General features: G+C 74.3%; 52 protein-coding genes and 1 pseudogene (2 of these 53 cut by a window edge). 23 read left to right on the plus strand and 30 right to left on the minus strand.

Features of this window, described 5'->3' with window-relative positions:
• Positions 1-73, plus strand: the final stretch of a protein-coding gene (locus tag IG64_RS08905; protein WP_234438453.1) for a streptophobe family protein. Its footprint begins 1,154 nt before the window's first position; 73 of the gene's 1,227 nt are visible here — the last part of the coding sequence; its start codon lies off the left edge, out of view; it ends in the stop codon at positions 71-73.
• A gap of 7 nt (positions 74-80) precedes the next feature.
• Here IG64_RS08905 and IG64_RS08910 read toward each other — a convergent pair whose 3' ends face one another.
• Positions 81-491 (minus strand): hypothetical protein, encoded by a 411-nt coding sequence (locus tag IG64_RS08910; protein ID WP_037853914.1) that lies wholly within the window; start codon positions 489-491, stop codon positions 81-83.
• A 312-nt stretch (positions 492-803) separates the two neighbouring features.
• On the opposite strand from IG64_RS08910, the gene IG64_RS08915 reads away from it, so the two are divergent.
• A complete protein-coding gene (locus IG64_RS08915) occupies positions 804-1,187 on the plus strand; it encodes a nuclear transport factor 2 family protein (protein WP_037853916.1) in 384 nt (127 codons plus the stop codon).
• Positions 1,188-1,440: 253 nt separating this feature from the next.
• Here the strand turns inward: IG64_RS08915 and mgrA are convergent, their stop codons facing one another.
• Positions 1,441-2,433: an L-glyceraldehyde 3-phosphate reductase gene (gene mgrA / locus IG64_RS08920; protein WP_037853918.1), complete on the minus strand. Its 993-nt coding sequence runs from the start codon at positions 2,431-2,433 to the stop codon at positions 1,441-1,443.
• 135 nt (positions 2,434-2,568) lie between these two features.
• On the opposite strand from mgrA, the gene IG64_RS08925 reads away from it, so the two are divergent.
• The 3 genes from IG64_RS08925 to IG64_RS08935 all read left to right on the plus strand — a co-directional run bounded on the left by IG64_RS08925 (position 2,569) and on the right by IG64_RS08935 (position 5,615).
• Complete coding sequence (locus IG64_RS08925) at positions 2,569-3,492, plus strand: LysR family transcriptional regulator (protein WP_037853919.1); 924 nt, start codon at positions 2,569-2,571, stop codon at positions 3,490-3,492.
• Between the two features lie 68 nt (positions 3,493-3,560).
• Complete coding sequence (locus tag IG64_RS08930; RefSeq protein WP_037853922.1) at positions 3,561-5,072, plus strand: carotenoid oxygenase family protein; 1,512 nt, start codon at positions 3,561-3,563, stop codon at positions 5,070-5,072.
• 27 nt (positions 5,073-5,099) lie between these two features.
• On the plus strand, positions 5,100-5,615 hold the full coding sequence (locus IG64_RS08935; protein ID WP_037853924.1) for a mycothiol transferase: 516 nt from the start codon (positions 5,100-5,102) through the stop codon (positions 5,613-5,615).
• Here the strand turns inward: IG64_RS08935 and IG64_RS08940 are convergent.
• The 7 genes from IG64_RS08940 to IG64_RS08965 form a co-directional block, all read right to left on the minus strand.
• Positions 5,597-6,667, minus strand: coding sequence for an adenosine deaminase (locus tag IG64_RS08940; RefSeq protein ID WP_037853926.1), 1,071 nt, complete (start codon positions 6,665-6,667; stop codon positions 5,597-5,599). The two genes, IG64_RS08935 and IG64_RS08940, sit on opposite strands and share 19 nt — an antisense overlap.
• A gap of 104 nt (positions 6,668-6,771) precedes the next feature.
• A complete protein-coding gene (locus IG64_RS08945) occupies positions 6,772-7,161 on the minus strand; it encodes a VOC family protein (protein WP_037853928.1) in 390 nt (129 codons plus the stop codon).
• A gap of 944 nt (positions 7,162-8,105) precedes the next feature.
• Complete coding sequence (locus IG64_RS08950; protein WP_037853930.1) at positions 8,106-9,035, minus strand: M48 family metalloprotease; 930 nt, start codon at positions 9,033-9,035, stop codon at positions 8,106-8,108.
• Positions 9,032-9,403 (minus strand): BlaI/MecI/CopY family transcriptional regulator, encoded by a 372-nt coding sequence (locus IG64_RS08955; protein ID WP_037853932.1) that lies wholly within the window; start codon positions 9,401-9,403, stop codon positions 9,032-9,034. The genes IG64_RS08950 and IG64_RS08955 overlap by 4 nt, the downstream gene beginning before the upstream one ends.
• A gap of 142 nt (positions 9,404-9,545) precedes the next feature.
• The gene (gene ssuE, locus IG64_RS08960) at positions 9,546-10,100 is read right to left on the minus strand and encodes an NADPH-dependent FMN reductase (protein ID WP_037853933.1); all 555 of its coding nucleotides are present in this window, start codon (positions 10,098-10,100) and stop codon (positions 9,546-9,548) included.
• A gap of 334 nt (positions 10,101-10,434) precedes the next feature.
• Complete coding sequence (locus IG64_RS43225; RefSeq protein ID WP_366727097.1) at positions 10,435-10,518, minus strand: putative leader peptide; 84 nt, start codon at positions 10,516-10,518, stop codon at positions 10,435-10,437.
• Between the two features lie 117 nt (positions 10,519-10,635).
• Positions 10,636-11,106 (minus strand): SRPBCC family protein, encoded by a 471-nt coding sequence (locus IG64_RS08965; protein WP_037853934.1) that lies wholly within the window; start codon positions 11,104-11,106, stop codon positions 10,636-10,638.
• A 208-nt stretch (positions 11,107-11,314) separates the two neighbouring features.
• Here IG64_RS08965 and IG64_RS08970 point away from each other — a divergent pair, with 208 nt between their 5' ends.
• Positions 11,315-11,581: a GlsB/YeaQ/YmgE family stress response membrane protein gene (locus IG64_RS08970; protein WP_037853935.1), complete on the plus strand. Its 267-nt coding sequence runs from the start codon at positions 11,315-11,317 to the stop codon at positions 11,579-11,581.
• 119 nt (positions 11,582-11,700) lie between these two features.
• Here IG64_RS08970 and IG64_RS08975 read toward each other — a convergent pair whose 3' ends face one another.
• From IG64_RS08975 to IG64_RS43065, 3 genes are all read right to left on the minus strand, one after another.
• Positions 11,701-12,480: a GNAT family N-acetyltransferase gene (locus IG64_RS08975; protein WP_037853937.1), complete on the minus strand. Its 780-nt coding sequence runs from the start codon at positions 12,478-12,480 to the stop codon at positions 11,701-11,703.
• Positions 12,481-12,675: 195 nt separating this feature from the next.
• On the minus strand, positions 12,676-13,533 hold the full coding sequence (locus tag IG64_RS08980) for a GNAT family N-acetyltransferase (RefSeq protein ID WP_037853938.1): 858 nt from the start codon (positions 13,531-13,533) through the stop codon (positions 12,676-12,678).
• Positions 13,534-13,865: 332 nt separating this feature from the next.
• The gene (locus IG64_RS43065) at positions 13,866-14,528 is read right to left on the minus strand and encodes a chaplin (RefSeq protein WP_107474204.1); all 663 of its coding nucleotides are present in this window, start codon (positions 14,526-14,528) and stop codon (positions 13,866-13,868) included.
• Between the two features lie 275 nt (positions 14,529-14,803).
• On the opposite strand from IG64_RS43065, the gene IG64_RS08990 reads away from it, so the two are divergent.
• A complete protein-coding gene (locus IG64_RS08990) occupies positions 14,804-16,474 on the plus strand; it encodes an alpha/beta hydrolase (RefSeq protein WP_037854087.1) in 1,671 nt (556 codons plus the stop codon).
• 205 nt (positions 16,475-16,679) lie between these two features.
• Complete coding sequence (locus IG64_RS08995) at positions 16,680-17,216, plus strand: DUF4232 domain-containing protein (RefSeq protein ID WP_037853941.1); 537 nt, start codon at positions 16,680-16,682, stop codon at positions 17,214-17,216.
• Here the strand turns inward: IG64_RS08995 and asnB are convergent.
• Positions 17,206-19,047: an asparagine synthase (glutamine-hydrolyzing) gene (gene asnB / locus IG64_RS09000; protein ID WP_037853943.1), complete on the minus strand. Its 1,842-nt coding sequence runs from the start codon at positions 19,045-19,047 to the stop codon at positions 17,206-17,208. The genes IG64_RS08995 and asnB overlap by 11 nt on opposite strands.
• A 499-nt stretch (positions 19,048-19,546) precedes the next feature.
• On the opposite strand from asnB, the gene IG64_RS09005 reads away from it, so the two are divergent.
• Together IG64_RS09005 and IG64_RS09010 are read left to right on the plus strand one after the other, a co-directional pair.
• On the plus strand, positions 19,547-20,647 hold the full coding sequence (locus tag IG64_RS09005) for a chemotaxis protein (RefSeq protein ID WP_037853945.1): 1,101 nt from the start codon (positions 19,547-19,549) through the stop codon (positions 20,645-20,647).
• Between the two features lie 78 nt (positions 20,648-20,725).
• Positions 20,726-21,751 carry a Gfo/Idh/MocA family protein gene (locus IG64_RS09010; protein WP_037853947.1) on the plus strand — a complete coding sequence of 342 codons (1,026 nt, stop codon included), beginning with the start codon at positions 20,726-20,728 and terminating at the stop codon, positions 21,749-21,751.
• A 25-nt stretch (positions 21,752-21,776) separates the two neighbouring features.
• Here IG64_RS09010 and IG64_RS09015 read toward each other — a convergent pair whose 3' ends face one another.
• A complete protein-coding gene (locus IG64_RS09015) occupies positions 21,777-22,190 on the minus strand; it encodes an SsgA family sporulation/cell division regulator (RefSeq protein WP_037853949.1) in 414 nt (137 codons plus the stop codon).
• A 413-nt stretch (positions 22,191-22,603) separates the two neighbouring features.
• On the opposite strand from IG64_RS09015, the pseudogene IG64_RS09020 reads away from it, so the two are divergent.
• A pseudogene (locus IG64_RS09020) lies at positions 22,604-23,841 on the plus strand (PP2C family protein-serine/threonine phosphatase).
• Positions 23,842-23,871: 30 nt separating this feature from the next.
• Here the strand turns inward: IG64_RS09020 and IG64_RS09025 are convergent.
• A complete protein-coding gene (locus IG64_RS09025; RefSeq protein WP_037853950.1) occupies positions 23,872-25,365 on the minus strand; it encodes a hypothetical protein in 1,494 nt (497 codons plus the stop codon).
• A gap of 235 nt (positions 25,366-25,600) precedes the next feature.
• On the opposite strand from IG64_RS09025, the gene IG64_RS09030 reads away from it, so the two are divergent.
• Positions 25,601-26,740, plus strand: coding sequence for an aminoglycoside phosphotransferase family protein (locus tag IG64_RS09030; RefSeq protein WP_037853951.1), 1,140 nt, complete (start codon positions 25,601-25,603; stop codon positions 26,738-26,740).
• Positions 26,741-27,448: 708 nt separating this feature from the next.
• Positions 27,449-29,449, plus strand: coding sequence for an N-acetylmuramoyl-L-alanine amidase (locus tag IG64_RS09035; RefSeq protein WP_037853952.1), 2,001 nt, complete (start codon positions 27,449-27,451; stop codon positions 29,447-29,449).
• Positions 29,450-29,517: 68 nt separating this feature from the next.
• On the opposite strand, the gene IG64_RS09040 is transcribed toward IG64_RS09035, so the two are convergent.
• The 6 genes from IG64_RS09040 to IG64_RS09065 all read right to left on the minus strand — a co-directional run bounded on the left by IG64_RS09040 (position 29,518) and on the right by IG64_RS09065 (position 33,911).
• The gene (locus IG64_RS09040) at positions 29,518-30,015 is read right to left on the minus strand and encodes a hypothetical protein (protein ID WP_037853953.1); all 498 of its coding nucleotides are present in this window, start codon (positions 30,013-30,015) and stop codon (positions 29,518-29,520) included.
• Positions 30,016-30,080: 65 nt separating this feature from the next.
• Entirely contained in the window at positions 30,081-30,695 is a 615-nt protein-coding gene (locus IG64_RS09045) for a CGNR zinc finger domain-containing protein (RefSeq protein ID WP_037853955.1), read from the minus strand.
• A 120-nt stretch (positions 30,696-30,815) separates the two neighbouring features.
• Entirely contained in the window at positions 30,816-31,721 is a 906-nt protein-coding gene (locus IG64_RS09050; RefSeq protein WP_037853956.1) for a universal stress protein, read from the minus strand.
• A gap of 190 nt (positions 31,722-31,911) precedes the next feature.
• The gene (locus IG64_RS09055) at positions 31,912-32,154 is read right to left on the minus strand and encodes a DUF397 domain-containing protein (RefSeq protein WP_037853957.1); all 243 of its coding nucleotides are present in this window, start codon (positions 32,152-32,154) and stop codon (positions 31,912-31,914) included.
• A 142-nt stretch (positions 32,155-32,296) separates the two neighbouring features.
• A complete protein-coding gene (locus tag IG64_RS09060; protein ID WP_037853959.1) occupies positions 32,297-33,010 on the minus strand; it encodes an alpha/beta fold hydrolase in 714 nt (237 codons plus the stop codon).
• 37 nt (positions 33,011-33,047) lie between these two features.
• A complete protein-coding gene (locus IG64_RS09065; protein WP_037853960.1) occupies positions 33,048-33,911 on the minus strand; it encodes an alpha/beta fold hydrolase in 864 nt (287 codons plus the stop codon).
• Positions 33,912-34,074: 163 nt separating this feature from the next.
• On the opposite strand from IG64_RS09065, the gene paaK reads away from it, so the two are divergent.
• A complete protein-coding gene (gene paaK / locus IG64_RS09070) occupies positions 34,075-35,367 on the plus strand; it encodes a phenylacetate--CoA ligase PaaK (protein WP_037853961.1) in 1,293 nt (430 codons plus the stop codon).
• On the opposite strand, the gene IG64_RS09075 is transcribed toward paaK, so the two are convergent.
• The gene (locus IG64_RS09075; protein ID WP_078883908.1) at positions 35,339-36,031 is read right to left on the minus strand and encodes a GNAT family N-acetyltransferase; all 693 of its coding nucleotides are present in this window, start codon (positions 36,029-36,031) and stop codon (positions 35,339-35,341) included. The two genes, paaK and IG64_RS09075, sit on opposite strands and share 29 nt — an antisense overlap.
• 182 nt (positions 36,032-36,213) lie before the next feature.
• Positions 36,214-37,722: a fatty acyl-CoA synthetase gene (locus tag IG64_RS09080; RefSeq protein WP_037853962.1), complete on the minus strand. Its 1,509-nt coding sequence runs from the start codon at positions 37,720-37,722 to the stop codon at positions 36,214-36,216.
• A 230-nt stretch (positions 37,723-37,952) separates the two neighbouring features.
• Between IG64_RS09080 and IG64_RS09085 the strand changes: the two genes are divergently transcribed.
• Positions 37,953-39,749: a serine hydrolase domain-containing protein gene (locus IG64_RS09085; RefSeq protein WP_037853963.1), complete on the plus strand. Its 1,797-nt coding sequence runs from the start codon at positions 37,953-37,955 to the stop codon at positions 39,747-39,749.
• Positions 39,750-40,032: 283 nt separating this feature from the next.
• On the opposite strand, the gene IG64_RS09090 is transcribed toward IG64_RS09085, so the two are convergent.
• From IG64_RS09090 to IG64_RS09105, 4 genes are all read right to left on the minus strand, one after another.
• Positions 40,033-40,224 (minus strand): DUF2795 domain-containing protein, encoded by a 192-nt coding sequence (locus tag IG64_RS09090; protein ID WP_037853965.1) that lies wholly within the window; start codon positions 40,222-40,224, stop codon positions 40,033-40,035.
• A 122-nt stretch (positions 40,225-40,346) separates the two neighbouring features.
• Positions 40,347-41,924, minus strand: a complete 1,578-nt coding sequence (locus IG64_RS09095) for a phytoene desaturase family protein (RefSeq protein ID WP_051812574.1) — start codon at positions 41,922-41,924, stop codon at positions 40,347-40,349.
• Between the two features lie 84 nt (positions 41,925-42,008).
• Entirely contained in the window at positions 42,009-42,890 is an 882-nt protein-coding gene (locus tag IG64_RS09100) for an oxygenase MpaB family protein (RefSeq protein WP_051812584.1), read from the minus strand.
• Positions 42,891-43,174: 284 nt separating this feature from the next.
• On the minus strand, positions 43,175-43,567 hold the full coding sequence (locus tag IG64_RS09105) for a ferredoxin (RefSeq protein ID WP_037853968.1): 393 nt from the start codon (positions 43,565-43,567) through the stop codon (positions 43,175-43,177).
• Between the two features lie 205 nt (positions 43,568-43,772).
• Here IG64_RS09105 and IG64_RS09110 point away from each other — a divergent pair, with 205 nt between their 5' ends.
• The 4 genes from IG64_RS09110 to IG64_RS09125 all read left to right on the plus strand — a co-directional run bounded on the left by IG64_RS09110 (position 43,773) and on the right by IG64_RS09125 (position 46,931).
• Positions 43,773-44,174, plus strand: a complete 402-nt coding sequence (locus tag IG64_RS09110; RefSeq protein ID WP_037853970.1) for a ChaB family protein — start codon at positions 43,773-43,775, stop codon at positions 44,172-44,174.
• Positions 44,175-44,361: 187 nt separating this feature from the next.
• Positions 44,362-44,730 carry a DUF6479 family protein gene (locus tag IG64_RS09115; RefSeq protein ID WP_037853971.1) on the plus strand — a complete coding sequence of 123 codons (369 nt, stop codon included), beginning with the start codon at positions 44,362-44,364 and terminating at the stop codon, positions 44,728-44,730.
• Between the two features lie 173 nt (positions 44,731-44,903).
• A complete protein-coding gene (locus tag IG64_RS09120) occupies positions 44,904-45,257 on the plus strand; it encodes a hypothetical protein (RefSeq protein ID WP_037853973.1) in 354 nt (117 codons plus the stop codon).
• Between the two features lie 51 nt (positions 45,258-45,308).
• Positions 45,309-46,931, plus strand: coding sequence for a ubiquinol-cytochrome c reductase cytochrome b subunit (locus IG64_RS09125; RefSeq protein WP_037853975.1), 1,623 nt, complete (start codon positions 45,309-45,311; stop codon positions 46,929-46,931).
• 127 nt (positions 46,932-47,058) lie between these two features.
• Here the strand turns inward: IG64_RS09125 and IG64_RS09130 are convergent, their stop codons facing one another.
• Both IG64_RS09130 and ctaD read right to left on the minus strand, forming a co-directional pair.
• On the minus strand, positions 47,059-47,475 hold the full coding sequence (locus tag IG64_RS09130; protein WP_037853976.1) for a cytochrome c oxidase subunit 4: 417 nt from the start codon (positions 47,473-47,475) through the stop codon (positions 47,059-47,061).
• On the minus strand, positions 47,472-49,205 hold the full coding sequence (gene ctaD / locus IG64_RS09135) for a cytochrome c oxidase subunit I (protein ID WP_078883897.1): 1,734 nt from the start codon (positions 49,203-49,205) through the stop codon (positions 47,472-47,474). Before ctaD ends, IG64_RS09130 begins: the two co-directional genes overlap by 4 nt.
• Before the next feature lie 358 nt (positions 49,206-49,563).
• Here ctaD and IG64_RS09140 point away from each other — a divergent pair, with 358 nt between their 5' ends.
• A complete protein-coding gene (locus IG64_RS09140; protein ID WP_037853978.1) occupies positions 49,564-50,055 on the plus strand; it encodes a DUF1360 domain-containing protein in 492 nt (163 codons plus the stop codon).
• Positions 50,056-50,134: 79 nt separating this feature from the next.
• Here the strand turns inward: IG64_RS09140 and yicI are convergent, their stop codons facing one another.
• Entirely contained in the window at positions 50,135-52,405 is a 2,271-nt protein-coding gene (gene yicI / locus IG64_RS09145) for an alpha-xylosidase (RefSeq protein ID WP_037853980.1), read from the minus strand.
• Between the two features lie 281 nt (positions 52,406-52,686).
• Between yicI and IG64_RS09150 the strand changes: the two genes are divergently transcribed.
• The 3 genes in view from IG64_RS09150 to IG64_RS09160 are tightly spaced (at most 11 nt apart) and all read left to right on the plus strand, a layout consistent with a single transcriptional unit that may run on beyond the window.
• Entirely contained in the window at positions 52,687-54,003 is a 1,317-nt protein-coding gene (locus tag IG64_RS09150; protein ID WP_078883898.1) for an ABC transporter substrate-binding protein, read from the plus strand.
• Between the two features lie 11 nt (positions 54,004-54,014).
• On the plus strand, positions 54,015-54,965 hold the full coding sequence (locus tag IG64_RS09155) for a carbohydrate ABC transporter permease (RefSeq protein ID WP_037853984.1): 951 nt from the start codon (positions 54,015-54,017) through the stop codon (positions 54,963-54,965).
• A 5-nt stretch (positions 54,966-54,970) separates the two neighbouring features.
• On the plus strand, positions 54,971-55,571 hold the 5' portion of the coding sequence (locus tag IG64_RS09160; RefSeq protein ID WP_078883909.1) for a carbohydrate ABC transporter permease. Its footprint extends 227 nt past the window's final position; the window shows 601 of its 828 coding nt (coding positions 1-601); it begins with the start codon at positions 54,971-54,973; the stop codon falls past the right edge of the window.

Below are 55,571 nucleotides of genomic sequence, written 5' to 3' on the forward strand. Positions count from 1 at the left end.
CCGGGTCCGGCGCCGCGACGGGGCACCGCCGGGCCCCGGCCGGCCGGCGTCCGGCCGCGCCGGCCGGGGGTGACAGGCGCTCAGCCCATCGGCAGCAGGAGCGCCGGGAGGGTGCGCTGCATGCGCAGGGCGTCCACCGACTCGGCGAGCAGTTCGTACTCGGTGGTCTCGTCGCCCGCGGCGATCCGCACGAGCCGTCCGCCGGCCAGTTCGTCGGCGACCTGTTCCTGCCGGAGCGGGTCGGCGCACCAGGCGCGGAGGATGCCGGGGACGTCGGGGACGGTGTCCGGCACCGGGACGAGGGCGCCCTGCGGGACGTACGGGGTCCGTGGGCCGGGGTCGAGGCGTTCGGCGATCCAGGAGGCACGGTCGCGCAGCCACCACAGGGCCAGTGCCAGGGTGGGTGCCCGGTAGGTGCCGAGCGGTACGCCGATGCGGCGGCCGTCGCACACGCCGTACCCGGTGACATGGCACAGGAATTCGTCGTGCACTGCTCCTCCCCCGTCGGGTTTTCCGCGTGCTGTTCTTCCCTCGCTCCCCGTACGGCTCCTGTGCGGTGCTGCGCCCCCGAGGTCGAGTATGTTGACTCCTGAAACAGTGTCACCATGACTTTTTGGCCAGTCTCCTGGCATATTCCGCGGGCCACGTGGCCGGAATCGCGCGGGTTTGCCGCCGCGTCGGCATTACCCCGGCGGTAATCGACCTCTTCGCCGCAGCCCGGGCAAGGTGGAGCCATCGGATCACCGGTCACGGGGATCCGGATCCCGTCCAGAACCGTCGCCCTCGATGGAGGCTGATTTCCCATGTCCACGCAGACCGACCGTTACGAGAGCGCCGTCGCCCGCTACCTGGAGGCCTGGAACGCGAACGGCGCCGAGGCGCTGGGCAAGGCGGTGGCCGCCGCCTGGACGCCGGACGGCCGCTACACCGACCCCCTCGCCGAGGTCCGCGGCCACGAGCAGATCGCCGCCCTGATCGCCGGGGCGCACGAGCAGTTCCCCGGGTTCGCCTTCCGGCTCTCCGGTGCCGTCGACGGGCACCACGACACGGCCCGTTTCTCCTGGGAACTGGTGAGCGAGGCGGACGGCTCCGCGCCGGTCGCCGGGTTCGACGTCATCACCCTGGACGGCGAGGGCCGGATCCGGTCCGTGCTGGGCTTCCTCGACCGGGTGCCGGCCGGGGCGTGAGAGGCGTGCCGGGGCGCCCGGCACACGGCGAGGCGGCCGCCCACCTCCGGGGAGTGGACGGCCGCCTCGCGTCACCCGGCCCGGCCGGGACCGAGCGGTCGGGACCGTGGCGGTTCACGGCCGGACGATCACCTCGGGCCGGCCCTGCGACCGCACGACCGGTTCGCCGTGACCGGTGCGAACGGCGGGGGACCTGCCGTGCGCACCGGTCACGGCCGCCGCGCCGGCACCGGCACGATCCGTTCGCCGCGTGCTACGGCCGTACGATCGCGTCGATCCGGGCCAGTTCACCGGCGTCGAAGTCGAGGTTGCGGGCCGCGGCGACGCTGTCCTCCAGCTGCTGGGGGCTGCTCGCCCCGACCAGGGCCGAGGTGACCCGGCCGCCGCGCAGCACCCAGGCGAGCGCCATCTGCGCGAGCGTCTGGCCGCGCGCCCCGGCGATCTCGTCCAGCGCGCGCAGCCTGCCGACCAGCTCCGCGGTCACCGCCTCGGAGTTCAGGAAGGGGCTGTCGCTCGCCGCCCTGGAGTCCTCCGGGATGCCGTCGAGGTAACGGCCGGTGAGCAGGCCCTGCTCCAGCGGGGAGTAGGCGATGGAGCCGACCTGGAGTTCGTCGAGGGCGTCGAGCAGCCCCTCGTCCTCCGGGCGGCGGTCGAGCATCGAGTAGCGGGGCTGGTGGATCAGCAGCGGAGTGCCCAGCTCGCCCAGGATCCGGGCGGCCTCGCGGGTCTGCTCCGCCGAGTAGTTGGAGACGCCGACGTAGAGCGCCTTGCCCTGCTGCACCGCCGTGTGCAGCGCGCCCATCGTCTCCTCCAGCGGAGTGTCCGGGTCGAAGCGGTGCGAGTAGAAGATGTCGACGTGGTCCAGGCCCATGCGCTCCAGGCTCTGGTCGAGCGAGGACAGCAGGTACTTGCGCGAGCCCCATTCGCCGTACGGGCCGGGCCACATCAGGTAACCGGCCTTGGTGGAGATCACCAGCTCGTCGCGGTACGGCGCGAAGTCGGCCCGCAGCGCCTCGCCGAGCGCGGTCTCGGCGGAGCCGGGCGGCGGGCCGTAGTTGTTGGCCAGGTCGAAGTGGGTGACACCGAGGTCGAAGGCGCGGCGCAGGATGGCGCGCTGGGTGGCGGCCGGGCGGTCGGGACCGAAGTTGTGCCACAGGCCGAGCGACAGCGCGGGGAGCTTCAGTCCGCTGCGGCCGGTGCGCCGGTAGGGCAGGTCGGCGTAGCGGTCGGGGTGGGCGGTGTACAACGCGACTCCATGAGGGGTGGGGCACGAGATGACCGGTTCCGTCGCATCCGGAACCGGTGTCCCACTCTCGCGCGGGGTGTGGGCAGCGGTCCAACGAAAGAATCCGATCGGATTCAACGGCTACGCTTCTCAATCATGGAACTGCGTCATCTCCAGCATTTCGTCGCCGTCGCCGAGGACCGGCACTTCACCCGGGCGGCGGAGCGGCTGATGGTCTCGCAGTCGGGCCTGTCGGCCTCCATCCGGGCGCTGGAGCGGGAGCTGCGGGCGCCGTTGTTCGTGCGCACCACCCGCCGGGTGACGCTCACCGAGGCCGGGCGCGCGCTGCTCGGCGAGGCGGAGCGGATCCTCGCGCAGGTCCGCTCGGCGCACGAGGCGGTGGCGGCGGTGCAGGGCGTGCTCCGCGGCACCCTGTCGCTGGGCACCGAGCAGTGCATCGCCGGGGTGCATGTGGCGGGACTGCTCGCCGCGTTCCGCCGGCGCCACCCGGACGTGGAGGTCCGGCTGCGCCAGGCGGGTTCGTGGGCGCTCGCGGAAGGGGTCGCGGCGGGCCGGCTCGATCTGGCGTTCGCCTACCGGACCGAGCCGGACAGCGACCGGTTGCGCTCGGTGGCGCTGGCCGGTGAGCCGATGACCGTGCTGTGCCATCCCGGGCACCGGTTCGCGGCGGCCGGGGCACCGCTCACCCCGCGGGAGGTGTGCGGCGAGGTCTTCGTGGACTTCCATCCCGACTGGGGCCCGCGCCGCACCACGGACGCCGCCTTCGCCCTCGCCGGGGTGCGGCGCACGGTGGCGCTGGAGGTCAACGACGTGCACAGTCTGCTCGACCTGGTCGACGAGAACCTGGGCATCGCGGTGGTCCCCCGTCACTTCCGGCACAAACGGCCCTCGCTCACCGCGCTGCCGTTCGAGGGCGCCGGCGGGACGGCGTACGAGACGGTGGTCCTGCTCCCCGCCGAGCAGGCCGCCAGTCCGGCCGCCCGCGCGCTGGTGGCCCTGCTCGGTACCCTGGAAACAGGGGGGCCGGCAACACCCCCGCAGGGGTTCCACCCCTCCTGATCCGGCCGCCGTGCCGCAGCAGACTCATGGACGTCCCTTCACGGCAACGGCGTTCAGGAGTACGGACGATGACGGATCACACACGGCGCAACGTCCTGCGCGGGGGCGCGGCGGTCGCGGCGACGGCCGGGTTCCTCGGCGGCCCGGCCGGGCAGCGGGCGGCGCGGGCGGCCACCGCCGGCCCGGGGCGGCCGGCCGAACGCCACCTCCCCTTCCTCGAAGGCGCGTTCGCGCCGGTCACCGAGGAGCTGACGGCCTTCGACCTGCCGGTCACCGGCCGCATCCCGCACGAGCTGAACGGGCGCTTCCTGCGCAACGGTCCCAACGTGCTGGGCCTGGAGGACCCGCTGGCGCACCACTGGATGCTCGGCGAGGGCATGGTGCACGGCGTGCGGCTGCGCGACGGACGCGCGGAGTGGTACCGCAACCGGTGGGTGCGCTCCTCGCAGGTGGCCGGGAAGCTCGGCGAGCCCTACCCGCGTCCGGTGCCGCCGGACGACTTCCCCTCCAACACGCACGTGATCCCGTACCGGGGCCGGATCCTCGCACTCCAGGAGAGCGGGCCGCTGCCGTACGAGCTGGACGGCGAGCTGAACACCGTGGGGACGTACGACTTCCGGGGCACCCTCAAGGGCGCGTTCGCGGCGCACACCAAGTTCGACGTGCACGCAGGTGAGCTGCACGCCATCGCGTACTACCCGGCCTGGGACCATGTGCGCCACCTGGTCGTGGACCCGGCCGGCCGCGTCTCGCGCACGACGCGGATCCCGGTGGCGGACGCGCCGATGCTGCACGACTTCGCGCTCACCGAGAAGTACGTCGTCGTCATCGACGCGCCGGTCACCTTCGACCCGGCGGGCGCCGAGCGCGGCGATCCGGTGCCGTACGTCTGGAACCCGAAGCATCCGATGCGGGTGGGGCTGCTGCCCCGGGCGGGCGGCACGGTCCGCTGGATCGAGACGGACCCGGCGTACTACTCGCACACCCTCAACGCCTACGACGAGGGTTCGCGCGTGGTCGTCGACCTGACCACCTACCCGGCGCCCTTCTTCGTCGCCGGGCGCGGCTCGGGCGGCCCGTACGGCGCGGGCCATCCGGTGCTGGAACGCTGGACGATCGATCCGCACCACGGCCGGGTCGACAAGGTGACGATCGACGGCCGTCCGCAGGAGTTCCCGCGGGTGAACGAGGCGCTGGTGTCACGGCGGCACCGCTACGGCTACTCGGCGGCGGCCGCCGAGATGACGCTCGCCTACGAGACGGCCGACGGCAATCCGCCCGACCGCGCCTTCTCCAACGCGCTCATCAAGCACGACCTGCTGCGCGGCCGCACCCAGGTGCACCGGCTGCCGACGGGGGCGGCGGCGGGCGAGGCGGTGTTCGTGCCGCGCGACGCCGGCGACCGGCGGGCCGCCGAGGACGACGGGTACACCCTGGCCTACGTCCACGATCCGGAGCGGGGCGCCGCAGACCTGGTGATCCTCGCCGCGCAGGACTTCACCGGGGAGCCGGTGGCCCGGGTGCACCTGCCCGGCCGGGTGCCGCTCGGCTTCCACGGAAGCTGGATTCCGGACGCGTGAGAGCGCCCTATGCGCGATGGTGGACGTATGCATGCGAAGGACATCCTCATCGACGGCTTCGGCCGCATCCAGGAAGAAGTCCACGCCGTCGTCGACGGCCTGCCGGCCGAGCAGCTCAACGCCCGGCCCGCCGCCGACGCCAACTCGATCGCCTGGCTGGTCTGGCATCTGACCCGTGTCCAGGACGACCACCTCGCGGACGCGTTCGGCCTCGACCAGGTGTGGCTCGCCCAGGACTGGGAGAAACGCTTCGGCCTCGACCTGCACGCGCGCGAGACCGGCTACGGGCACACCCCCCAGAAAGTGGCCAAGGTGCGCGTCGACTCCGGTGACCTGCTGACGGGGTACCACGACGCCGTCCACGAGCAGAGTGTGCGGGCGCTCGGGCGGATGGCCGCTGCGGACCTCGGACGCATCGTGGACGAGCGCTGGGACCCCCCGGTCACGCTGGGCGTGCGCCTGGTGAGCGTCCTGTCCGACGATCTCCAGCACGTCGGACAGGCCGCCTACGTCAGGGGGCTGCTTCAGAGCGCGCAGGCGTAGCCCGGCAGGACCACGTCCTCGATGAGGGCCCTGCGCTCGTCGAACGGGATGAACGCGCTCTTGACGGCGTTCACCGTGACCGTGCGCAGGTCCTCGACGCTCCAGCCGGCCTCCTCGACCAGCAGGGACATCTCCCGGGTCATCGTCGTCCCCGACACCAGGCGGTTGTCGGTGTTGACGGTGACCCGGAAACCGAGGTCCTTCAGGGCGGTGACGGGGTGCTCGGCGATCGAGGTGGCCGCGCCGGTCTGGAGGTTGGAGGTCGGGCACATCTCCAGGGCGATGCGGCGGTCGCGCACCCACCCGGCGAGCCGGCCGAGCTTGCCGTCGACGATGTCCTCGGTGATGCGCACGCCGTGGCCGATCCGCTGGGCGCCGCAGACCTGGAGGGCCTGGTGGATGCTGGGCAGGCCGTGGGCCTCACCGGCGTGGATGGTGAACGGCACGCTCTCGCCGCGCAGGTGCTCGAAGGCGGCGAGGTGGTCGGCGGGCGGGAAGCCGTCCTCGGCACCGGCGATGTCGAAGCCGACGACGCCCGCGTCCCGGAAGGCCACCGCGAGGCCGGCGACCTCCCGGGTGCGGTCGAACATCCGCATGCCGCTCAGCAGGGTGCCGACCCGGACGGGGGTGCCTGCCGCCGCCGCCTTGGCCATGCCGGCCGACAGCCCCTCCTGCACCGCCTCGACGACCTCGGTCAGGCTCAGCCCGCCGTTCACCATCAGCTCGGGCGCGTAGCGGACCTCGCCGTAGACGACCCCGTCCGCGGCCAGGTCGAGCACGTACTCCTCGGCGGTGCGCAGCAGACCCTCGCGGGACTGCATCACCGCGAGGGTGTGCTCGAAGGTGGCTATGTAGCGGACCAGGTCGCCGGAACCGGCCGCCTCGACGTACCAGGCGGCCAGCTCGTCGGGGTCGGTGGTGGGCAGGGTGTGGCCGGCCGCCTGTGCGAGTTCCACGACGGTGGCGGGGCGCAGGCCCCCGTCGAGGTGGTCGTGCAGCACGGCCTTGGGCAGCCGGCGGAGGGTCTCGGTGTCGATGCGCGGGGCGGTCATGTGCGGTCTTTCCTCGGCGGGTGAACGTGTGGGGGCAGGGGCCCCTCGGCGGGCGAGGGGCGGGCCGGTCAGGGGGCCGACGGGCCGGGTGGTGACGGGCCGGGTCAGGGGGCGGCGGGCTGGAGCAGGTCCCAGCGGTTGCCGTACAGGTCCTCGAACACGGCGACGGTGCCGTACGGCTCGTGGCGCGGTTCTTCCAGGAAGGCGACGCCCGCCGCCCGCATCCGGGCGTGGTCGCGGGCGAAGTCGCCGGTGTGCAGGAAGAACCCGACGCGCCCGCCGGTCTGGTCACCGACCCGTGCCCGCTGCTGATCCCCCTTGGCGCGGGCGAGCAGCAGCGCGCCGTCCTCCTCGCCCGGGGCGACGACGACCCAGCGGGACCCGTCCGGGCGCGGGGCGTCCTCGACGAGGCGGAAGCCGAGGGCGCCGGTGTAGAAGCGGATCGCCTCGTCGTAGTCGTCGACGACGAGGGTGACCAGGGCGATATGTCTCATCGGGGCCTTTCGGGGCGGGCGGATGACCGGTGAGGTTATACGTAAAACCTTGGCCGCGCCAGTCGCCCCGGCCCGAAGCGCCGGGGACGGCGGCCCCGGGGCAGCGCGGCGGGACCGGCGGGCTCTCGCCAGGGGGAGCGGCGGGCCCTCGCCAGAGGGTTTTGCGGGCTCTCGCCAGGGGGAGCGACGGGCTCTCGCCAGAGGGTTTTGCGGGCTCTTCGCCCGCGGGTCGAGCAGGCTCCCGGCGGGGCTCCCCGCCCCCGGGGCAGCAGGTCCTCGGCCACCGGGTGAGCAAGCTCCCGCCCTCCGGTCCGGCAGGCCCCCCGGAGCCAGCGCGCTCCAGCCCACGGGTCCGGCGGGCTCTCGTCCCCGGTCGGGCGGGCTCCCGCCCTCCGGTCCGGCAGGCCCCCGCCCCGGAGCCAGCGCGCTCCAGCCCACGGGTCCGGCGGGCTCTCGCTCCCGTCGGGCGGGCTCTCGCCCCGAGGTCAGCAGGCTCTCGCCCACGGAGTCAGCAAGCTCCAGCCCACGGGTCCGGCGGGCCCTCGTCCCCGGTCGGGCGGGCTCCCGCCCTCCGGTCCGGCAGGCCCCCGCCCCGGAGCCAGCACGCTCCAGCCCACGGGTCCGGCGAGCGCTCGCTCCCGGGTCGGGCGGACTCTCGCCCCGAGGTCAGCAGACTCTCGCTCTCTGGTCCGGCAGGCCCCCGCCCCCCGGAGTCAGCAGGTCCTCGGCCCACCGGGTGAGCAAGCTCCCGCCCTCCGTTCCAGCAACTCCCGCCCACCAGGTCAGCAAGCTCCCGCACACGGAGTCAGCAGGCTCCCACCCTCGGGTCCGGCGGGCTCCCGCCCCCGGGTCGGGCAGGCTCTCGCCCCCGGATCCGGCAGGCCCCCGCCCCCGGGCCCGCCGCGGCTCTCGTCCCAGGGGTCGGCCGGGTCCCGCCCGCGGGCTCAGCGCTCCTCTTCGCCCTGGGCTATCTCCACCCGGTGGTGGAAGTCGAGCACGCCGGTGGCGGAGGCGCCGCAGGACAGGGCGGTGCAGGCCAGCAGCAGCCCGGCGATCCAGGCAGCGGCACGGCCCTGGACCTGCGGCGTCGCGAGGAGGGCCTTGACCCGGTGCGGCACCGGACCCGAGGTGGCGGCGGGCGCGCACTCCGGACGCGCCGAACGGGCCTCCTGCCCGGCCAGCGCGGCACGGGCGATGGCGCGGGCGGTGAGCCGCCGGTCCCCCACGGCCGCGGCGGCGGCCTCGTCGGCGGCCCGTTCGGCCGCCAGACGGATGCTGCCGCGCACCGGGCGCAGCGCTGGGTGGCAGTGGGCGGCGAGTTCGGCGGCGGCCAGGAAGTAGTGGTGGCCGCCGCGGTTGTGCGCGCGCTCGTGGGCGAACAGCGCCTCGCGCTCGGCGGCGTCGAGGCTGCGCAGCATCGCGGTGGTCACGACGATGCGGTGCGGACGGCCGGGCAGGGCGTACGCGTCGGGGCGCGGGGAGTCGACGACGCACAGGTCACCTGCGGCCGGCCTCCGTGCGGCCTCCGTGCGGGCGCTGCGAAAGGCCCTCACCTCCCGGACCGCCGCCCGAGCGAGCGTGCCGGCGCACACGGCGAGCGCACCGACGGAGACCGCCGCCGCGGGCACCACCACCAGGTCGGAGGCGGTGTGCAGCGGGTGCACCAGTTCGCCCAGGCCGGCGAAGACGGGCAGCTTGAGCAGGCCGGTCAGGACGAACCCGCCGAGTGCGGCGAGGGAGCATGCGGCGAGCACGACCGCCGAGACGGTGATCACCCACAGCGCGGTCACGGGCGCGAGCCGGTCCGGCGCGCGCCGGGCCAGTGGCGGCACGGCGAACGGGAGCAGCAGCGGCAGGAGCAGCAGGGCGGTCATCGCTCATCCGGTTCGAGCAGGTCGCGCAGGATGCGCTCGTCGTCGGCGCTGAGCTGGGCGACGAAGCGGGCGAGGACGGTCTCGCGGTCGGTGTCGCGGTCGAGTTCGCAGTGCATGCGGCGGGCGGTCAGCCCGTGGGCGTCCTGCACCGGGTAGTAGGCGTAGCCGCGCCCCTGGCGGCGCCGCTCGACCACGCCCTTCTCGTACAGCCGGGTCAGGATCGTGGTCACCGTGGTGCGGGCCAGGTCGGCGGCCAGTCCCGCCTGTACCTCGCCCGGCGTCCGGGGCGCGCCGGCGGCCCACAGGACGGCCATCACACCGGCCTCCAGCTCACCGGCCGGTCTGCGTTCGTCCTTCGCGTCGGTCATGGGAACGTCCCTCACCCCGTCCTCGCGTGCATTCCAGTGGACCGTCTACACAAGAGTAGTCAACCGGGGACGGCACCGCCGTCCCGCCTCCCCTCCTCACGGGCGGGCGGGGCACGGCGGCGCGGGAGGGGACGGGGCGGGCTCAGCTCGCGGTGGCCGGCAGCAGCACGCGGCCGAGGGCCCCGGAGAACTGGTCCACCACCTGGGTCAGGGCCTCGCCGGCGGCCGGTGCCACGGTCAGCGTGCCGTCCTCGCGCACGGTGATGTCCTTGTCCAGGGTGAACCAGCCCTGCACGACGTGTGCCGCGCCCATGGAGGTGAGGACGGGGCGCAGTGCGTAGTCGATGGCGAGGACGTGGGCGACGGATCCGCCGGTGGCCAGCGGCAGCACGGTCTTGCCGGTGAGGGCGTACTGCGGGAGCAGGTCGAGGAGTGCCTTGAGGACACCGGCGTACGAGGCCTTGTAGACGGGGGTGCCGACCACCACACCGTCGGCGCGGGCGAAGAGTCCGGCGGCCTCCACGATGGCCGGATGACGTGGATCCGCTCCGAGGAGCGCCTCGGCGGGGACGGTGCGGACGTCGAGCGGGATCACGTCGTGGCCCTGGTCGACCAGTCGCTGGTCGAGGTGGCGCAGCAGGCGGTGCGTGCGGGAGGAGGCGGAGGGGCTGCCGGACACGGACAGGACGGTGGCCATGGGTCCTCTTTCTGGAACGACGGACGGGCCCGACGGCAGCCGTGACGGACGAGCTCGGCAGGCGCGACGGGAGGGGCGGAGGGCGCGAGGGGAGTGCGGGCGCGGCGGCGGGGCGGGACGTGCGGCGGACACGCGGGCGCACGCAGGCGGGGGGGCGGGACGCAGCGGTCACCGGACCCGCCGACCACCGCCTGGACGACCGCACGACCCGGTGACTCGAACTCGACGGGAAAGGTGGGCCCTGGCCGGCGGAGGAGCGGACCTGCGCGGCCGACGCCGTGTGCAGGCGGTGGGCCGGGTCAGGAGAGCGGCGCGGAAATGCGCGGCGGGCCGGTCAGGCCGCGGTGCGACAGGCTGCGCTGGAGACGCGGGCGAGGTCGACGTGGCGTCGCCGCGTGAGAGCCGGTCGCATGTTCATGCCGACGATCGTGGCAGCCGCCGGTGGGGCAGTCAAGGAGAGGCCGACCGGGTCTCGTATGACGGACCGGCGCCGTGGGACGGCCGGTCGCGGGCGGGACGGGTGACGGCGGGAGTGTCACCCGCCGGGCATCAGCCGGGGGTCCTGGGGAAGCGGCCGGCCGGTCTCGATCAGGGACTTGAGGTTGGACAGGACCGCCGGCCAGCCCCGCGACGCGGCGGCGAGTTCCCGGGCGTCGGCGAGGTGCTCGTGGGTGACGGTGAGCCGGACGATGTCGTGATGGGGCCGGACGTCGAAGGTGACCCGGGAGTGGCGGGCGGGCCGCGCCTCGTCCTCGGGCGGGGACCAGGTGAGGACCAGCCGGGTCGGGCGGTCGGACACGACGACGGTGCCGACCACGTCGGCGATGCCGGAGCCGTCCGTCCGCACGTGCTCCCAGCGCGAGCCCGGCCGCCAGTCCGAGACGTTGCCGTGTCCCCAGTAGGCGGCGGTCACGTCGGCGTCCGTCAGGGCGTCCCAGACCGCCTCGGCGGTGCTCGCGAGGTAGGTGACGTAGACGTGGCTCGGCCGGTCGCTCGGGGCTCGCACCCTCACAGTCACCCAGGCGGTCACCCGCCTGTCAAACGGGGCCCGCCGCGAGGGTCGCCCCGGCGGGGCGCCGGCCCGGTGGAGTGCCGGCCCCGTGGGGCGCCGAGCCGGTGGGGCGCCGGCCCGGTGGAGTCACGCCCCGGTGGAGTGCCGGCTCGCGCAGCGGGCATCCGGACAACCGCGGGGACCACGACACGGAGAGGCGAAGATGGAGATCAGCGGCATCATCAGTGCCATCGTCATCGGCATCATCATCGGTGTCCTGGGACGGCTCGTCGTTCCGGGCCGCCAGCACATAGGCATCCTGTGGACGATCGTCATCGGCATCGTGGCCGCGCTGATCGGGGCGGCGGTGGCCTCCGCGCTCGGCGTGGCGGACACCAAGGGCGTCGACTGGATCGAGTGGCTCATCCAGATCGCGCTCGCCGCGGTGGGTGTGGCCGCACTGGACCGGGCGAAGGCGCCCCGGCGCTGACCGGCCCCCACCCTCCCGAACGCCGCCCGGCCATCGCCCCGCGTTCCCGGGCGGCGCCGGCGTCCCGGGCCCCGGTGACGGGCGGGTGCGGACGGACGCCGCCCCGCCCGTCGCCGCGGTCACGGCTCGTAGACGTACGGCGTCGTCGTGGTCAGCGGGACGAAACCGAGGCGTTCGAGGATGGGGCGGCTCTCGCTGCCGGCGTCGACGTGCAGGTAGCGGTAGCCGCGGTCGGCGGCGATGCGGGCGCGGTGGGCGACCAGTGCCCGGTAGATGCCGCGGCCACGCCACTGTTCGGCGGTGCCGCCGCCCCACAGACCGGCGAATCCGGTGCCCGGCGGCATCTCCATGCGGGCCGCGCTCACCGGCTCGGCACCGGCGAGGGCGACGACGGCGACCAGCGTGTCCGGGGCCGTGGTGAGCTGGGCGAGCAGGCGGTGGCGCAGAGCGCCGTCGTCGGGGCCGAAGGCCTTGTCGTGCACGGCGATCATGAGGTCCACGCCGGCCTCGTCGGTGACGGTGTGCAGGCGCACGCCCTCGGGCAGCGCCGCGTCGAGCGAGAGGTCGGTGACCTCGGCGACCATGAGCGTCTCCTCCGGTTCGGCTGTGAACCCGGCGGCCGTCAGCCGCCGCCCGAGGTCCGCCGGCCGGTCGTGCCCGTACAGCTTCCATTCGAAGGGGTGGCCCAGCGCGGAGAAGTGGGCCACCTGCTCGGCGATCGCCGCGTCGGCGCCGTCGGCGTCCAGAGCGGACCACAGGACCCCGTTCCAGTCCTGTGCGGTGCTGCCGACGTGGCGTATCACGTCCCCGGCGCGTTCGACGCGGGCGGCGGGGGAGTCGGGACGGGCGCGTTCGCGCAGTTCCCGGTCGTAGCGGGCGAGTACCGTGGCATGATCCATGCGCCGGACCCCATCAGAGGCGGCCGCCCGGGGGCAACCTGTTTATGACCCTTCCCGCCCGGTGGCCGAGCCCGTTCCCGGCCCCTCCCCCGCCCCCGGCCGGTCCCGCGCCGGCCCCTCCCCCGCCCGCGGCCGGTCCCGTTGGGGGCCGTCTCGCCCCGTGGCGAACCCGGTTCCAGGCGCGCCCCGGCCCCGCTAGCCCAGTTCCAGGGTGGTGACGCCGAAGACCCGTTCGCGGGCGTGCTCACGCACCGGTCCCGTGTACATGCGGGCGGTCTCGAACGACGGCGTGAGGCCCGCCTCCTCGGCCAGGGCCACGCCGGCCGCGTTGGTCTCCGGGACGTCCACGGCGATGTCCTGCCCCCGGGCCGCGGCGCACAGGGCGGCGAACAGGGCGCGCGCGTCCTCGGGGGTGTCGGCGAACAGCGGACCGATGCGCAGGCTGTCGCGGGCCGGGCGGAGCACGCCGTAGCCGGTGACGCGGCTTCCGGCGGCGCGGCGCACGAAGGTCCCGTGGCCCTGCGTGGTCAGCCAGCGGCCGAGGAAGCGCGGGCGGTCGGCCGGGTGGCAGAGCGCGTCGTAGGCGATGAGGTCCGGCAGGTCCGCGGCAGTGGCGGGCCGCACACCGGCGGGGGCCTGGGCGGCCGGGGCGGCTCCGGCGAACCGGACGGTGCGGTGGGCCGGACGGAAGCCCGACTGCCGGTAGTTGTCCTGCTGGGCGACGACGCCGTCCAGACCGACCGTGCGGCTGCCCGCGTGCACCAGGGCGGTCTTCCAGGTGGTCAGGCCGTGTCCCCGGCCGCGCAGGTCGGGGCGGACGAGGTAGCAGCCCAGGAAGGCGAAGCCGGCACCGTGGTTCACCACCGAGATCGCGGAGACCGGCTCGCCGCCGATCAGGCCGAGGAAGAAGCCGTCCGGGTCCTGGGCGAAGAAGGCGGGACCGTCGGACAGCCCGGGGTTCCATCCCTCCTCGGCCGCCCACCGGCTGATGACCGGCCAGTCCTCCAGGGTCGCCTGGGTGACGACGAGGTCTTCGCGGGCCTCCAGGACCATCGGTGCGCTCCATTCCGTTGCGGGCGGTGCGGGCGGTGCGCGCAGCATCCTTGCGGATCACGCCTCCGGGCGCCACGGCGGGATCAGGCCGCGCACCGCCCGGACGGCGGGAAGCGGGACGCAGGACGGCCGGTGACCGGGCGGGGGCCGGGTCCTGCTCGAAGGGGCCGGTGCGCCGGGCGGGTGCGGGGGGCTGTGCGGCGGGTGTGCCTGGGGGCCGCGCGCCGGGCGGGCCGACGCGGAGGGGGGCCTGAGGCGGGGGGCCTCGGGCGGAGTTCCCACCGGTGGGGGGACCGGCTGCGGTGGGACACTCCCCTGCGGCCGGGCGGGTCTCAGCGGAGCGTGGCGGGCCGGAAGCGCCGGTAGAGGACGGCTCCGCCCAGCAGGAGGGCCGCGCTCGCGGCGACGGCGGGCGTCGTCCCGTCCGCACCGGTGTGGGCGAGCGACGTGCCGGTGCGCGGTACGGCCACGGGGTGCGGCACGGGCTTGGCCGCCGGGTGCGGCGTGGAGCGCGCGGGGGGCGTGACGGGGTGCGGCGCGGGCCGCCCGGCGGAGGTGCTGACGGACGTGTCGCCGGTGGCCGGGTCGCCGATGCCCACCACGTTCACCGTGTTGCCGCTGACGTTCACGGGCACGTGCACCGGGAGCTGGATGCCGTTGCCGGAGAGCACGCCCGGCGCATCCTTTCCGCTCCCGCGTGCCGTGGCTCCCCCGGTGGACGGCGCGCCGCCCCGCCCGCCGGAGATGCCGGCGCACCGGTTGCCCGCCGCGGGATTGAGGAGACCGACGACGTCCACCGTGTCGCCGCACACGTTCACCGGGACGTGCACCGGGAGCTGAAGGGTGTCGCCGGCGAGCAGCCCGGGCGAGCCGGCCGCGGCGCCGTCCGCGGTGGCACCCCCGTCGGCCGCGAACGCGGCGGACACCGGCACGGCCATCGCCAGCGCGCCGGAGGCGGCGACGGCGATCACACCATTTCGGGTAACCCGTTTCATAGGTCCTGTGCCTTCCGGACATGGACGCGGACGCTTGCCCGCACCGGGTAGAACGCGGGTCGGCCGACCGGGTTGTGGCCGGTCCGTGATTCACCCCTCCGGGTGATGCGCCGGCCGTCTCCCGGTGGCCTCTTCTCGAACGGCGCGGGGAGCGTCGTACGTCTGACGGAACGGTCCTGCACCGGAATTCCACCGGGAGGCGCGGGGCACGGGGGCCGCTTATGGTGGGCGAGGGCGTTGTCCCGGTCCGCGGCGGAGCGCCCCTGGAGGCATCCATGCTGGCCAAGCCGTCGACGCGGTCCGCGGCCCGGCGCTGTGTCTGCGTCGGGGCCGTCGCTCTGGCCCTGTGCGGTGCGGGGCCGCCCGTGGCCGCCGCCGGCGCGGGACCGGCGGGCCTGGACCGCTTCTACCGGCAGAAGGTGACGTGGACGGCGTGCGAGACGGGTGCGCCGAAGGACCTGCAGTGCGGCAAGGTCACCGTCCCGGTCGACTACGCCCGCCCGGCCGCCGGCACTCTCGACCTGGCGCTGGCCCGGTACCGGGCCACGGGACGTCCGCAGGGCTCGGTGGTGCTGAACTTCGGCGGCCCCGGCGGCTCCGGCGTGTCCGAACTGGCGCTCAGTGGACGGCAGTTCATGGACCTGACCAACGGCTACGACGTGGTCAGCTTCGATCCGCGGGGTGTCGGCAGGTCCTCCCCCGTCAGCTGCGGCGTCGATGCCGGCGGCTCCTCCGGTTCGGGCGGTGACACCGGTGCCGCGCAGGCCGACCTGGGCGACGCCCGGGCCGCGCGCAAGGCGCTCGCCGAGTGGAAGAAGCTGGCGGCCGAGTGCACCGGCCACGCCGGTCCGGTCCTGCGCCACATGGGCACCGTCGACGCGGCCCGGGACCTCGACGTGATCCGGCAGGCCCTCGGGGACGGGAAACTCAACTACCTGGGCTTCTCCTACGGCACCCGGCTCGGGGCGGTGTACGCGGCCGAGTTCCCCGGCAAGGTCGGGCGGATGGCCCTGGACGGGGTGGACACGCTGACCGAACCGCTGGCGGAGCAGGGCCTGGTCGCGGCGGAGGGCCAGCAGACGGCGCTCGACGACTTCCTCGACTGGTGCGTGCAGGACATCGCCTGCCCGTTCGGCCAGGACCGGCGCCAGGCCGGTGACCAGGTCGTCCAGCTCGTCAGGTCGCTCGACGAGAACCCGGTGCCGACGGGCCTCGGCGGCCGGCTGACCGGCCAGCAGCTCGTCGGCGCGATCGGCCAGGCCCTGTACAGCAAGGCGATGTGGCCCTCGCTGGAGCGGGCGGTCGCCTCGCTGGTGCAGGACGGCGACACCCGTCCCGTCCAGTCCCTCGCCTCCGGCGGCATGGCACTTCCGGTCCGGCGGCATCCGCGGGACCCGCAGGACCGGCCGCAGCCGCCGGCCCGGCGGAGCACGCGCGAGGCCCCGCGGCCGCACGGCGGCGGGCTGGTGAACGGCGCGGACGTCCCGCTGGACAACGCGCCGGCCGCGATGATGGCGGTCAACTGCGCGGACGACCCGGACCGCCCGGACGCCGGGCAGCTCACCAAGGACCTCGGGCGGCTCAGCGCGGAGTACGCGCAGGCCTCGCCGGTCTTCGGACGCTACCGGCTCAACGAGCTGCTGATGTGCTACGGCCGTCCCAGGGGGACCGACTACATCCGCACGAAGGTCCGGAACGTCGACACGGCGAAGATGCTCCTCGTCGGCACCCGCGGCGACCCGGCGACCCCCTACCGCTGGACCGTGGAGACGGCGCAGCGCCTGGGCTCCTCCGCGGTGGTGCTCGACAACCGCAGCGACGGCCACACCGGCTACGGGTCGTCCTCGTGCGTGCACCGCAAGGTGGACGACTTCCTGCTGTACGGCTCGCTGCCCGCCGACGGCAGTTCGTGCCCGGCGGACCCGCGGCCCGGCACGAGCGGGTGAGGGGCGGTCGCTCGTCCCTCCCCCGCGCGCGGCGTCCCCCGTACGGAGCAACGAGGGGCCGCGGGGCAACCAACCGGCCCGCCCGGTGGTCACACTGAACGGGCCCGGGCGGGAAGGCACGCGGCCGTCCGGCGGCCGTGACCGCGCCCGGCCCCGACCACGCGCCCCGCACGCGCACGACCACGGACGTCACCCTGGGGGATCCATGCGTATCCGTACCGCCGTCGCCCTTTCGGCCGCGCCGGCCGCCGTCGCCGTCCTGCTGCTGTCCGCCCCGCCCGGGCAGGCGGCCTCCGCGCGCGCCGCCGCGCGGCCTGCCGCTCCCGCCTGCGCCGGGTCGCGGCTGACCGTCCGGGCGCAGGCCGTGCCCGCCGACCGGACCGTGGTCCGCGTCCAGGTCACCAACCACGGCCGTGCGTGCGCCGTCGACCGCGTCCCCACGGTCACCTTCGGGGACCTGGACGGCGCGGCGCAGCCGGTTCCGCCGGGCGGGAGCGGCCCGTACCGGCTGGACGCCGGGAGGACCGCGTACGCGGCGGTGCGCACGGTGGCGCACCCGGCGGACCCCGAGGTCCGCCGGGTGGACTCGCTGACCGTCTGGACGGACCCGTCGGGGCCGGGCCGCGTCTTCACCGCGGCCGAGCTGGGCGCGGGCGGCTCGGTCAGGGTGTGGGAGCCGGTGACGACGTGGTGGCAGCCGTCGGCCGCCGCCGCGGACCGGGCGATCGGACTCAGCCGGTGACGATCTCCGGGCGGTAGAGGTCGAGCCACACCGCCAGGTCGAGGGTCTTCTCCAGACCGCGCCGCGCCGCCTGCGTGCTGACGGGGGTGTCGCGGTGCGCGGCGCGGCGCACCCGCTCCCGGTCGACCAGTTCGAACACCGGGTGGTCGGGCCGGGCGAGCAGGTCCTTGACGTGGTTGCGCAGGGCGGTCGCGTAGGCGGGGTCCTGGGTCGACGGGTAGGGGCTCTTGACCCTGTCGTACACGGACTTGGGGAGCAGGTCGGCGGTCGCCTCCCGGAGCAGGCTCTTCTCCCGTCCGTCGAACGACTTCAGGGACCAGGGCGTGTTGTAGACGTACTCCACGAGCCGGTGGTCGCAGAACGGCACGCGGACCTCCAGGCCGACGGCCATGCTCATCCGGTCCTTGCGGTCCAGCAGGACGCGGACGAAGCGGGTCAGGTGCAGGTGGCAGATCTGCCGCATCCGGTACTCGAAGTCGCTCTCGCCGTCGAGGCGGCGGATGGCTGAGACGGCGGTGCGGTAGCCGTCCGCGACGTACGCCGGCAGGTCCAGGGCGCGGGCGAGGTCCGGGGGCATGACGTCGCCGTCGTCGCCGAAGTCGCGGGTGAAGCGCACCAGCCAGGGGAAGGTGTCGGCGCGGCGGGCCTCCTCGTCGAAGAACTGGAGGTAGCCGCCGAAGACCTCGTCGGCGGACTCGCCGGACAGGGCGACGGTGGAGTGGTCGCGGATGCTGCGGAACAGCAGGTACAGCGAGGCGTCCATGTCGCCGAACCCCATGGGCAGGTCACGGGCCCTCAGCACCCGCGCCCGCACCTCCGGGTCGGCCAGTGACTGCGCGTCGAGCACGATGTCCTGGTGGTCGGTGTCGGCGGCGCGGGCCAGGTCGTGCACGAACGGCGTGTCGGGGGTGCCGCGCAGTTCGTCGGCGACGAACCGGTCGGTCTGGCCGACGAAGTCGACGGCGAAGCTGCGCACCTTCTCGCCCTGCTCGGCCAGTTGACGGGCGGCCAGCGCGGTCATCGCGGACGAGTCGAGGCCGCCGGAGAGCAGGGTGCAGCGGGGCACGTCGGCGACCAGCTGACGGCGCACGATGTCGTCGAGGAGGGAGCGCACGGTGGTGATGGTGGTGTCGCGGTCGTCGGTGTGCGGCCGGGTCTCCAGCCGCCAGTAGACGCGGGTGCGCAGACCGCCCCGGTCGACGGTGACGACCGTGCCGGGCTCGACCTCGCGCATGCCGTCCCACACGGCGTGGCCCGGCGTCTTGACGAAGGCGAACAGCTCACGCAGGCCGTCGAGGGTCACCCGGGGGCGGACCAGCGGGTTTGCGAGGATCGCCTTGGGCTCGGATCCGAAGAGGACGCCGTCGGGCGTCGGGTGGTAGTAGAACGGCTTGATGCCCATGCGGTCGCGGATCATGACGAGCTTGTCGTGCCGGCCGTCCCAGACGGCGAAGGCGTACATGCCGTTGAGCCGCTCGGCGACACCGTCGCCCCATTCCAGGTAGCCGCGCAGCACGACCTCGGTGTCGGAGTCGGTGGTGAAGCGGTGGCCGCGCGCGGTGAGGTCGGTGCGCAGTTCCGTGAAGTTGTAGGCCTCGCCCGAGTAGACCAGCGCGACGGTGCCGTCCGGGGTGGTCTCGCTCATCGGCTGGCGCCCGCCGGGCAGGTCGATGATCGCGAGCCGCCGGTGACCGAGCGCCGCGGGTCCCTGGGCCCACGTCCCCCGGTCGTCGGGGCCGCGGCAGGCCATCGTCTCCGTCATCGCGTCCAGCGTCGCGGCCTCGGAACGCAGGTCGCGGTCGAAGGAGACCCAGCCGGTGATGCCGCACATGTCGTACCTCCAGCGAACCAGTTGTACCCAGCACCTATATGACGAGCGTGTTTCACCCGCCCCGGACCGTCAACGCGGCCGTGACCCGCGCGGCCGCGCGACCCCCGCGCTTTCGGCCGGACTTTGCCTCCCGGAGATCCATCGGCCGGGCGCCGACCGGGGGCCGGTCCGGGATGGTCCGCCCCGATTCGGCCACCGGCAAAGACTTGCCCAACGGACGCCGTCCCTGCGCCTGCGTACACGATCTCCCCGGGCGGCGCGTGCCGCCTGTGGGCGACATGACGCCCCGGACGGGCCGGGCCATCCGGACCGGCGCCCTCTGCCCGAGCGGCGTGGTCCGCCGGACCGCCATGACCTTCCGGGCCGGCGTGATCCTCCTGGCCCGCGCGGCCCTCGGACCGCGTACCGGCAAGCGAGCGCCCGCAGCAACCAGTTACCCCGCTCGCGGCGACCGATTACTCCAAATGCCCGATATGCGAATCCGCCCTATGGTGCTGTCATGGAGCACGATCTGAGTCCCGCGACCCTCGCCGAGCTGCGGCGCCCGCGCAGCTATCCCGCGGTGTCCGTGCTGACGCCGACACATCGCAGGGAACCCGACAACGCCCAGGACCGGGTCCGGCTGCGCAACGCCGTGGCCGAGGCCAAGAAGCAGTTGGAGACCGACCCGGCGGTCACCCGGGAACGCCGGACCGAAGTCGAACACCAGCTCGATCAGGCGCTGTCCGAGGTGGACCTCACCTACGCCGAGGACGGACTGCTGATCTTCGCCGCGCCGGGTGAGCACCAGGTGTGGTCGCTCGGCCGCAGCGTGCCGGAGCGGGTGGTGCTCTCCGACACCTTCCTCACCCGCAACCTGGTCTCGGCGAACGCGGCCGAGCGGCCCTTCTGGGTACTGTCCGTCTCCGCCGACCGCACGACCCTGTGGAGTGGCGGCGGGGGCCGGATCGCCGAGGACCGCACCGGCGGCTTCCCGCTGACCCGGGATCTCGACGAGAACTTCGACGCCGAACGGCAGGAGCGGATCGGTGACGCGCCGAGCACCTTCCGCGACGAGCGCACGCGCCAGTTCCTGCGGGAGGCCGACACCGCGATGGGTGCGGTGCTGCGCGAGCACCCGCGCCCGCTGTACGTCACCGGCGAGCAGGGCGCGCTGGCGGTCCTCGACGAGTGCGGCGGTGTCGCCCGCGACGCGGTGCACGTCCCGCACGGCGGTCTGGCGCACGGCACGCCCGAGGCGGTGCGGCGGGCGCTCCAGCCGGTGCTGGAGGCGCGGGCCCGCGAGGACACCGAGGCCGTCGCCCGGGAGCTGGAGGCGGCGCGCGGGCGCAAGGCGTTCGCCGCGGGCGTCGACGAGTTGTGGCGCAGCGCCCGCGAGGGCCGCGTCCGGCTGCTGGCCGTCGAGGAGAACTACCGGGTGACCGTGCGCGACGACGCCGGCGACCACCTGGTCCCGGCCGAGGGCGACGACCTCGACGCCCGCGAGGACATCGTGGACGAGATCGTCGAGCAGTGCCTGGAGACCGGGGCCCAGGTGCGCTTCGTGCCCGACGGCACGCTCGGCGAAGAGCAGGGCATCGCCGCCGTGCTGCGCTACTGAGCGCACCGCCCCGGCCCCGGCCGGCCCTCCTCGCCGGCGTCTACGCTACGGCGCAACCGTCGACGAGGAGGAACGCACGTGGGTGAGCTGCTGGGTGTGGCGGTGCTGGGCGCCGGACACATGGGGGCCGATCACGTACGGCGCCTGGACCGGGTGGTGAGCGGCGCCAGGGTGGCCGCGGTGGCCGACCCCGACACGGCACGGGCCGAGGAGGCGCTGGGCAGTGTCGCGGGGGCCTCGGTGCACGCCGATGCGCCGGCCGCCCTCGACGCGCCCGGCGTCGACGCGGTCCTGGTCGCCTCCCCCGGGCCCGCGCACGAGGAGGCGCTGCTCGCGGCCTTCGCGCGCGGGCTGCCGGTGCTGTGCGAGAAGCCGATGGTGCCGGACTCGGCCGGTGCGCTGCGGGTGGTGGAGGCGGAGGCGCGACTGGGCCGGCGGCTGGCGCAGATCGGCTTCATGCGGCGCTACGACGCGGGGTACCGGCAACTCAAGTCCCTGCTGGACAGCGGGGAGCTGGGGCGGGCGCTGATGCTGCACTGCGCCCACCGCAACGTCTCCTCCCCGCCGCACTTCACCAGCGCCATGCTGATCAACAGCTCCGTGTCGCACGAGATCGACGCGGCCCGCTGGCTGCTGGGGCAGGAGCTGACCGCGGTCACCGTCCTGCGTCCGGCCGCTTCCGCCGGGGCTCCCGAGGGGCTGCTCGACCCGCAGTTCGTGCTCTTCGAGACGGAGCGGGGCGCGCTGGTGGACGTGGAGGTCTTCGTCAACTGCGGCTTCGGCTACCAGGTGCGGTGCGAGGCGGTGGGCGAGCGGGGCAGCGCCCGGATCGGCGACGACCACGGCATGGTCGTCACCCGGCGTGGCGGCGCGCACGAGCAGGTGCCGCAGGACTACCTCGTGCGCTTCGCCGACGCCTACGACCGCGAGGTGCAGGCCTGGGTCGACGCCACCCGCAGCGGGCGCGTCACCGGGCCCGGCGCGTGGGACGGCTACGCCGCCTCCGTCGTCGCCGAGGCGGGGGTGCGTTCACTGGAGCACGGCGGCCGGGTGCCGGTCTGCCTGGCGCCCCGCCCGGACCTGTACGCCCCCGCCGCCGCCTGAGCACGGGCGCGGGCGGCGGGCCCCCTCACACCGCGCCGAACAGTGCGCTCAGGCCGCGGTCGACGGCGGCGCCGACGTCCTCCCGGCCGGGCGCGACGACGGCGTAGCTGCGCAGGAGGAAGCGGCGCAGCGCCGGGGTGTCGAACTGGAGGAGGGCCATGCCCGACCGGGAGTGCAGTTCGATCGCCGTACGGGCGCCTCCGCAGGGCCAGAAGTGCACGTCGCCCGCCCCGGCCGGCTGTTCGAGGCCTTCTTCCAGCAGGATGCGGGAGAAGGTCCAGGTGACCTCCTCCCCGTCGAGGGAGGCCTCGGGCGGGAAGTCGATGTGCACGGCCAGCGGGTCCGCGGAGGCGTAGCGGAGCATGGCGGGCACGGTGAGTTCCTGTCCGTCCGCGGTGATCAGACGGGCGCGGGCGGACTGCTCGAGGGTGGTGTCCATGGTCGGTCTCCCCTGCGGGTCGGAGGTCGGCCGGTTCTGCCGTGTGTTCTTAGGAGCCCGCAGGTGCCGTTTGCATTACGCCTGACCACCCACGAATTCATGTGACCTGTGTCACCCTGCCGGCCCCGGGGCGTCGCAGCGCCCGCCGAGGGGAACACCGAGCCGTCGAACACACGCTTGAACGGCGACGTGACCCGCCCGCGATTCCGCCGATTCCCGTAGCCGCCCTACGCCTTGACCGCCCCGCGCAGTAGGCCGAAGGCGCAGCCGAATCGCCCCGCGAAGACGGTGGCATATGCCAGAAGCACCACCGTATCGTGTGTCGCCGAATCCCTTACGGGCCGTCGCCGGCTGTGCCACAGTCGTAGCGGTCCCACCGCTCCACGCGACCCGTCCCCTCATCGGAGTCCGTCATGCCCTCCCCCCTCTTCGCGGACCGCACGCCCGTCCGGCCGGGCGGGCGCGGTGCGCTCGACGCCCCGGCCTCCCGGGCGCGCCGGCTCGCGGGCGAGGTTGGTGCCGTGCGCCGGGAGGCACGGGAGGGCGCCCCGCTCGGGCGGGTCGGCTGCGCCGAGTGGAACCTGCTGACGGGCGTGGCCGACTGGTCCGGCGCGCTGCACCGGATCCTCGGCCGGGCCCCCGCCGCTCCCGCGCCCACCCTGGACGAACTGCCCTCCGTGGCGCACGAGGAGGACAGGGCCCGGCTGACCGCGAGGGTCACCGGCTGCCTGGTCGACGCAAAACCGGTCCACGGCGAGTTCCGCGTCGTACGGCCGGACGGCACGGTCCGCACCGTGCACATGACGGGCGAACCGGTGCTCGGCGCCGACGGCGGCACCGCCTCGATGCGGGCGGTGCTGCGGGACGTCAGCGCTGTGCGCCGCGGCCGGCCGGCCCTGCGCGAGACCCGTGACTGGCCGCAGCGCCACCGGCACCCGGCGCAGACCGGGCACCGGCTCGCGGTCGAGCCGCGGGAAGCCGCGCTGCCCCCGTGGCGCGGCTCCCCGCGGTTCCCGCACCGGGGCGGCCCGGGGCTCCACCTGGCCGCCCGTCACCTGCCCGCCGCAGCCCCGGTCACCGGCGGCGACTGGCACGAGACCCTGGAACTGCCCGACGGCGACACCCTGCTCGGCGTCGGCCGGCTCACCGGAGGCGGCCCCGGCGCCGCCCGCCCGCTGAGTGCCCTGCGCGGGACGGCCGGGACGGGCGCCGGACCGGCCCGACTGCTGTCACGGCTGAACCAGTTGTCCGACACCACCGGCCGGACCCGCCCGAACGGCGCCGTCTGCTGCCGCTACCGGCCCGCCGGCCGCACCCTGACCTGGGCGCGGGCGGGACTCCCCGCCCCCCTGCTGTTCCGCGACGGGAGGGGGCGGACACTGGACGCGCCGGACGGCGTGCTCCCCGGCGCCGCTTCGGCCGCCGGTCACGGGCAGGCCGAGAAGACCCTCCGGCCGGGCGACCTGCTCCCGCTGCACTCCGGCGCCCTGGTGCCCGGACGCGACACGACGGCAGCCGTGAACCGCCTGCTGGGTCTCGCCCCGCGGTTTGCCGCGGCGCGCGGGACGGCGTGCGCACGGTCCTGGAGGAGTTCGGCGCGGCGCAGCGCGAGGACGACGCCTGTGTGCTCGTCGCCAGGGTGACGCCGTGACCGGATGACGCGTGACCGGCCTCGGCTCGTCTACGCCGGTGCGCTGCCCGCGCCCTTCGTCCGCGGCCGGGGCAGGGCGAGCCGGATCTCCTCCCGCAGTTCGTGGATCTTCGGATAGGTGGCGTACTGGGCGGTGAGCCGGTACATCTCGCGCAGCCGGTCCCAGGTGCGCCGGGAGGAGTTCGACCCCATCGACATCAGCGCCAGCCGCGCGTAGCGGTCCGCCTGTTCGGGATCGTCCGCGATGAAGCAGGCGGAGGCCATGGACAGGTGGTCGAAGATCTTCGACCGCTCACGGCCGTCGACCCGCAGGGCCAGCGCCTTCTCCGCGTAGTGCTGGGCGTGCACGGCCGCGTCCGGGTCGAACTCCGCCAGCGTGCGGTACGCGAGCGCCTGCATGCCGTACAGGTCCTCGTCCTTGAAGGTCTGCATCCAGGGCAGCGGTTCGTGGTTGCCCTTCTCCGAGACGAACAGGTCCTCCGCCCGGCCGAGCGTCCGGCGCATCGCCTGGCCCTTGCCCATGGACGCCTGGGCCCAGGCCTCGATGGTGTGGAACATCGCCTGGGTGCGCGGCTGCAGTCCCTCACCGGCCCCGGACTGGGCGAGCTTCATCAGGTCCAGCGCCTCGTCGGGCCGGCCCAGGTGCACCATCTGGCGGGCCGCGCGCGAGAGCGCCTCGCCCGCGCGGGGCCGGTCGCCGCCCTCGCGCGCGGCGTGCGTGGCGATGACGAAGTACTTCTGGGCGGTGGGCTCCAGGCCGACGTCGTGCGACATCCAGCCCGCCAGGACGGCGAGGTTGGCGGCGACGCCCCACAGGCGGCGCTGGAGGTGGGCGGGATGGCGGTAGGCGAGCATGCCGCCCACCTCGTTGAGCTGGCCGACCACCGCCTTGCGCTGCAGCCCGCCGCCGCGGGCCGCGTCCCAGGCCCGGAACACCTCCACCGAGCGTTCCAGTTCCTCGACCTCCTCCGCGCCCACCGGGGCGGCGTCGTAGCGGTCGAACCCGGCCGGGTCGGCGTGCAGGGGGTGGTCGAGGTCGGGGGCGTCGGCCTTCAGGGTCGGATCGGTGTGCAGCCAGTCGCGCATGGCGCCGGTGAGTGCTGATCCCGCGGTGAGCGCGGCACCCGCGCCCACCAAGCCGCGTCGGTTGAGCATGAGGTCCATTCCCGTGAATTCGGTGAGGACCGCGGCGGTCTGCTCGGGCGCCCACGGCATGCCGTCGGGATGTTCCACGTCCCGCTCGCCCTGCCGTCTCCCCGTACGCCCTTGCCGCACCAGACCGAGGTCCTCGATGGTCACGACACGGCCGAGACGCTCGGTGAACAGGGCCGCCAGCACCCGCGGCACGGGATCGCGCGGGATCTCTCCCATGTCGATCCAACGCCGCACCCGGGAGGTGTCGGTCGCCAGCTGGGGGTGGCCCATGGCCGCCGCCTGCCGGTTGACCAGCCTGGCCAGCTCCCCCTTGGACCAGCCGGCCAGGCCGAACAGATCCGCGAGACGGGTGTTGGGTTGTCCTGTCACGTCAAGCCCCCAGGTACTCGGCTGAGTTGACAGTAGACCCGGTGAGAGTTGCCGGGCGACTATTCGCCAGGGTTCGCCAGGGTGCGCCAGATGGTGTGCCACGGGGCCACGGGTGTCAGGTAGGAAAGCGCCACCCCGACCCGGTCGCCGAGGGACATTCCCCAGGGTGCACCCGGGCGACCGGGCCGGGCAGCGCGCTTCGAGCAGCAGGCACACGAAGGGATCTGTCTCGCCCATGTACGCAGCATCGTCCTCCGTGTCCGCCCCGCCCCGGCCGCTGCGCGCCCGTCCGGGCACCGGCGGTCCTTACCTCGACCCCGCGCGTCCGGCGGCCCCCGTGCTCGGTGTGGGCCGGCCGCGGCGCGCCCCGGGGCTCGGCACACCACCGCTCAGCGGGAGGCTCGATCTGTCCGGCCCGCAGGGCGCCCAACTGCGCACGGCGCTCGCCTCGGTGCAGCGGATCTGCCCGGAGTTCGCTCCCGTGCAGGTCCTGCGCCGCAGCGCCCGGTCGGTTCTCCTGGTCGGCACGACCGGGCGCAGCACGGCCGTCGCCAAGTGCTTACTGGACCCGTCCCGTGAATGGGCCGAGCGGTACCGGCACGAAATAGCGGCCTACCGTTCGTTCGTCCGGCACCGGCCCCCGGTCCGCGTGCCCCGGCTGATCGCGGCGGACCCGGACAACTGCACGCTGGTGATCGAGCGGGCGCCGGGCCGGGTGGCGGCCCTCCAGCGGCACCCGTCGCAGACCCCGCCGCGAGCGGACATCAAGGCGGCCCTCGGCGCGATCTGCCGGCTCAATCGGTGGCGGCCCCCGGCGGGCACGTTCGACGCCCCGCTGGACTACGCCGCCCGGATCTCCCGCTACCACGAGCTGGGCCTGCTCACCGACCGCGACATGGGCGACCTGCAGAAGCTGCTGCACGGCATCGCGCACGCGGCGGGCCGCCAGGGCATGGGCCAGTTCTGCCACGGGGACGCGCTGCTCGCGAACATCCTGCTCTCACCGGCCGGTCCCGTCCTGGTGGACTGGGAGCACGCGGGCTGGTACCTGCCGGGTTACGACCTGGCGACCCTGTGGTCGGTGCTCGGCGACGCGCCCGCGGCACGGCGGCAGATCAGCCAGCTGGCCCAGGCGGACGGTCCGGCGGCCCGGGACGCCTTCCTGGTGAACCTGATGCTCGTCCTGACGCGGGAGATCCGCACCTACGAGACGGCCGTGCAGCGTTCGATGCACGACGCCGCCCCGACGGCACCGGGCGCCGCCCACCCGGCCGCCGCGCCGACCGGTGAGGAGCAGCGGCTGCTGCTGAGGCGGCTGCACGACGACTGCCAGCTCGCCCGCAGGGCCGTACGCGCGGCGGTCGGCACTCGCTGACAGGGACGCAGGGCCGCGGCGCGCCACCCCTGCGGGCGCACCGCGGCCCTGCGCCGGGCCACCGCCGGCCTTGCGCCGTGACACCGCGGCGCTCCCCCGCGGCACACCACGGTCCGGTTCCGCCGCGCTCTCGGCAGTCGTCCTCGCGCGCCACGGACCCCGGCGGTCCTTCTCCAGCGGGGCGTGCGCCGCCGGGTGCGCCTTCTCCCCCGCGTCCCGCGGGCCTCTCGCCGTCGCGCCGCGGACCGCCCTCACCTTCTCGCACCACGGGCTCGCCCCGGCCGCCCCGCCGGCCTTCTCCGGCACACCGTGCGGCCCCTCTCCTCGTCCCGGCGCGGCCTCCGCCCGGTCCGTCCTCCCCGTCGCGCATCGCCGGCCCTCGCCGCCCCGCACGCTCCCTTCACCGCGCCCGCCGTCCTCCCGCCCTCCCCCCGGCGCGCCCTCACCGTCCGCCCCGGAGATCTCGGCGCCGGCCCGCCGCCCTTCCCGGGGCCCGGGCGGGGAGCGGTCGGCAGGCGTGGTCACAGGTGTATGCCACTGACGCCCCGCAGGCCCGTGCGGTGTCGCCGCGAAACTCGCCGGGACCCCGGCTGACATGGGAAATCGCCCGGCCGCGCGCATGATTGACGGATCGTCGGACAGCCGGTACCACTGACCCCACGCCGGCCCCGCACGCCCCGTCACGCCCGAGTGCCCCAGGAGGCAGCATTGCGAGGATCCGTCACCGACTCCAGAGCCACGCCGGGCCGCACCCGGGCGCGTACGGCGGCGGGTGCCGTCGCCTGTGCCGCGCTGCTGCTGCCGCTGCTCGGCGCCGCGCCGTCCGCCGGCGCCGCGGACGGCACCGGTGCGCCCGGCGACAGCGGCCGGCTGCAACGGGCGTTCGCCTCCGCGGCGGCCGAATACCACGTGCCGCTCAGTGTGCTGCTGGGCGTCTCCTACCTGCAGTCCCGCTGGGACGCACACGCCGGCGCCCCGAGCGTGACCGGCGGCTACGGTCCGATGCACCTCACGGACGCGCACACGGCGCTGGCCCGCGCCGAGCACCACGGCGAGGGCGCCGAGGATCCGCGCGGTGACAGCGCCCGCCCCGCCCTGCACCCCGCCGCGCGCACGGCCGTACCGGCGGACTCGGCGCTGCCCGACCGGCTGAAGACCCTGCCCCGGGCCGCCGGCCTGACCGGGATCCCCGCCGAGCGGCTGCGCGGCGACGCCGCGGCGAACATCGCGGGCGGCGCGGCCCTGCTGGCCGCCGCGCAGAAGCGGCTCGGCGAGCCGCTGAGCGCGGATCCCGCCGAATGGTACGGGGCGGTGGCCCGGTTCTCGGGCGCGGACGACAGCGCGACGGCGGCGGCCTACGCGAACGACGTGTACGACGTGATCCGCTCCGGCGAGCGGCGCACCACCGACGCCGGACAGCGCGTCGTGCTGGCCGCCCGGCCGCGCCTGGCCCCCGACACCGCGCAACTGGCGCGGACGGGCCTCGCGCACCTCTCGGCGGCCGGCACGCAGTGCCCGGCCTCGGTGTCCTGCGAGTGGGTCCCGGCGCCGTACCAGCAGTTCGGCACCGACGACTACGGCAACCACGACCTGGGCGACCGGCCGGATTCGCAGCGCGTCCGGTACATCGTCATCCACGACACCGAGGGCCGCTGGGACGGCGTCCTCAACCTCGTCCAGGACCCGACCTACGTGTCCTGGAACTACACGCTGCGCTCCACCGACGGCCACATCGCCCAGCACGTGAGGGGCGAGGACGTGGCCTGGCACGCGGGGAACTGGTACGTCAACGCCGCCTCGGTCGGGCTGGAGCACGAGGGCTTCCTCGCCGAACCGGACGCCTGGTACTCGGAGGCGATGTACCGTTCCTCGGCGCGGCTGGTGAAGTACCTGGCCCGGAAGTACGGCATCCCGCTGGACCGGCAGCACATCCTCGGCCACGACACGGTGCCCGGCCCGACCACCGGGACGATCCCGGGCATGCACACCGACCCCGGCCCGTACTGGGACTGGCGGCACTACTTCGAGCTGCTCGGCCGCCCGTTCGAACCGACCGCGGGCAGGAACGGCGGGCTGGTGACGATCCGTCCCGACTACGCGGCCAACCAGGTGGAGTACACGGGCTGCACCACGGCCGGCGAGCCGTGCGCGGCGCACGGTTCCGGCGAGGTGCGGCTGTACACGCGGCCCGACACGTCCGCGCCGCTGGTGAAGGACATCGGGCTCAGGCCGGACGGTGGCGACTCCACGACCGACGTCAACGACGTGGCGTCGCGGGCGGAGACCGGGCAGCAGTACGCGGTCGCCGGCCGCCAGGGCGACTGGACGGCGATCTGGTACCTGGGCCAGAAGGCCTGGTTCCGGAACCCGGCCGGGCAACCCGCCGCGGTGAACGCGGCCGGCCTGGTGGTGACGCCGAAGGCCGGGGCGGACAGCGTGCCGGTGTACGGGCGGGCCTACCCCGAGAAGGAGGCCTACCCGGCCGGGGTGCCGGTGCAGTCGGTGTCGCCGCTGCCGTACAGGCTGCTCGCCGGGCAGAAGTACGTGGTCGGGGACGCGGTGCCGGGTGAGTACTTCTACTCGGTCACGTTCACCACGGACTCACACCGGGTGGTCGTGGGCAAGGACCTGTACTACGAGATCCAGTACGGCCACCGGGTGGCGTTCGTGCGGGCCGCCGACGTGCGGGTGCAGCCTTCGGGTCCGTAGGGGCACGCGGTGCGCCCCTCGCGGGTGCCGGTCCCGGCCGGCGCCCGCGTCCGCTCGTCCGCGCCCGTTCAGCCCTGCTGGAACAGCTCGGCGGGCAGCGGCTTGAGGAGGGCGTACAGGTCGTCGGTGATGGGACGGTCCCAGGCGGCGATGGTGACCAGGACGCCGTCGCTGCGGTCGAACTGCACACAGGAGATCCGGCTCTCGGAGAGCTTGAGCCGGCGCACGATCAGCAGGTTGTCGCCCTGCAGCACCGGCATGTCCTCGGTGCCGACGACGGTGACCTCCTCGTCGTTCTCCAGGGCCAGCAGCAGTTGGGCCACCTCGAAGGGCACCTCGCCGTCGGGGACCTCCCGGGCCGGGGAGCCCTCCGGGAGGTTGCCGATGATCATTGCGGTTCCGCGGCCGCCGAAGAGGTCGTAGCGCAGGAACACACCCTGGCAGGTGCCGTCGGGCGCGGGCAGCAGCCCGGCACCCAGATTGCCGGGCCAGTCGCCCGGGTCCATGGCCAGTACGTCGAAGTCGGGCCCGGCGGGCGTGGCACTGCGGCGACGGAGGAACGACATGCCGCCATGGTACGTGTCCCGGCCTGCCGCGCGACGTGCGGGCGGCCTCCGGCCGGGGCGGGAATTCACCCGGAGCCGGCCCCCGCGGCGGTGCGGTGCCGCTCGTGGTGGCGGGCGACGCGGGCCCGGTTGCCGCAGGAGGGCCCGCACCACTGCTGGCGCGGGTGCTCCTTGAGGAAGTACCGCACACAGCGGGGGGCGTGGCAGGCGCGCAGCCGCTGCCGGTCGGGACCGGCGAGGAAGGCGGCGGCGGCCTGGGCGAGGGCCGCGGTGAGGTCACCGGCGCCGTGGACGGGCCGCCGGTCGAGCACCGGTCCGGCGGACCCCTCCCAGCGCAGCACGGGCACGGTGGGCGTGCGGGCGGCGGCCGCGTTGAGCCGGTCGACGGCCTCGGGCACGGGCATCAGGCGTGCGGCGTCGGCGGCGCTGGGCGCGCCGGGGCGGACGGCGTGGGCGAAGAGCGCGCGGACGGCGGCGCGCAGTTCGCGGACCGCGGCCAGTGCGGCCGCGTCGGCGGTGCAGTGCTGCGCGACGGGCAGGATCTCCGGGTGCGCACGCACCCAGGCGGTGAGCCCGGCCGGGTCGGCCAGGTCGTCGGCGACCCCGCCGGCGCCGTCGTGGCGGAGGGTCAGTGCGAGGTCGAGCGCGAGACGGGCGGCCCTGCCCGGCGAGTCCTGCATACGGCCGATGGTAGTCACGCCGCCGTCCGCCGGTGCCGGAGCCCGGTCCCCCGCACGGCGGCCGCCGGACGGCGGACCGGAGGTCTTGCGGGCGGGGCGGCTCAGGCGCCGCCGGGGCCTTCACTCCTGGGGCGGCGACGGGGGCACCACCGCGATCGGGGCCGCCGCGTGCAGGAGGACCGCCTGGGTGACCGAGCCCATCATGCGGGCCGGGGCGAGCAGGCGCCGGCGGTGGCGGCCCACCACGACCAGTTCGGCACCGCGGGACGCGGCGACCAGCCGGCCGGCCGCGTCGCCGGGCAGGACGTCCACGCCGGCGGGAACATCGGGGTGCCGGGCACGGTGCGGGGCGAGGAAGCCCTCGGCCAGGGCGCGGATCTCGCTCTCCACCTCCCCCTGGTCGATCAGCGGCGCGGGCATCTCCCCGGCCGCCGCCCAGGTCCGGGCGGGCCAGGGGTAGGCCGCGACCGCCTGGAGCCGGGCACCGCGCCGGGCGGCCTCGGCGAAGGCGAACGCGAGCACCGCGTCGTCGGGGCTGTCCACGTGCAGGCCGACGGCCACCCTGGGGCCGGGGCCGGCCGGCACGCCGTCGTGCACCTCGCGTCCGGGCCGGGGCACCACGACGACCGGGCACTCGGCGTCGCGGGCGGCGGCCAGGCCGTTGGAGCCCAGCAGCAGGCTCGCGAACCCGCCCCGGCCGCGGGAGCCGAGCACCAGCAGTTGGGCCGTCGAGCCCAGCTCGGGCAGCAGGACGCCCGGCACGCCGTCCAGCCCGGCGTACTCGACGGCGGTGCCGTCGCCGCCGTGGGACGCGAGACGGGAGCGGGCCGCGTCGAGCACGGCGTCCTCCGCTCCCGCGGGCGGGCCGGCGACCAGGACGCCGGGCTGGGTCCAGGCCGCGTACTGCCGCACATGGACCACCCGCAGCGGTGCCCGGCGCCGCCGGGCCGCGTCCAGCGCCCAGTCCAGGGCGCGCAGGCTGTCGTCGGAGCCGTCGACCGCTGCGACGACCGGCGGAGCGCTCATGGGGTACCTCACCTCCGGAGGGCGGCCTCGCCCGGCCGGGCCGGCCCGGTTCGGGCGGTGGCGCCGGCGGGGCCCTGAAGGCCGCGTGTCCGTAAAAGGCGGCGCCCACACCCCGCACCGGCCTCCCGCGCGGGAGGACGGTCCCGACGGGTCCGTTCCTCCGTTGCCGTCCCGCGGCCGCGAGCCCCGCTCAGGTCAGGTCGAACTCCCCTCCCCGTGCTCCCGAGACGAACGCGCCCCACTCCGCGGGTGTGAAGATCAGCGAGGGACTTTCCGGGCGACCGCTGTTGCGCATCGCGACGAACCCCTCGACGAAGGCGATCTGCACATCCCCCAGGCCACGGCTGCTGGACTGCCACTCGGCGTTGCTGAGGTCCAGCTCCGGCTTGTCCCACCCCGCGAGCGGGTGCTGCTGGACAGTGCTCTCGGCCACGTCCGTGCTCCTCCCGTTTCCGTCGTCCGCGGGCCAGCCTAGCGAGCGGCCGCCACCGCCGACAGGCCGTCCGGAGGGTCCTTCGCGGGAACGGCCCGCCGCGGTCCGGGAGGTTCCGCGCGGGTCCGCCGGGAGCGCGGGATCAGTGCGCGAGGAAGGGTTCCACGACGGCCAGGAACTCCTCGGGCCTGCTCTCGTGCACCAGGTGCCCCGCGTCGACGGTGACGACGCGGGCGTCGGGGATCAGGCCGGCCAGGTCGGTGACCTGCTGCGGCGGGACGAAACTGGACGGGCCGCCCGACACCAGCAGGGTGGGCGCGGTGATCCGGTGCATGCGCGCGCCCCAGGCGGGATCGGGGGCGTTGCGCTGCTCGTCCGTGGCCCGGATCATCGCCCAGTCGTAGGGCAGGTCCCCGGCGGGGCGCCGCGCGGGCGGCCGGGGCGGGTCCAGCGGGACGGGCGCCGGTACGTCCTCCAGGACGAGCCGCCGTACGAGTCCGGGCGCCCGCTGGGCGACCAGGCAGGCGACGGCGCCGCCGAGGGAATGGCCCACGACGTCGGTACGGTCCACTCCGAGCGCCCGCAGCAGGGCGAGCACGTCGTCGCGCAGGGCCTCGTGGGCGTAGGCGCCGGGGCGGTCGCCGAGGCGGCTGCTGCGGCCGTGGCCGCGCAGGTCGGGGGCGTAGACCCGGCGCGGGCGCGGGCCGGTCGCCAGCCGCCGGGCGATCGGTGTCCAGTCGGAGCCGTCGGCGCCCCGGCAGTGCAGCAGGAGGACGGGCGGCGCCTCCGCCTCGCCCCAGGCGCGGTAGGCGAGGGTGACGCCGTTGACGTCGACGATGTGCGGTGCGCTGTCCATGCCGGCACGTTAGGCCCGGGCCGCGCCGGGCCGCCGGTCATTCTGCCGACGGCAGAGCGGTCCGCGTCCGGCCGAGGAAGTCCGTCACCCGCCGCACGAACCACTCAGGGTCGTCGAGCCACGGATAGTGTCCGGCCCCGGGCTGCACCGCGAACTCGGCGCGCGCGAAAGCCGCGGCGGCGCGGCGGGCCAGTTCCGGGCGGGGGCCGCCGTCGACCTCCCCGGCCAGGACGAGGACGGGCGCGGTCAGCTCGCGGAGCGCGGCGCGGGTCGCGGCGGGGTCGAACTCCGCCTCCCCGAAGTAGCGGCCGGCGGCCTCCTCGTTGGTCTGCTCCTCGTCGGCCTCGGCGTGCGCCCGGACGGCGTCGTCCCAGCGGCCGTAGAAGAAGGGGGCGAGCGCCGCGCAGTACTCGCCCCTGCCCGCGAGCCAGGCCCGCAGCCGCGGATAGGCCCCGGCGAACCACGGCTCGCCGCTGCGCAGCCGGGCGGCGGTGAGCCGGTCCCCGGGTGTCGCGCTCAGCCCGAGAGGGCGCAGGGCGGTGGTGATCAGCGCGAGCCGCGCCACCCGGCGGGGGCGGCGGGCCGCGTAGAGCGCCGCGAGGCTGCCGCCCGCCGAGTGCCCGAGGAGGTCGACGCGCTCCAGGCCCAGATGGACGCGGAGCGCCTCCACGTCCTCGACCTGCCGGTCGCAGCGGTACGTCGACGGGTCCGCCGGGACCGCGGAGCAGCCGGTGCCGCGCAGGTCGAGGAGGACGAGCCGGCGGTGGGCGGCGAGCCCGCCGAGGTCGCCCAGGTAGGCGGAGGCCCGCATCGGCCCGCCGGGCAGCACGAGCAGCGGTTCGCCCTCTCCGCGCAGGTGGTAGGCGAGGCGGGTCCCGTCGGGTGCGGTGAAGGCCGGCATGCGGCCGATCCTGGCGGAGGCGCCGCGGACGGGCAAGGAATTTCGCCGCCGCCCCTTGCCTGCGGCCCGATGGCCTGGATTACTGATCTCCAGGATCTCGACCGAATGATCGGTCGACGGACCGGATCGACCGTATTGTCGTGGCAGGTGAGGGAGAGTCCCGATGGCGGATGCGGCACGGCTGCTGGACTCGGGGGAACGGCTGGGCACCGACGAGCTGCGGGCGCTGCAGCTGGAGCGGCTGCGTGCCTCGCTGCGGCACGCCTACGAGAACGTCCCCTTCCACCGCGCGTCCTTCGACGCGGCCGGGGTGCACCCGGACGACTGCCGTTCGCTGGCCGACCTGGCGCGTTTCCCGTTCACCGACAAGGCGGACCTGCGCGCGACCTATCCGTACGGGATGTTCGCCGTGCCCCGCGAGCGCATCCGCCGCATCCACGCCTCCAGCGGCACCACCGGGCTCCCCACGATCGTCGGCTACACGGAGGGCGATCTGTCGGTGTGGGCGGACATGGTGGCCCGCTCGCTGCGCGCGGCGGGCGCCCGGCCCGGCGACGTCGTGCACGTGGCGTACGGGTACGGGCTGTTCACCGGTGGGCTGGGCGCGCACTACGGCGCGGAGCGGCTCGGCTGTACGGTCGTGCCCGCCTCCGGCGGCATGACCGCCCGCCAGGTGCGGCTGATCCAGGACCTCGAGCCCCGGATCATCATGGTCACGCCGTCGTACATGCTCACCCTCCTCGACGAGTTCGAGCGGCAGGGCGTCGATCCGCGCTCCACCTCCCTGCGCGTCGGCGTCTTCGGGGCGGAACCGTGGACCGAGGAGATGCGGCGGGAGATCGAGGAGCGGTGCGGGATCGACGCGGTCGACATCTACGGGCTGTCGGAGGTGATCGGGCCGGGTGTGGCGCAGGAGTGCGTGGAGACCAAGGACGGCCCGCACATCTGGGAGGACCACTTCTTCCCGGAGGTCGTGGACCCGCTCACCGGTGAGGTGCTGCCCGAGGGCGCGGAGGGGGAACTGGTGTTCACCTCGCTCACCAAGGAGGCGATGCCGGTGATCCGCTACCGCACCCGGGACCTGACCCGGCTGCTGCCGGGCACCGCGCGGCCCTTCCGGCGGATGGAGAAGATCACCGGCCGCTGCGACGACATGGTGATCCTGCGCGGGGTGAACCTCTTCCCGACCCAGATCGAGGAGATCGTGCTGCGCACCCCGGGCGTCGCGCCGCACTTCCAGCTCCGGCTCACCCGTGAGGACCGGCTCGACGCCCTCACGGTCCGCGCCGAGGCCCGGCCCGGCGCCGGGCCCGAGGTGCGGGAGGAGGCCGCCCGCTCCATCGGGGCGGCGGTGAAGGACGGCATCGGGGTGTCGGTCGCGGTGGAGATCGTGGAACCGGAGTCGCTGGAGCGGTCGGTGGGCAAGATCAGGCGGATCGTGGACCTGCGCCCGTGATCGGCGTGCGGGTGTGGACGTGCCCGTCGAGCGGGTGGGCGGGCGGCGCGGCCGGCAGGGTCCCGGTCAGCTCGTAGGCGCACTTGTGCGCGACGCGGCAGGACGCCGTGTTGTCCGCCTGGTGCACGAGTTCCAGTCGGGTCAGCCCCTGCGCGGCGAACGCCGCGAAGGCCCAGCCGGTCAGCGCCTCCAGCGCGCGGGGCGCCACGCCCCGGCCGCGCGCGTGGGCCGCGGTCCAGTAGCCGACCTCGGCGGCCGGGGAGCCGGGGGCGACGCCTTTGACGACGGCGTGCCCGACCAGGCGCCCCGCGGCGTGCGGGGCCGCGCTTTCCACCACGGCGAAGGCGAACCGGCCGCCGGCCTCCCGGCCCTGCCGCTGCTGTTCGATCCAGCGGGCGGCGTCCGCCTCGTCGGTGAGGGAGTGGCTCAGGAAGCGGCGCAGTGCCTCGTCCCGGTACAGCTCGGCGAGAGGAGCGGCGTCCGCCGGTTCCCACGGGCGCAGCAGGAGAGCGGGGGCGGTCGCGGTGGCCGGCGCGTCCAGCCGGTCGGTGCTCTCGTGCGGCGGCAGGGACGCCCCTGCGGTCTCGTGCGGCGGCAGAGGGCCCGGCCCCTTCCCCGTCCGGTGCGCGGGCAGGGGGACCGTCGTGCTCTCGTGGCTCGGCATGGGCCCCATCGTGCCCCATGCACCCGCCGGCCCCGTGGGCACCGTCCTGCCCGATGCCCCCGCGGCCTCGTGGCCGCCGTCGTGGCCCGCGCCGGGCCGGCTCAGGTCCACGCCTGGCGGTCCACGTCCGCGCCGCCCGGTCCACGTCCGCACGGGGCGGGCTCACGTTCGCGCGGGCGGGCTCACGTTCGCGCAGGGCCTGCGAGCCGGTCGCGCAGTTCCCGCTTGAGGATCTTGCCGCTGGCGTTGCGCGGCAGTTCCCCGACGAGGACGACCCGTTTCGGCGCCTTGAAGTGCGCCAGACGGTCGCGGGCGTGGGCGATCAGCTCCTCCTCGGTGACCTCGCCGCGCGGGACGACGACGGCCGTGACGGCCTCGATCCACCGTTCGTCGGGCAGACCGACCACGGCCGCCTCGGCGACGGCGGGATGGGTGTACAGCACGTCCTCGACCTGGCGCGAAGCCACCAGCACTCCCCCGGAGTTGATGACGTCCTTCACCCGGTCGACGACCGTGTAGTACCCCTCGGCGTCGCGCACCGCGAGGTCTCCGGAGCGGAACCAGCCGTCACGGAAGGCGTCGGCGCTCTCCTCGGGCTTGTCCCAGTAGCCCTCGCACAACTGCGGGGAGCGGTACAGGATCTCGCCGGGCGTCCCGTCGGGCACGTCCGCGCCGTTCTCGTCGGCGAGGCGGGCGTCCACGAACCGCACCGGCCGCCCGCAGGAGTCCATCCGCCCCTCGTGCTCGCCGGGACCGAGCACCATGGCCAGCGGACCGATCTCGCTCTGGCCGAAGCAGTTGTAGAAGGCGAGGTGCGGCAGCCGGGCGCGCAGCCGTTCGAGGACGGGCACCGGCATGATCGAGGCGCCGTAGTAGGCCTTGCGCAGTCCGCCGAGGTCGCGGCCTGCGAAGTCGGGGCGGTTGGCCAGGCCGATCCAGACCGTGGGCGGCGCGAAGAGGCTGTCGGCCCGGCCTGCCTCGACCAGGTCGAGGATGCGGTCGCCGTCGGGTGCGTCGAGGAGGATGTTCGTCGCGCCGACGGCGAGGTAGGGCAGCAGGAAGACGTGTGTCTGCGCCGAGTGGTAGAGCGGCAGCGCGTGCACGGGCCGGTCGTCCGCGTCGAGGTCGAGGGCCGCGACCGCGCTCAGGTACGCGTGGGCCAGGGCCCGGTGGGTCATCATCGCGCCCTTGGGCAGGGCGGTCGTGCCCGACGTGTACAGCAGTTGCACCAGGTCCTCGCCGCGCGGTGCGGGGCCGTCGTGGGGCGGGGCGGAGGGGAGGGCGGCGAGCAGGGAGCCGCCGGCGTCGCGCAGGGCGAACTGCCGCACTCCGGCCGGGAGCCGGCCGGCGAGGCCGGGGTCGGTCAGGACCAGGGCGCTGCCGGACTGGCCCAGGATGTAGGCGAGGTCGTCGCCGGTGAGGTTCTGGTTGACGGGCACGTGGACGAGGCCCGCGCGGGCGCACGCGAGGAAGGCGATCAGGTAGGCGTCGGAGTTGTGGCCGTAGGCGGCGACGCGGTCACCGGGAGCGAGGCCCTGTCCCAGCAGGACGCTCGCCGCGCGCGAGACGGCGTCGTCGAGTCCGGCGTACGTCCAGGAGCGGTCGCCGTACTCCAGGGCGGTCCGCGCGGGCGTGCGCCCGGCGCTGTGCCGCAGCACTGCGTCGACCGTGCCGGCGTGTCCAGGCGTCATGACACATGATCCTGGGTCCGCCGCCCGAGGAGGTCAAGCGTCCGGCGCGCCCCTCCGGCCGGGGGCCGACGGGTTCCGCGGCGGGCGCGGACCCCCGGGGGCCGACTCTCGTCCGTCGGGGGGCCGTTCGCGCACACCCCGTTGACAAGGACCCGCTCTGACACGAAAGTTTCACCCCGCACGGCAACGCACGAAAGATACTTTCAGACGGCGCGGCGGGAGGCCTCACGATGACCGACGGCAGGGCAGACAGGGACGGACGCGGGATCACCCGCCGCCAACTGGGCCGGGTCTCCCTGCTCCTGGGCGGGGCACTGGGCATCGGCACCCTCCCCGTGGTGCCGGCTGCCGCGTCCGACGGGCCGCGGCACCCGGCCGCCGCCACGACCCTGCGGTACGGCACCGCGCGCCACGCCGGTCTGCTCCCCGGTCCGCTGCGCCGACTCGTCACCGACGCCGAGGCGTTCCTCGGCCCCTCCCCCGAACACCCGTGGTACGCGGGCGCCGTCCTGCTCGCCGGGCGCGGCGGCACCGTGGCGCTGCACGAGCCGATCGGCACGGCGGTGCGCTACGCGTCGTACGACGAGAAGACCGACACCGGTGTGGAGTTCCCGCCGGACGAGCAGCACCCGATGACCCGGGACACGGTCTTCGACCTGGCCTCCCTCTCCAAGCTGTTCACCTCGGTCCTGGCCGTGCAGCAGATCGAGCGGGGCGCGCTGGAGCTGGAGGGGAAGGTCGCCTCCTACCTCCCGGACTTCGGGCGGGCGGGCAAGCAGGACGTGACGATCCGTCAACTGCTCACGCACACCTCGGGCTTCCGGCCCGACCTGCCGCTGTACGACGCGCCGGCGTACGAGCAGAAGCTGGAGATGATCTGGGACGAGGCGCCGCTGAACCCGCCCGGCACCGTGTACCTGTACTCCGACCTGAACATGATCTCGCTCCAGCTGGTCCTGGAGCGGGTCACGGGCCGCACCCTGGACGTACTGCTGGCCCAGGAGGTCACCGGACCGCTCGGGCTGCGCAGCACCCGGTACAACCCGCCGGCCTCCTGGAAGCCGCGGATCGCCGCCACCGAGGACGCCCGCAGGCCCTGGTCGGCCCTGGACCGGGGTCTGGTGTGGGGTGAGGTGCACGACGAGAACGCGTTCAGCCTGGGCGGGGTGGCCGGGCACGCGGGCGTGTTCTCCAGCGCCTGGGACCTGGCGGTGCTGGGCCGCACCCTGCTCAACGGCGGCGCCTACGGGCACGCGCGCATCCTGCGCCCGGAGTCCGTGGAGCTGATGTTCACCGACTTCAACACCGCCTTCCCCGGCGACGAGCACGGCCTCGGCTTCGAGCTGTACCAGCACTGGTACATGGGCGCGATGGCCACCCCGAGCACCGCGGGCCACACCGGCTTCACCGGGACGTCGCTGGTCCTGGACCCGACGACCGACTCCTTCCTCGTGGTCCTCGGCAACTCCGTGCACCCGGTGCGCACCTGGCGTTCCGGCTCGGCTCCCCGGGTCGCGGCGGGGAACAACCTGGCACGGGCCGTCGCGGTCCGTCCCGAGCAGGGCCGTACCGCCTGGTTCTCCGGGATGGCGAGCGCCTCCGCCGCGACCCTGGCGCTGCCCGCGCTCGACACCTCCTCGGGCGGCGCACGGCTGCGCTGTTCCCTGTGGTGGGACACCGAGCCGCAGTCGGACGTCCTCGCCCTGGAGTCCTCCGCCGACGGGGGCGCGACCTGGCAGCCGGTGCCGTACACGGCGACCCGCCGCGGCGAGCAGCCGCAGCAGCACCCGGCGGGCACCGCCACCGGCTTCTCCGGGCGCGTCTGGCACCGGGTCGCGGCCGACCTGCCGGCGGCCCGGCAGCTGGTGGTGCGCTGGCGGTACTCGACCGACCGCCTCTACGTGGGGCGCGGCGCTTACGTCGACGGCCAGCGCGTCGAGTCGCACCGGCGCGTCCTGTTCGACGAGGTCCGCCCGGCGGACGCGTCCCGCGTGACGGCGCAGGGGTGGACCGCCTCCGCGGACTGAGCGACCGGCGGACCGACCGACGGACGGCCGGGCACGCCTGGACGGAACTGGCACCGCCGGACGACCGGGCACGCCCGGACGACGAAGCTCGACCGGGCAACCGGGCAACCGGGCAACCGGGCGTCCGGTGGAACTCCGTACATTCCGTGGCGTGCATGCCGCGGGCCTGCCTCCGGGAACGGTGCGGCAGGCCCACGGCCGGCGCACGGGCGCGCGGATCGACGGGCGTCGGGGGGCGGTCACCCGTCACACCCGTCACTCGTCACCCGTCACTCGTCACCCGTCACTCGTTGAAGACGGCCTTCTGCACCTCGTTGGGGCCGTCGAAGTGGTCCTGGCTGAGGCCGTCGAGCCGGCTGACGATCTTCTCGTTGGCCTTGTTCTTCCGGGCGCGTTCGACCAGGTGCTGTTTGTCCGTGGGATAGTCCGCGCCGCTGAGGGCCTTCTGCAGGTCGATCGGGCTGAGGTCGGCCATGGGAGCCTCCGATGGGGGGTTCGTCCTGTTTTGCCTCGCTTGTCGGAGTGCCCCGGGACGGCGGGGACATTCAACCGCCTGCCGCGCATCGCCCCCGGCCGCCCCCTGCTCCCACGGTGCCCTCAGCTGTCCTGCCCCCGGGTCCCCTCCAGCACCGCCATGGCGGCGTTGTGCCCGGGCACACCGCTGACCCCGCCCCCGCGCACCGCGCCGGCGCCGCACAGCAGCACGTTGGCGTGCCGGGTCTCCACACCCCAGCGGCCGGTGCCCTCCTGGGCGTACGGCCAGCTCAGTGCCCGGTGGAAGATGTTGCCGCCGGGCAGGCCGAGGTCCCGTTCCAGGTCCGGCGGCGTCTTCGCCTCGATGCACGGCCGTCCCTCGGCGTCGGTGGCCAGGCAGTCGGCGAGCGGTTCGGCGAGGTGGGCGTCGAGCTGGGCGAGCGTCGACTTCAGCAGTTCCTCGCGTACGGCGTCGTTGTCCCGGGCGAACAGCCGGGCCGGGGTGTGCAGACCGAACAGGGTGAGCGTGTGGCAGCCCCGCTCGGCCGGCTCCGGACCGAGGATGGTGGGGTCGGTCAGGGAGTGGCAGTAGATCTCCGAGGGCGGCGCGGCGGGCAGCTCACCGGCGGCGGCCTGCGCGTGGGCCGTGGCCAGTGCCCGGTAGCCCTCGGCGATGTGGAAGGTGCCGGCGAACGCCTCCCTCGGGTCGACGGAGGTGTCGCGCAGCCGGGGCAGCCGGCTGAGCAGCATGTTCACCTTCAGCTGGGCGCCCTCCGCGGGCTCGGGCGGCTCCTGGCCGGTCAGCTCGGCCAGGACCTGCGGGGAGGCGTTCACCAGCACGTGCCGGGCGCCGACCGTGCCCTCGCCGTCCGCGGTCCGGTAGGTGACCTCGGCGGTTCGCCCGTCTGCGTCCACGCGGACGGCCTCGTGCCCGGTGAGGAGGCGGGCGCCGGCGGCGCGCGCCGCGTCCGCGAGGGCGTCGGTCAGGGCGCCCATGCCGCCGACCGGGACGTTCCAGTCCCCGGTGCCCCCGCCGATCACGTGGTAGAGGAAGCAGCGGTTCTGCGGCAGGGCCGGGTCGTGGGCGTCGGCGAAGGTGCCGATGAGGGCGTCGGTGAGGACCACTCCGCGGACCAGGTCGTCGGCGAAGAAGTCCTCCACGGCGACGCCGACGGGCTCCTCGAACAGCATGCGCCAGGCGTCCTCGTCGTCGATGCGGCGACGCAGTTCCGCACGGCCGGGCAGCGGTTCGGTCAGCGTGGGGAAGACCCGCCGGGCGACCCGTCCGGTCATGGCGTAGAAGCGCTGCCAGGCCTGCCACTCACGGTCGGATCCGGTGAACCGGGCGAAGGCCTCCCGGGTGCGCTCCCGGCCGCCGCCCACGAGCAGCCCGGTGTGCCTGCCCTCCCGCACGGCGGGGGTGTACGACGAGACGGCGCGGGTGCGCAGCCGGACGTCGAGGCCCAGCTCCTGGACGATCTTGGCGGGCAGCAGGCTGACCAGGTAGGAGTAGCGGGACAGCCGCGCGTCCTGCCCGGCGAACGGGCGGGTGGAGACGGCCGCCCCGCCGGTGCGGTCCAGCCGTTCGAGTACCAGCACCGACCGGCCGGCGCGGGCCAGGTAGGCCGCGGCGACCAGGCCGTTGTGCCCGCCGCCGACGATCACCACGTCGTAGCCGCCCTGTGCGTCGTGTGCGCTCATGGCTCTTGGTAGCACGCGGACGTCCGGGCGGCCAGGGCCGCGACGGGCGCGTGCCGCAGGCCCGGTGCCCGCCGGGCGGGCAGGCTACGGACCGGCCCTGCGGGGGGCGGGACGTGCCGCCGGGCCCAGCCGTGCCACGGCGCGGAGGATGTGCTGGGGCGGCAGTTGCCAGCGCACCTGGGCGGGCACGCAGCGCAGCAGCGCGCCGGTGGCCCGCAGCCGGCGGGTGACGACGCCGGGCGCGGGGGCGGGCCGGCCGTACAGTTCGTGCGCGTACGGCGGCAGGCAGGCGTAGGCCAGGTGCGCCACGTGCCGCCAGAGCAGCTCGCGCGCGGGCACGAGCGCGAGGGGCACCGGCGGGCGGCGCAGGAAGTCGTCCACCGCGCGGGCGTCGGCGCCCGCGGCGAGCCGGGGCCGCACGGAGTCGAAGTAGGCGGCCAGTTCCGGCCGGCTCGCGGGCACCGTGTCCGGGTCGAGGCCGACCAGCCGGGCGCTCGCGCGGTGTTCGGCGACGTAGCGGTCGGCGCGTGCGCGGGTGAGCGGGAAACCGGACCGCCACAGGACGTTCAGGTAGGAGTCGATCTCCGCGCAGTGCACCCACAGCAGCAGCTCGGGCGCGTCGACGGCGTACCGTTCGCCCGTGTCCGGGTCGGTGGCCGACAGCAGGCGGTGGATCCTGCGGACCCGGGCGCCCGCCTTCTCAGCGGCGTCCGTGGTCCCGTAGGTGGTCGTGCCGACGAAGTTCGCGGTGCGCATCAGCCGGCCCCAGGCGTCGCGCCGGAAGTCGGAGTTCTCCATCACCGCGCGCACGGCGCGGGGGTGCAGTGCCTGGAGGTACAGCGCCCGGATGCCCGCGACCCACATCATCGGATCGCTGTGCACCTGCCAGGTCACCGAGTCCGGTCCGAAGAGCCCCGCGTCCCCGTCATCCGTGGGCACGGTCGCGGCCGTGCGTATGGTCTCCACGTCCGGCAGGCTAACGCGGCGCCCGGGGCACGTCGACGGGCGCCCCGCGCGCCGTGCACCGCCGCGCCCCCGGCCGCACGCCGCCGGGGGCGCGCAGGCCGTGCCGGGAGGGATGCCGTGGCGGGAGCGCACGCCGTGCGGGGTGACGCCGACCGCGTGGTAGGTCGTGAAGCGGACCGCGTGGGACATCGTGCAGCGGACCGCTCGGGGGCGCGCGTTCTGCCGTGCGGCGCGTGCCGCGCCGGGCGGGCCGTGCCGGTGGTGCCCATGGGGCCGCCTCGTGGTCAGTCCAGGACCGCGGTGAACTCCCCGCAGGCCTTGGCGCAGGTCCGGCAGGCGTCCGCGGCCTGCTCCGCACCCGGGTGCCGGTCGAAGACGTGGGCGGTCTCCAGGCAGACGGTCACGCACCACTCCAGCTGGGCACGGATACCGGCCTCGTCCTGGCTGTTCTGCTCGGACAGCACCCTGCAGGTGGCGTCGCAGACCTCCGCGCACATGATGCCCCTGCGCCGCAGGAGGTCCTGCTCCTCACCCCCGCCCACATCCACCAGGCTCGCGCGCAGCGCACAGGCCCGCGCGCACTCCGTGCACGCCTGCGCACACGCGAAACGGTCCTCCAGGAACTGGACGAGTTCCTGTTGCGAAGGCGTCGATGATGTCGTATGCGTCGTGGTCACATCTCGCGAGTAGCCGGTGCCGTACCCGCCAAACCCCGTGCCACCGCGGGCCTGAGCGGTTTTCCGGCCACCCTGTCGGGCACCCGTGCGGCACCCGGAAAGCAAAGAAAGCACCGGATGATCCCGCAGAGCACCGGAACGTGAGAAAAGCATCCGGAACGCCGCGGGGCACCGGGGCACGACCGCACCGCGGAGGTGGACGTCCGTGCCCGGACGACAGGAGCTGCCGTCGACGCTGGAGCGCTCCTCCCGGGACGCCCAGCGCACCTGGATCAAGGCCCACGACTCCGCCGTCGAGACGTACGGCGAGGGCGAGCGGGCCCACCGGGTGGCGTACGGCGCGCTGAAGCACATGTACGAGAAGGTCGGCGACCACTGGGAGCGCAAGGAGGGCGGGCGGAAGGGCCCCTCCGACCCGCAGTCGGCCCGGCCCCGCGGGAGCGGAGGGCGCAGCGGCGAGGGCGTCGACGAGAGCGCGTCCAAGGAGCACCTGTACGACGTGGCCAAGCGCCTGGACATCGAGGGGCGCTCGCGCATGACCAAGGACGAACTCCTGGCGGCGATCCGCAAGGCGAACCGCTCCCGGACCCGTCAGGCGCGCTCCTAGGCCGCGTCGTCGCACACCCGTCGTGCGCCCGCAGGGCGGGGCAGACGGGAAGGTGACGACAGGACCTGGCGCGCCGTGGCGCACCGGTCCCCGGCCGGGCCGTCGCTTCGCGCGGCGGGAGCGGGTCCGGCCGCCGCGGCCCGGCAGCGCCCCGGTTCGCCGGCGCGGCCAGGGGTACCCGCGCTCCATGAGCAACGCATCGCTGGACATCGCCGCGGCCGACGGGGCCGCGATCGGCATCTGGCCGTTCGTCGCCGGGCTGGTCCTGGTGGCCCTGCTGATCGGCGCGTTCTGGATGGGCGCGCGCATCCGCCGGCGCGAGCCCGCGCCGCCGCGCCCTCAGGAGCAGCCGCGTCTGCCCGACTCCGGCCCGGTCGGCGAGGTGCTGGAGAACCGTGAGCCCCACGAGGTGCCCCGGGACGGCGAACGGCTGACGCCGCACCGTCTGCCGGCGCACGGCAACGCCGCTTCGCGGACGAGCCCCACGCAGACGCGCCCCCGGTGGAACGAGGGGAGCAGCGGCTCGTTCGGCAGCGGCGGCTCCGGCCGCCACTGACCCGCGCCACCGGGCCGTGGCCGGGGTCCGCACCGGGGCCCCGGCAACGGCCCGCGCCGCGGCGGGTGCGCCGGCCCGCGGGACCGGCGCACCGGGTCCCGTCCCGCGAACACGAGACCGTCGCACCGAGGGACCGCTGCGCGCGGTCCTCGCACCCGAGGGAAGTGAGATCCATGGCCGACGACACCGGCCGCAGCGCCCTGCCCCTGCCCGACTACGACCAGCTGCCCCTCGGGTCCCTGGAGAGCCGGGTGCGCTCCCTGCCCGCCGAGGCGGTGGAGGAGCTGCTCGCCCACGAACGCACCCACGCCGACCGGCCGCCGGCGACCGAGGTGCTCACCGCCCGCCTGCGGCAGCTCCAGTCGGGCGCCCGGCCCACCCCGGGCGACCCCGCCGCACCGCGCCCCGAGCGGCGGGAGGGGCACGCCGGCTCCCCCGTGACCCCGGCGACCTCGCCGCAGCCGTCCAGCCCGCCGCCGCACGGCACTCCGGACCAGCGGGGCAAGCCGAAGGGCGACCGCACGTAGAGGAAGCGTCACGCCTGGTTTCCGGCAGCGGCGCACGGGCACCCGTGCGCCGTGCTGATGCGGAGGAGGAGGGCCCGGGCCGCGGCCGGGCTCCGTGACGCGGCCGAGCGGACCACCGACCACCTCGACGGGCGGGCACCCGTGTACGAAGCGGGGCGCCTTCTGCGGAAGGCCTTCCCCGAGCACTGGTCGTTCCTGCTGGGCGAGATCGCCCTGTACAGCTTCGTGGTGCTGCTGGTGACCGGTGTCTGGCTGACGCTGTTCTTCCGTCCGGACATGACCGAGGTCGTCTACCACGGCGCCTACACCCCGCTGGACGGCGTCCGCATGTCGGCCGCCTACCGCTCCACGCTGCACATCAGTTTCGACGTGCGCGGCGGGCTGCTGATCCGGCAGCTGCACCACTGGGCCGCGCTGGTCTTCGTCGCCGCGATCGGCGTGCACATGCTGCGCGTGTTCTTCACCGGCGCGTTCCGCCGCCCCCGCGAGATCAACTGGATGATCGGCGTGACCCTGCTCCTGCTGGCGCTCGCCGAGGGCTTCGCGGGCTACTCACTGCCGGACGACCTGCTGTCGGGGACAGGGCTGAGGATCGCGCAGGGCGTCATGCTGTCGGTCCCGGTCGTCGGGACGTACGTCGGATTCCTCGTCCTCGGCGGCCAGTTCCCCGGGCACGAGGTGATCCCGCGGCTGTACTCGCTGCACGTCCTGCTCGTCCCGGGCCTGCTGCTCGCCCTCGTCACCGCCCACCTGATCCTGGTGTTCCACCTGAAGCACACCCAGTGGGCGGGCCGGGGCCGCACCGAGGCCGACGTGGTGGGCAAGCCGTTGTACCCCCAGTTCGCGGCGAGTTCACTGGGGCTGCTCTGCACCGTCTCCGGCGTCCTGACGCTGCTCGCCGGGGTGGCGCAGGTCAACCCCATCTGGAAGTACGGCCCTTACCGCCCCGACGTGGTGTCGAGCGGGTCCCAGCCCGACTGGTACGTCGGGTTCCTGGAAGGCTCGCTGCGGCTGGTACCGCCGTGGGAGACCTCCGTCGCCGGGCACACCGTGATGTGGAACGTCTTCCTGCCCGCCGTCGTCCTGCCGCTCGCCCTGTTCGGCGTGCTGTACGCGTACCCCTTCTTCGAGGCGTGGGTCACCGGTGACCGTCAGGAGCACCACCTGGCCGACCGGCCCCGCGACAGGCCCGTACGCACCGGACTCGGCGTTGCCGGGCTGAGCTTCTACGCGGTGCTGCTCGCGGCGGGCGGCAACGACATCCTCGCCCACACCTTCAAGGTCTCCCTGAACGCGCTGACCTGGACCTTCCGCGTCTGTCTGGTCCTGCTGCCGCCACTGTCCCTCATGGTCACCAAACGGCTCTGCCTCGCCCTGCGGGAGGCCGAGGCGGAGCGGCCGGCGAAGGGCGAGGAGACCGGCGAGGTGCGGCAGACGGTGAGCGGCGGCTACACCGAGCGGCGCGTGCCGGTCGACGAGGAGACCCGGTGTGCCGTACGGGCCCGGCGGGTGCCCCGGCCCCTCACCTCACCGGAGGACGCCGACGGGGAGGCGTCCCGGGCGGGACGGCTGCGGGCCACTCTCAACTCCTGGTACTCCCAGGACGGTGGGCAGGGGCCGGGCGTTCAGGAGAGAGCGCCGGAGCCCGGTGCGGGGCGCGGGCCGCAACGCTGAGCGGCGGCAGGCACGGCGTCCTGCGCTCCGGCCGGTGTGTCCGCTGCCCCGGTGGGTGCGGCCCCTGCGCTCCGGCCGGTGCGCTCTACGGGCCGGTGGGTGCGGCTCCTGTGCTCCGGCCGGTGCGCTACGGGCCGGTGGGCGCGCCGCCGCGCTCGTCGTCGCGGCCGGCGTGCTGGAAGACCAGGCCGAGGACCCCGCAGCCGAGCACTCCGAAACCCATCAGGACCAGCCAGAGGCCGAGGACGACGCCCAGGGCGAGCAGCACGGCGCCGAGCGCGACGACGACGGGCCAGGGGCTGTGCGGGGAGAAGAAGGCCAGCGGTCCGGCCGTGTCGACGACCTCGGCGTCCTGGCGGTCCTGCGCGCGCGGGCCGCGCCTGCGGTGCTGCACGCGCAGGAAGAAGGCGATGAGCGCGGCCGTCAGGCAGGTGACGGCCAGGGCGGCGGTGCCGGCGGGCTCCGCCGCCCACCATCCGTAACCGGCGGCGGTGAGGGCGAAGAAGACCGCCACGCCGGTGAAGAGCCGTGCCTCGGTTTTCACAGGGGCGCCTCTCGGGTCGGTCGGCCGGCCGGTCCCCCGCCGTTCGTCGTTCCGTTCCCCCGGGCCACGTCCGGGTGGTGGAGGTCGAACGCCGGGGACTCGGAGCGGATGCGGGGCAGCGCGGTGAAGTTGTGGCGCGGGGGCGGGCAGGAGGTCGCCCACTCCAGCGAACGGCCGTAGCCCCAGGGGTCGTCGGTCTCCGCCCGGCGCCCGCTCCTGGCCGATTTCCAGACGTTGTACAGGAACGGCAGGGTGGACAGGCCGAGCAGGAAGGCGCCGATGGAGCTGACGGTGTTGAGGGCGGTGAAGCCGTCGGCGGCCAGGTAGTCGGCGTAACGGCGGGGCATGCCCGCCTCACCGAGCCAGTGCTGCACGAGGAACGTGGTCTGGAAGCCGGCGAAGAGGGTCCAGAAGTGGATCTTCCCGAGCCGTTCGTCGAGAAACCGGCCGGTGAACTTCGGCCACCAGAAGTAGAACCCGGCGAACATCGCGAACACCACGGTGCCGAAGAGCACGTAGTGCAGGTGGGCGACGATGAAGTAGCTGTCGGTGAGGTGGAGGTCGAGCGGCGGGGAGGCGATCAGCACGCCGCTCATCCCGCCGAGCAGGAAGGTCACCATGAAGCCGAGCGACCACAGCATGGGCGTCTCGAAGGACAGCGACCCCTTGTGCATGGTGCCGATCCAGTTGAAGAACTTCACGCCGGTGGGCACCGCGATGAGGAACGACATGAGGGAGAAGAAGGGCAGCAGCACCGCGCCGGTGGCGAACATGTGATGCGCCCACACCACCGCGGAGAGCATGGTGATGGCGATGGTGGCACCGACCAGGGTGACGTAGCCGAAGATCGGTTTGCGGCTGAAGACCGGGATGATCTCCGAGACGATGCCGAAGAACGGCAGGGCGACGATGTACACCTCGGGGTGCCCGAAGAACCAGAACAGGTGCTGCCACAGCAGGGCGCCTCCGTCTCCGGCCTCGAAGATCCGCGCGCCGAACTTCCGGTCGGCCTCCAGGGCGAGCAGGGCGGCGGTGAGGACGGGGAAGGCGGGCAACACGAGGATCGAGGTGAACAGCGCGTTCCAGGTGAAGATCGGCATCCGGAACATGGTCATGCCGGGGGCGCGCAGGCACAGGATCGTGGTGATGAAGTTGACGGCGCCCAGCGTCGTGGAGACGCCGGTGACCACCAGGCCCATCACCCACAGGTCGCCGCCCGCGCCGGGGCTGCGGATCGCGCTGTTGAGCGGCGCGTAGGCGAACCAGCCGAAGCCGGCCGCTCCCCCGGGCACCAGGAATCCGGACACCACCATCAGCCCGCCGAACAGGTACAGCCAGTAGGACAGCGCGTTGAGCCGCGGGAAGGCGACGTCGGGCGCGCCGATCTGCAGCGGCATGACCGCGTTGGTGAACCCGGCGAACATCGGGGTGGCGAACAGCAGCATCATCACCGTGCCGTGGATGGTGAAGAGCTGGTTGTACTGCTCGGCGCTGACCAACTGAAGGCCGGGCCGGGCGAGTTCGGCCCGCATCAGCAGGGCGAGCACCCCGCCGAAGAGGAAGAACGAGAAGGCCGTCGCCATGTAGAGGTTGCCGATCACCTTGTGATCGGTCGTGGTGGCCCAGCGCAGCAGGGCCCGTCCGAGTGCCGGGTCCGTTCCTCCCCCGGCTCCCCCCGGTCCCCCGGATCCCCCGCGCGGTCCTCGCGTCGTCGTCCTGCCCACCGCCATGGCGCCGTGGGTACCCGGAAAGACCGGAACCAAGCCTCCCGTGCGCCGGCGGGGGCCGGCCGGCGGTGCGCGGGGCGGGCCGGGGCGGACGGCCGGCGCGCCCGGGTCATGGGGAGGGCGGCCGAGGCGTGCGACGACGGGAGGCGGCCGTCTCCCTGCACGTGCGGGACCGGCAGGTGCCGTCCGCGCGTGGGGGCCCGGGGGCGGGTCTCTTCCGCACGGTGGGACCGGGGGCAGGCGACGTCCGCGCACGTGCGGGACCGGGGGCAGGCGTCGTCCGCGCACGTGTGGCGCGGGGCGCCGCTGGGCACCCGGGCCTGGGTCCGCGATCGGCGGGACCGGTGAAGGAGGGTGTTCCATGACGGCCGCACAGGAGTCGTACGACGACCGTGACGAGGTGCCCCTGGGCGGATACGCCGCGCTCGCGGCGACGTTCACGGCGGGCGCGGCGCTCTTCGCCGGGGTGGCCCGACGGCGGGGCGTCCGGCTGCCCGAGCGGGTGCCGCCGTGGGACGTGGCCCTGCTGGGGGCGGCGACGTTCAAGGCCTCCAGGCTGCTGACCAAGGACAAGGTCACCAGTTTCCTGCGGGCGCCCTTCACCCGGCGCGGCGAGGAGCTGCCCGCGGGTGAGGTCATGGACGAGCCGCGCGGCAGCGGCGTCCGGCGCGCGGTCGGCGACCTGGTGGCCTGCCCGTTCTGCACCTCGGTGTGGGTGGCCGGCGCCCTGACCGGCGGCTACGTCTGCGCACCCCGGGCCACCCGGCTGATCTGCGCGGCTCTGGGTGCGGTCACGGCGGCGGACTGGCTCCAGTACGCCTGGACACTCACCGAGCAGGAGGCCGAGGGCTGAACCGCGCGCCCCGGAGGGCCGTGGCGGCCGGTGCCGAGGGCGCCGGCCGCGCACGGACCTCCCGAGGACGCTCGCGCGGTCATCCGAGCGGGACGGTGACCTCGCCCGCGCCCTCGGCGCTCGCACCGCCCGCGACCCGCACGGTGAAGGGCCGGTCGGTGCCCTCGGCGGTGACCCGCAGCAGCCGGCCCTCGCGCCGGACGCGGAACTCGGCGGCAGTGGCACCGCTCAGGTCGGGGACGCGGACCGGGCGGACGCCGTCGGGCGCGTCCGACGGGTGGACGAGCAGGGTGAGGCTGGCCAGCCAGTCGCCGTCGGGCCGCTCGTCCTCGGCGGCCAGGGGCAGGACGGCGCCCTCGCGGACGTAGAGGGGCAGGCTGTCGTAGCCGTGGCGTTCGGTGCGCCACACCGGCCCGGTGACCCTTTCTCCGCTCAGCAGGTGGGTCCAGGTGCCCTCGGGCAGGTACACCTCCACCTCTCCGTCCTCGCTGCACACCGGGGCGACCAGGACGTCGGGGCCGAGCATGTACTGGCGGTCGATCGGGCGGCAGGCCGGGTCGTGCGGGAACTCCAGGACCATCGGCCGCATCACCGGGACGCCGGTGCGGTGGGCCTCGACGGCCACCCCGTACAGGTAGGGCATGAGGCGGTGCTTGAGCAGGGTGAAGCGCCGGGCGACGTCGACGGCCTCCTCGCCGAACTCCCACGGCACGCGGTAGGACGACGAACCGTGCAGGCGGCTGTGGGAGGAGAGCAGGCCGAAGGCCAGCCAGCGCTTGAAGACCGCCGGGTCGGGCGTTCCCTCGAAGCCCCCGATGTCGTGGCTCCAGAAGCCGAAACCGCTCAGCGACAGGGACAGGCCGCCCCGGAGCGACTCGGCCATGGCCTCGAACGACGACCAGCAGTCGCCGCCCCAGTGCACGGGGTACTGCTGGCCGCCCGCTGTCGCGGACCGGGCGAAGACCACGGCCTCCCCCTGCCCGCGCTCCTTCTCCAGGAGTTCGAAGACCGTCCGGTTGTACAGGTGGGTGTAGTAGTTGTGCATGCGCTCCGGGTCGGAGCCGTCGTGCCAGACGACGTCGGTGGGGATGCGTTCGCCGAAGTCCGTCTTGAAGCAGTCCACGCCCTGGTCCAGCAGCGGCTTCAGCTTCGCCTGGAACCAGGCGCGGGCGTCGGGGCTGGTGAAGTCGACCAGGCCCATGCCGGCCTGCCACAGGTCCCACTGCCACACGTCGCCGTCGGGCCTGCGCACCAGGTGTCCGAGCGCGGCGGCCTCCTCGAACAGCGGGGACTTCTGCGCGATGTAGGGGTTGATCCAGGCGCTGACCCTCAGGCCCTTGGCCTTCAGCCGGGCGAGCATGCCCTCGGGGTCGGGGAAGACGTCGGGGTCCCACCGGAAGTCGCACCACTGGTACTCGCGCATCCAGAAGCAGTCGAAGTGGAAGACGGAGAGCGGGATGCCGCGCTCGGCCATGCCGTCGACGAAGGACATCACCGTCTTCTCGTCGTAGTCCGTGGTGAAGGAGGTGGTCAGCCACAGGCCGAAGGACCAGGCGGGGGGCAGGGCCGGGCGGCCGGTGAGGGCGGTGTAGCGGGTGAGGACGTCCTTGGGGGTGGGACCCGCGACGACGTAGTACTCCAGCGTCTGGTCCTCGACGCTGAACTGCACCTGTCCCACGGACTCCGAGCCGACCTCGAAGGAGACGGCACCGGGGTGGTTGACGAAGACGCCGTAACCGCGTGAGGACAGGTAGAAGGGGATGTTCTTGTAGGCCTGCTCGCTGCTGGTGCCGCCGTCGGCCTGCCAGACGTCGACGACCTGGCCGTTCTTGACGAACGGGGTGAAGCGCTCGCCGAGGCCGTAGATCTGCTCGCCGACGCCGAGCGCGAGCTGGGCGAGGACGTGGTGCGCTCCGTCGTCGGTGGTGGCGAAGGCGGTGCCCTTGCGGCCGGCCCGGGTCAGCTCCCGCCCGTCCGCGCCGTGGAAGGTCAGGGTGTGCGGGGCCCCGCGGTCCAGGCGCAGGGTGAGCGGGCCGCTGACCAGTTCGGTGACGGTGCCGTCCCGGCGGACCTCACCGGCGCCGCCCGGCTCGGCCGCCAGGGCGAAGTCCGGGCCCGGCTGCCGCTTGCCGGCGTGGTGGGTGACGCGGACGCCGATGACGCCCTCGGCGGGTGAGAAGCAGTCGACGGTGAGGAGCGGGGCGTTGAGGGTGTCCCCTCTGCGGGTCACCCGTTGCACGGCGGCATAACTGGTGAAGCGCTTCGATTCGATGCGTACGTCGCGAACCTCGGTGGCGTACCCGAGCTGGACGCCGTCGCGGATGCGCCAGAACCCGTTGGTGAACTTCATGGTCTTCCTCGGGGGAGCGGGACTGTTCGGCGGGGCTGCGCAGGCTGTCGCCCGGCATTTTGATCGTACACAGAACAAATAGGCCCGCACAGGTGTCTTGCCTCATACTGGCGCGACTGACCAGGCATTTTTTGCGCATCGACACGGAGTGCCACTTCGAAGGGTGCGCGAACGAACACGCGTACAGGGCTAGCGCGGCGCCAGCGATTGACGTATTAGTCATCTCAGCAAACAAAGCCTCCGGCGACGCCGCCGGGCGACACGACAGCAAGGGCCGCAGCATGTCGAAGCGCTTCAACGCGACTCCTGAAGATCGGTTCACGACCGGGGTGTGGACCTTCGGCAGGCCGGGACGGGACCCGGCTGCCACGGGCGGCGGGCGCTCACGCCGGGCTCTCGCGCCGCTCACCGCCGTCCTCGCCCTGGTCGCCGGCGCGGGTCTGACCGGCTGCGGTCAGCAGCGCGACGCCGGCGTCTACACCGTGCTCAACTCCTCGACCGACGAGTCCTACCACCGCTGGGACGCCCAGGCGATGGCCCGCTGCGGCGAGCAGCTCGGCGTCACCATCGAGCAGCAGAGCGTCCCGGCCGCACAGGTGATGACGAAGGCCCTGCGCATGGCGTCCTCGAAGTCGCTGCCCGACATCGTGCAGTTCGACGCCTCGGAGATGCCGACGTTCGCCGAGGCGGGCGGGCTGACCGACCTGCGCACCCTGGGCCTGAGCACGGGTCACGTCCCCCAGGGCATCGTCAACTTCGGTTCCTACAAGGGCACCTACTACGGGGCGGCCCGCTCGGTGAACACGCTGGCGCTCTTCTACAACAAGGACGTCCTGGCCGAGGCGGGCCTGAAGGTCCCCACCACCTGGGCCGAGCTGCGCGCCACCGCCGCGAAGCTGACCCACGGCAAGCGGTACGGAGTGGCGCTCAGCGCGGGCGGCGCCGAGGACGGCGTCTTCCAGTTCACCCCGTTCATGTGGTCCAACGGCGGCGACGAGACCCGGCTCGACGGCCCCCGCGTCGTCGAGGCCCTGGACTTCTGGAAGTCGCTGCTGAAGGACGGCTCGCTGTCGAAGTCGACGGTCAGCTGGACGCAGGCGGACGTCAACGACCAGTTCATGGCCGGCAACGCCGCGATGATGATCAACGGCCCGTGGCAGGTGGAGACGCTGAACACGAAGAAGTCGCTGCACTGGGGCATCGCGCAGATCCCGGTGCCCCGGGCCGGGGACAAGTCCGTCGGGCCCCTCGGCGGTGCGGTGCTCACCGTGCCGAACACCGGCGACCGGGCCCGGGAGAAGGAGGCCGGACGGATCGTCGCCTGTCTGGCCGGTGAGAAGGAGCAGCTGACCTACGCGCTCAACAGCTGGATGGTCCCGGCGGACGAGCGGGCCGCCGCGGTGTGGCGCGAGCGGGTGCCCGAACTGGACGCCCTGGCCGACCAGGTGGCGGCGGCCCGCTCCCGTACGGCCGAGCTGGGTGCCGGCTGGTCGAGCGTGTCGCTCGCCCTGCAGAGCGCCTTCCAGTCGGCCCTGACCGGCGAGTCGAGCAAGACCGCCCTGACGCGCGCCCAGCAGCGGGCCACGAGCGGGAACTGAGGTACGCGCCCATGACCACGTCCACCGTCACCGTCCCGGTGCCCGCCGCCGAGCAGAGCGCCGGTGCCCCGGATCCGCGGCGGCTGCGGCTGCGCCGCAGCCTCGCGCGGTGGGGGTTCGTCGCCCCCGCCGTCGTCTTCATGCTCCTGTTCTTCGGCTACCCGCTCGTCCGCAACGTCGTGATGAGCTTCCAGCACTACACGCCGAAGACCTTCTTCACCGGTGAGGCCCCCTTCAACGGCGCCGACAACTGGTCGAAGGTCTTCCAGGACGCCCTGTTCGGCAAGGCACTGTGGCACACGCTGGTGTTCACCGTCGGATCACTGCTCGGACAGTTCTGCATCGGCCTCGCGCTCGCGGTGTTCTTCAGCCGGAGGTTCCCCCTCGGCGGAGTGCTGCGCTCCCTGATCCTGCTGCCCTGGCTGGTGCCGATGGTGGTGTCCGGCATCGTGTGGCGGCGCATCCTCGACCAGGACACCGGCGTGCTCAACTCGTTCCTCGGCACACTGGGCCTGGGCGGGCACACCCCCTGGCTGACCAGCCCCGGTATGGCCCTGCTGTCGGTGATCCTCGTCAACATCTGGATCGGCGTCCCCTTCAACATGGTCATCCTCTACGGGGGACTGCAGGAGATCCCCGGGGAACTGCACGAGGCCGCCTCCCTGGACGGCGCCTCCGCCTGGCGGACCTTCCGCTCCGTCACGCTGCCGATGCTCCGCCCGGTGATCACGGTCGTCCTCGTCCTCGGCTTCATGTCGACGGTCAAGATCCTCGACCTGATCCTCGCGCTCACCGACGGCGGCCCCGCCGACGCCACCCAGACCCTGGGCACGCTGACCTACCAGAACTCCTTCGTGCAGCTGGACTTCGGCGCGGGCGCCGTCGTCGGCAACGTACTCATCCTTGTCTCCGCCGTGTTCGCGGTGTTCTACCTGCGGGCCAACCGCACCGAGGGGAAGTGACGTCCGTGGCCTCTCAGACGCCCAAGACCTCCAGGCGCCGCTGGGGCTCCACCGCCGCCGGCGTGCTCATCCTGTGCGTGATGCTCTTCCCGCTGTACTGGATGCTCAACACCGCCCTCCAGCCCGCATCCGGACTGCTCCAGGTCGACCCGGTGCCCGGGAGCCTGGACCTGTCCGGCTTCTCCAAGGCCCTCGGCGACCAGGGCTCCCACCTGCTCACCTCGCTGGCCGTCTCGCTCGGCGCGGTCGTCATCTGCCTGGCGATCTCCGCCCCCGCGGCCTACGCACTGGCCCGGTTCCGGCTGCCCGGCACACGCACCATCGTGTTCGGCACACTGATCACCCAGATGGTGCCGGGCATCGTCATCGCCAACGCGCTCTACAACTCCTACACCGACCTCGGCCTGGTCAACTCCTACTTCGGCCTGATGCTGGCCGACGCCTCTCTCGGCATCCCGTTCTCGATCGTCCTGATGCGCTCCTTCATGGTGTCCATCCCGGGCGAAGTCATCGAAGCCGCCCAGATGGACGGCGCCGGACCCGTGCGGACGTTCGTGCGAGTCGTGCTGCCGATGAGCCGCAACTCCCTGATCACCTCCGGCCTGT

Origin of the sequence: Streptomyces sp. NRRL S-340 (assembly GCF_000720185.1) — a bacterium.
Taxonomy (GTDB): Bacteria; Actinomycetota; Actinomycetes; order Streptomycetales; family Streptomycetaceae; genus Streptomyces.

Bases quoted from the DNA above. Each gene is read 5' to 3' on its own strand.
- IG64_RS08915 (WP_037853916.1), top strand. From the start codon at position 804: ATGTCCACGCAGACCGACCGTTACGAGAGCGCCGTCGCCCGCTACCTG.
- IG64_RS08925 (WP_037853919.1), top strand. From the start codon at position 2,569: ATGGAACTGCGTCATCTCCAGCATTTCGTCGCCGTCGCCGAGGACCGG.
- IG64_RS08930 (WP_037853922.1), top strand. From the start codon at position 3,561: ATGACGGATCACACACGGCGCAACGTCCTGCGCGGGGGCGCGGCGGTC.
- IG64_RS08935 (WP_037853924.1), top strand. From the start codon at position 5,100: ATGCATGCGAAGGACATCCTCATCGACGGCTTCGGCCGCATCCAGGAA.
- IG64_RS08940 (WP_037853926.1), bottom strand. From the start codon at position 6,667: ATGACCGCCCCGCGCATCGACACCGAGACCCTCCGCCGGCTGCCCAAG.
- IG64_RS08945 (WP_037853928.1), bottom strand. From the start codon at position 7,161: ATGAGACATATCGCCCTGGTCACCCTCGTCGTCGACGACTACGACGAG.
- IG64_RS08950 (WP_037853930.1), bottom strand. From the start codon at position 9,035: ATGACCGCCCTGCTGCTCCTGCCGCTGCTGCTCCCGTTCGCCGTGCCG.
- IG64_RS08955 (WP_037853932.1), bottom strand. From the start codon at position 9,403: ATGACCGACGCGAAGGACGAACGCAGACCGGCCGGTGAGCTGGAGGCC.
- ssuE (WP_037853933.1), bottom strand. From the start codon at position 10,100: ATGGCCACCGTCCTGTCCGTGTCCGGCAGCCCCTCCGCCTCCTCCCGC.
- IG64_RS43225 (WP_366727097.1), bottom strand. From the start codon at position 10,518: ATGAACATGCGACCGGCTCTCACGCGGCGACGCCACGTCGACCTCGCC.
- IG64_RS08970 (WP_037853935.1), top strand. From the start codon at position 11,315: ATGGAGATCAGCGGCATCATCAGTGCCATCGTCATCGGCATCATCATC.
- IG64_RS08975 (WP_037853937.1), bottom strand. From the start codon at position 12,480: ATGGATCATGCCACGGTACTCGCCCGCTACGACCGGGAACTGCGCGAA.
- IG64_RS08980 (WP_037853938.1), bottom strand. From the start codon at position 13,533: ATGGTCCTGGAGGCCCGCGAAGACCTCGTCGTCACCCAGGCGACCCTG.
- IG64_RS43065 (WP_107474204.1), bottom strand. From the start codon at position 14,528: ATGAAACGGGTTACCCGAAATGGTGTGATCGCCGTCGCCGCCTCCGGC.
- IG64_RS08990 (WP_037854087.1), top strand. From the start codon at position 14,804: ATGCTGGCCAAGCCGTCGACGCGGTCCGCGGCCCGGCGCTGTGTCTGC.
- IG64_RS08995 (WP_037853941.1), top strand. From the start codon at position 16,680: ATGCGTATCCGTACCGCCGTCGCCCTTTCGGCCGCGCCGGCCGCCGTC.
- asnB (WP_037853943.1), bottom strand. From the start codon at position 19,047: ATGTGCGGCATCACCGGCTGGGTCTCCTTCGACCGCGACCTGCGTTCC.
- IG64_RS09005 (WP_037853945.1), top strand. From the start codon at position 19,547: ATGGAGCACGATCTGAGTCCCGCGACCCTCGCCGAGCTGCGGCGCCCG.
- IG64_RS09015 (WP_037853949.1), bottom strand. From the start codon at position 22,190: ATGGACACCACCCTCGAGCAGTCCGCCCGCGCCCGTCTGATCACCGCG.
- IG64_RS09030 (WP_037853951.1), top strand. From the start codon at position 25,601: ATGTACGCAGCATCGTCCTCCGTGTCCGCCCCGCCCCGGCCGCTGCGC.
- IG64_RS09040 (WP_037853953.1), bottom strand. From the start codon at position 30,015: ATGTCGTTCCTCCGTCGCCGCAGTGCCACGCCCGCCGGGCCCGACTTC.
- IG64_RS09045 (WP_037853955.1), bottom strand. From the start codon at position 30,695: ATGCAGGACTCGCCGGGCAGGGCCGCCCGTCTCGCGCTCGACCTCGCA.
- IG64_RS09050 (WP_037853956.1), bottom strand. From the start codon at position 31,721: ATGAGCGCTCCGCCGGTCGTCGCAGCGGTCGACGGCTCCGACGACAGC.
- IG64_RS09060 (WP_037853959.1), bottom strand. From the start codon at position 33,010: ATGGACAGCGCACCGCACATCGTCGACGTCAACGGCGTCACCCTCGCC.
- IG64_RS09065 (WP_037853960.1), bottom strand. From the start codon at position 33,911: ATGCCGGCCTTCACCGCACCCGACGGGACCCGCCTCGCCTACCACCTG.
- paaK (WP_037853961.1), top strand. From the start codon at position 34,075: ATGGCGGATGCGGCACGGCTGCTGGACTCGGGGGAACGGCTGGGCACC.
- IG64_RS09075 (WP_078883908.1), bottom strand. From the start codon at position 36,031: ATGCCGAGCCACGAGAGCACGACGGTCCCCCTGCCCGCGCACCGGACG.
- IG64_RS09080 (WP_037853962.1), bottom strand. From the start codon at position 37,722: ATGACGCCTGGACACGCCGGCACGGTCGACGCAGTGCTGCGGCACAGC.
- IG64_RS09085 (WP_037853963.1), top strand. From the start codon at position 37,953: ATGACCGACGGCAGGGCAGACAGGGACGGACGCGGGATCACCCGCCGC.
- IG64_RS09090 (WP_037853965.1), bottom strand. From the start codon at position 40,224: ATGGCCGACCTCAGCCCGATCGACCTGCAGAAGGCCCTCAGCGGCGCG.
- IG64_RS09095 (WP_051812574.1), bottom strand. From the start codon at position 41,924: ATGAGCGCACACGACGCACAGGGCGGCTACGACGTGGTGATCGTCGGC.
- IG64_RS09115 (WP_037853971.1), top strand. From the start codon at position 44,362: ATGAGCAACGCATCGCTGGACATCGCCGCGGCCGACGGGGCCGCGATC.
- IG64_RS09120 (WP_037853973.1), top strand. From the start codon at position 44,904: ATGGCCGACGACACCGGCCGCAGCGCCCTGCCCCTGCCCGACTACGAC.
- ctaD (WP_078883897.1), bottom strand. From the start codon at position 49,205: ATGGCGGTGGGCAGGACGACGACGCGAGGACCGCGCGGGGGATCCGGG.
- IG64_RS09140 (WP_037853978.1), top strand. From the start codon at position 49,564: ATGACGGCCGCACAGGAGTCGTACGACGACCGTGACGAGGTGCCCCTG.
- yicI (WP_037853980.1), bottom strand. From the start codon at position 52,405: ATGAAGTTCACCAACGGGTTCTGGCGCATCCGCGACGGCGTCCAGCTC.
- IG64_RS09150 (WP_078883898.1), top strand. From the start codon at position 52,687: ATGTCGAAGCGCTTCAACGCGACTCCTGAAGATCGGTTCACGACCGGG.
- IG64_RS09155 (WP_037853984.1), top strand. From the start codon at position 54,015: ATGACCACGTCCACCGTCACCGTCCCGGTGCCCGCCGCCGAGCAGAGC.